A 54,342-nucleotide genomic window follows, 5' to 3' on the forward strand; every position below is an offset into this window, starting at 1 on the left:
GCCCGCCAGCTCCACCAGGATCGGCTCCGCCAGTGCGGCGTTCTCATCGGTCAGCCCGGCGATGGCGGCGCAGATGGCCTCCACCACCCCCGCCGCCAACTCACCCATGGCGAACTTCTCCCGCACCACCGGCAGGCGCGGCAGCTCCGCGCCCAGCATCAGCAGGCGGCCCGCACCGCCCACCGTCATCCCGGCGGCGGTGCGCAGCCAGGAGCGGGTGGAGGCATGCCCGTGCTGTTTGGCCTGACCGGTCGCATGCACCCGGCCGACGCGGTCGGCCAGCGCACACGTGATCCGATCGCGGGCGAACAGCAACTCCTCCGCCTCGGCCAGACAGGTGTCCACATCGTCGGGAAGCGGCGCCAACGCCAGCTCCTGCGCCACCTCACGAACAGACCCCACCACCACCCACGACGGCCGTGCACGGCGGCGGCCATCCGCGTCAGCGGCATCACCACGGGCGGCACCCGCGTCAGAAGCACCAGCGCCCTCGGCAGTCCCACGCGCGGCATCCGCGCCAGCGCCGTCCGTGCCTGGGCTGGCTGCGCTCTCGGTGCCGGGCGCGCCGGCGGGCTGCCGGGCATCAAGGCCGATGATCGGGAAGGGCTCGCGGGCGGATGAGCCGTCGGACGACCACAGCGGGGAACTGACGATCAGACGGTCCCACCACTCACCGTCGCCATCGTTCGAATGATGTAGGCGCTCAGGATCGATGTCGAACAGATCCATTGCACCCCCATCAAGAGATTCGAAAACTTGTATTAATTTTCTCGTCTCTCTGGGGCCAGCGCAAGATCAACTAGGAATCTCTTGGGATCACAGATTGGGGGGACCGTCCAGGTCACGGGGGTAGTTCGCCGCGGGTGGGGAGGCCCTGCCAGGAGCTGTGGCTGGCGACCGCGAAGGCGGCCACAGATATGCCGCGCTTGAGGCGGTCCGCCGGGTGCAGGCCGTCCAGGATCGCGCTGAGATAGCCCGCGACGAACGCGCCGCCGACCTCGGAGGGGTCGACGGAGGTCACGGGGGCGGCCTGGGTGTCGTAGCGCAGGCCCTCGACGGTGGCGCTGGCTCCCTTGGCGCCCCGGGTCACGACCAGTTCGGGCCTGGACGCGAGCGCGGGCTCCACGAGCATGAGCTCGTCCTGGGTCGCGAAGAGCACGTCGGCCGAGGCGGCGAGCTCGGTGAGCCCCTGCCGGGCCTCCTCCGCGCTCTCCCACAGGTTCGCGCGGTGGTTGACGTCCACGGAGACGAGCACGCCGGCGTCCCTGGCGATTTTGACGGCGTGGTGGACGGCGCTCCACGCGAGGCCGCTCAGCCCGAGGGTGACGCCGGTGACGTGCAGGATCCGCGCGGACTGGACGGCCTCGCCGGGCACGTCGCCGGTCGACAGGTGCGACCCGGCCGAGCCCTCCCGGTAGTGGACGGCGTGCGACGAACGGCCGATGCGCCGCTGGCGGAGGATCAGCCCGGTCGCCGCCGTCTCGTCCACCCGTACGTGGGAGACGTCGACGCCCTCGCCGCGCAGCACGGTCAGCGTCCGCATGCCGAGTTCGTCGGAGCTGACCCGGCCCAGCCAGCTCACCGTGTGGCCGAGCCGGGCCAGGCCGACCGCCGTGGTCAGCTCAGGCCCCTCCACGTCGAGACGGATGGTCATGTCATGCCGGAGCCGGTCGCCGGAGACGACGCCCAATGCCTCTCCGAGCGTGAAAACCTCGCTCATGCCGTAAGTCCGCGGGATCGCACCGGGAAAGCATGACAGAGCCTGATCCGCCCGGGAAAGCCCCGCCTCAGGCGCCGAACGCGTCCAGGGCGGCCTGGCAGAAGGCCTTCAGGTCGTCCGGCTTACGGCTGGTCACCAGTGTGTTGGGGCCGTTCGTGCAGACCACGACCTCCTGGTCCACCCAGGTCGCCCCCGCGTTGCGCAGGTCGGTCCGGAGGCTGGGCCACGAGGTCACCGTGCGCCCGCGCACCACGTCGGCCTCCACGAGGAGCCACGGCGCGTGGCAGATCGCCGCGACCGGCTTGCCCGCCTCGAAGAACTCCTTGACGAACCGAACGGCCTCCGGCCGCATGCGCAGGAAGTCGGGGTTGGCGACTCCGCCCGGGAGGACCAGGCCGTCGAAGTCGGCAGCGGAGACCTCCCCGACCACGGCGTCCACGGGAAACCTGTCGGCCTTGTCGAGGTGGTGGAACGCCTGGATCTCCCCGCGTTGCACCGAGACCAGCTTCGGCGTGCCGCCCGCCTGCTGGACGGCCTTCCACGGCTCGGTGAGCTCGACCTGCTCGACCCCCTCGGGGGCGACGAGGAACGCGATCGTCTTGTCCTGGATCATTCGATTCTCCCCTCTTTTGCTCCTTCTTGCCGTCGCGTGCCCCGATCGCCGCGATCTATGCGATCCGGTGGGTAGGGGACGGACATGCCCGTGCTGGTGGGAACCTCTGGGTGGCAGTACGCCGACTGGCGCGACCTCGTCTACGGCGGCGTGCCCCAGCGACTGTGGCTGGAGAGGTACTGCGAGATCTTCGCCACGGTCGAGAACAACAACGCCTTCTATCGGCTGCCGAAGCGGGAGACGTTCGAGTCGTGGCGGGAGCGTACGCCGCCCGACTTCGTCATGGCGGTCAAGGCCAGCCGCTTCCTGACCCACATCAAACGCCTGAAGGATCCGGAGGAGCCGGTCGCTCGGCTGATGGGCGTGGCCGAGGGCCTCGGCCCGAAGCTGGGCCCGATCCTGCTGCAACTGCCGCCGACCCTGCAGGTGGACGCCGGACGGCTGCGGGCCTGCCTGGCCCGGTTTCCGCGTGCCGTACGGGTCGCCGTCGAGCCGCGGCACGCCTCGTGGTGGACCGACGAGATCCGCTCGCTGCTGACCGAGTTCGGCGCCGCGTTGTGCTGGGCGGACCGGCTCGGCCGGCCCACCGGGCCCCTGTGGCGTACGGCCGAGTGGGTCTACCTGCGCTTCCACGAGGGAGCGGCGGAGCCGTGGCCGAACTATGGGCGGCGCGCGCTGCTGCACTGGGTGGACCGCCTGGGGGACGTGCCGGACGCCTACGTCTACTTCAACAATGATCCCGGCGCCGCCGCCGTACGCAACGCGATCACCTTCGCGGAGCTGGCCCGCGCGCGGGGACGGGACGTGAGTCGAGCCCGGCTTCCGGAGCCGACTCCTGGGCGGACCCCCGAGCCCGCCCGGTCGTGACCGGACGGGCGAGTGCCGGCCCCTGCATGACAGACGGGGCATGACAGACGGGGCATGACAGACCGGGCATGACAGACCCGGCATGACAGATCAGGCGCGGCGGTCGTCGGCCGCGTGACGCCCGCCCGCCACGAGCTGGTCGGGTGACTCCTTCTGGGCGGGTACGGAGACCCGGTTGTGCGGCGCGGTGGGACGCCCGGCCTGGTCGTCGACGCCGTCGCCGTCCCGGTCGGCTTTGGGGCTCGTCTCCAGGCGGCGCTCCAGGTCGCGCTTCTCGGCCTCCAGGCGGGACACGCGGTCCCGCTCCGCCAGGCGCGCCTCACGCTGCCGTCGGCGATTCACGGCGGCGCGGCGCATGCCGCCGGTGATGAGCAGCAGGCCGGCGACGAACACGGCGGCGGTCACGACGCCGGCGATGAACAGCTCGAACGGGCTGAGGTTGAATGTACGGTCCAGGACCGTGATCGGCATGGTGGTCGCGGTGTCGTTCACCGACACCTCGATCACAGCCGCCGCCGCGATCAGGACCAGAAGCAGGCCCAATAAGACCATCTGCGCTCACTCCCGGTGCGGTTGCGATTGGTGGACGCCCATCCGACTGCCCAGGAGAGCGGTCTTCATGTGCCGGGGGCACAACAGCGCCCCGCACCAGCGCCTCACAACACGGTCAAGGCAAAGAATGCGCGTTAACACTCTGGTTACAAACGGGCAAAAGCTACGAAATGCCAAAACGGCACTGTCGAGCGTGGCGGACGAACGCCAGGCCGCCTCGTTCGAAAGGGATCGACGTGACCTACAAGGCCGAGTACATCTGGATCGACGGCACGGAGCCGACCGCGAAGCTCCGCTCCAAGACCAAGGTCCTTGCCGACGGCGCCGAGCCGCCGCTGTGGGGCTTCGACGGGTCCAGCACCAACCAGGCCACCGGTCACTCCTCCGACCTGGTGCTCAAGCCGGTGTTCACCTGCCCCGACCCGATCCGCGGCGGTGACAACGTGCTGGTCATGTGCGAGGTCCTGCACACCGACCTGACCCCGCACGCGACGAACACCCGCGCCCCGCTGGCCGAGGTGGCCGAGCGGTTCGCCGAGCAGGACCCGTGGTTCGGCATCGAGCAGGAGTACACCTTCTTCAAGGAGGGCCGCCCGCTCGGCTTCCCGCTGGGCGGCTTCCCCGCCCCGCAGGGCGGCTACTACTGCGGTGTCGGCGCCGACGAGGTGTTCGGCCGCGAGATCGTCGAGCTGCACCTCGACCGCTGCCTGGCCGCCGGCCTGAAGCTCTCCGGCATCAACGCCGAGGTCATGCCCGGCCAGTGGGAGTTCCAGGTCGGCCCGGGGGGCCCGCTGGAGGTCGGCGACCACATGTGGGTCGCCCGCTGGCTGCTCTACCGCACCGCCGAGGAGTTCGAGGTCGCCGCCACGCTCGACCCGAAGCCGGTGAAGGGCGACTGGAACGGCGCGGGCGCGCACACCAACTTCTCCACGAAGGCCATGCGTGAGGGCTACGACCCGATCATCACGGCCTGCGAGGCCCTGGCCGACAACGCCATGGAGCACGTCAAGAACTACGGCCACGGCATCGAGGACCGCCTGACCGGCCACCACGAGACCGCTCCGTGGGACAAGTTCAGCTACGGCGTCTCCGACCGCGGCGCCTCGGTCCGCATCCCCTGGCAGGTCGAGGTGGAGAAGAAGGGCTACATCGAGGACCGCCGCCCCAACGCCAACGTCGACCCCTACGTCGTCACCCGCCTGATGGTCGACACCTGCTGCACCGCCCTGGAGAAGGCCGGCCAGGTCTGACGGTTCCCCTTCTCCCATCTCCCGTACGGCTCCCGCGTTCCGGCGCGGGAGCCGTACGCGTCTATGGCGGCGAGTCGAAGTGCCCCAAGTTGACAATGATTTTCATTTGCGGGACATTTGGAAGGGATGTTTCCCGTGTTGCACTGACTTTGATATGCCGACTTGAGGATTGGTCGTGCTCTCGCCGCTCGCCCGTAGGTTGTCGTCCGCCGCGCTGCTCGCGCTGTTCGCCCTGTCCGCCGGCGGTTGCGGCAGCGGGGACACATCCTCTTCCCCCGCCGATCCGGCCCGGCCGCTGAGGGTGGTCGCGACCACCACCCAGGTGGCCGACTTCGCCCGAAACGTCGGCGGCGACCGGGTGAGCGTCCACCAGTTGCTCAGGCCGAACGTCGACCCCCACGACTACGAGCCGTCCCCGGCGGACATGCGGGCCATCGCCGAGGCCGACGTGCTCGTCAAGAACGGGGTCGGCCTGGAGAAGTGGCTGGACGAGACGATCTCGGCCGCCGGTTTCGACGGGCCCGTGGTCGACGCCTCCCAGGGCGTGCCGATCCGCGACGGCGACCCGCACATCTGGCACAACCCCCTCAACGCCAAGACGATGGTCGCCACCATCGAGAAGGGGTTCGCCGCCGCCGACCCGGGCGACGCCGCGGCCTACCAGGCCAACCAGGCGGCGTACGACGCGAAGCTGGACGCGCTCGACGGCGCGATCGCCAAGAAGATCGACTCCATCCCGCCCGACCGGCGCAAGCTCGTGACCAACCACGACGCCTTCGGCTACTACCTCGACCGTTACAAGCTGACGTTCGTGGGCTCGATCATTCCGAGCTTCGACACCTCGGCGGAGCTGTCCGCCAAGCAGGTGTCCGACCTCGTCGCCAAGATCAGGGCGACCGGGGTGGCCGCCATCTTCTCGGAGGCGTCGCTGCCGCCGAAGACGGCCGAGGCGATCGGGCGCGAGGCCGGGGTGACGGTCGTGGCCGGAGAAGACGCCCTGTACGGCGACTCTCTGGGCCCCGAAGGGTCGGCCGGTGCGACCTACCTGCAGATGGAGGAGCACAATACCGACACCATCGTCAACGCGTTGAGGGGGACCGCCGCATGAGTGAGCGCGCGCCGACCCTGGTGCTCGACCGGGCGAGCGTGGCCTACGGCGACGTCCCGGTGCTGGAGGAACTGAACGGCGTCGTCCACGAGGGCGAGGCCGTGGCGCTGATCGGCCCGAACGGCGCCGGCAAGTCCACGTTCATCAAGGCGCTGCTCGGCCTGGTGCCGGTCGTACGCGGCAGGATCGAGGTGCTGGGCAGACCCCCGGCGCAGGCCCGCCGCGACGTCGCCTACGTGCCGCAGGCCGACACGCTCGACCCGGACTTCCCGGTGTCGGTCGAGCAGGTGGTGATGATGGGCCGATATCGGCGGATCGGCTGGCTGCGCCGCCCCTCCGCGGGCGACCGGGCCGAGGTGGCCGACGCCCTGGAGCGGGTCGGGCTGGCAGGGCGGGCCCGCGACCGGTTCGGCACGCTGTCGGGCGGGCAGCGCCAGCGGGTGCTGCTGGCCAGGGCCATCGCCGCCAAGCCGCGGATGCTGCTGCTCGACGAGCCGTTCAACGGCGTCGACGCGGTCAGCCAGCACGCGTTGCTGGAGGCGATCGGCTCGCTCAAGGCGCAGGGCGCCTCGGTCGTCGTCAGCACCCACGACCTCGCCATCGCCCACCTCGCCTGTGACGAGGTGTGCCTGCTCAACCGGCACCAGTTCGGCTTCGGCCCGACCGGTGACGTGCTGACGCCCGAGCGGCTGCGCGCGACGTACGGCGGGCACGCGCTCGAACTGCGCGGCGACCGCGTGATCGTGACCCAGACATGATGTTCTTCGAGCCGTTCCAGCTGCCCTTCATGGCGCGGGCGCTGATCGAACTGGTCATCCTCGGCGCGCTCGCGGGCACGGTCGGCGTGCTGGTGCTGCTGCGCCGGCTCGCCTTCGTGAGCGACACCCTGACGCACACCGTCTTCCCCGGCGTGGTCATCGGCCACATCATGGCCGGTGACGGCGGCATCTTCTGGGGCGCGCTGGCCGCCGGGGTCGTCACGGCCGTCCTGCTCACGCTGCTCACCCAGCGCCGCAGGGTGAGCGAGGACGCCGCGCTCGCCATGCTGCTGACCACGCTGTTCGCGGTCGGCGTCGTCATCGTGTCGCGGCAGACCGGCTTCACCTCCGACCTCACGGCGTTCCTGTTCGGGCGGGTGCTGACGGTCACCGAGGCGCAGCTCGCGCAGACCGCCGTCGTGACGGTCGTGGTGGTGGCGTTGCTGGCGGTGCTGCGTCGGCCGCTGCTGCTGCGGGCCTTCGACCCCGAGGGCGCCCAGGCGGCCGGGGTGCGCGTCGGCCTGCTCGACCTGGTGCTGAACGTCGCGGTCGCGCTGGTGGTCGTGGCCGCCGTGAAGGCGGTCGGCACGATCCTCGTGATCGCGCTGCTCATCGTGCCGGCCGCGGCGGCCCGCAGCCTGTCGGACCGGCTCGCGGTGATCGTGCCGCTGGCCTGTCTCGTCGGCGCGGGCGCCGGGTGGCTGGGGCTGGTCGTGAGCTACGAGGCGTCGGTCGGGCACGGCGTCAGGCTCGCCTCCGGCGCGACCGTGGTGCTCGTGCTGGTGGCGATGTACGGCCTGGCCCACGCAGCGGCGTACGTCCGCAGGAAGGCGGGCCTGAGCCGGGCCCGCCGCCGGTCGGTCCTGGAGGCGGCGTGAGCTGGCTCGACTCCACCGTCCACCGGGCCCTCGTGGAGGCCGTCCTGGTCGGCGCGCTGGGAGGGGTGGTCGGGGTCTTCGTGATCGCGCGGCGGCTGCCGTTCTTCACGATGGCCCTCACGCACGCGACGTTCCCCGGCATCGTCGTCGCCGCCCTGCTCGGGGTGAACCTCTACCTCGGCGGCGGGCTGTTCGGGCTGCTGGTGGTCGCCGCCGTCCTCGCGTTCGGCCGGGGCCGCGGGCAGGACTTCACCACGGCCACCGGCATCGCACTGTCGGGCGGCTTCGCGCTCGGTGTGGTGCTGGTGTCGTCTCAGGACGGCTTCACCAAGGACCTGGCGGCCTACACGGTGGGCGACGTCCTCGCCGTCGGCACGGGCGACCTGGTGGCGACCACCGCCGTCGCGGCGGGCGTGCTGCTCGTGCTCGCCCTGGTGGGGAAGGAACTGCTGCTCGCGGCGTTCGACCCGGTGGGGGCGGCGGCGCTCGGGCTGCCCCTCGTGCTGCTCGACTTCGCGCTGCTCGCGGTCGTCGAGGTGACCGTCGTCGCCACCGTGCCCGCGCTGGGGACGATCCTCGCCGTGGCGCTGATCGTGGGCCCGGCCGCGACCGCCCGCCTGCTCACCGACAGGCTCGCGCCGCTGTTCCCGCTCGCCGCCGGGATCGGGATCGCGTGCGCCCTCGCGGGCGTGTGGGTCTCCACGCAGTGGAACGTCGCGACCGGGGCGTCCATCGCCCTGTTCGTGGGCCTGGTGTTCGGGGCGGTCTTCCTCGGCACCGCCGTACGCGACCGGGCCAGACGCGCCGTCGCCGTCAGGGCTTGATCGTCAGTGCTCGATCGTCAGTGCTCGATCGTCAGGGCGTGAGCAGCACTTTGATCGCGCCGTCCTCCTTCTTCTGGAAGATCTCGTAGCCGTGCGGGGCCTGGTCGAGCGGCAGGCGGTGCGTCGCCAGGTCCTCGATCCCCAGGGGATCGCCGTCGCCGGTCACCAGCGGCATGAGGTCGTCTATCCACCGCTTGACGTGCGCCTGGCCCATCCTGAGCGTGACGCCCTTGTCGAACAGCTGCAGCATGGGCATGGGGTCGGTCATCCCGCCGTACACCCCGCTGATCGAGATCGTGCCGCCGCGGCGCACGGTCTCGAAGGCGTCCTGAAGGGCGGCGAGCCGGTCGAGGCCGGCGCGGGTCATCATGGCCGCGGCGACCTTGTCGGGCAGCATGCCGGTGACCGTCTGGGCGAGCTTGCCCAGGGTGTAGCCGTGCGCCTCCATGCCGACGGCGTCGATGACCGAGTCGGTGCCCCGGCCCCCGGTCATCGACCGGATCGCCTCGGGCACCTCGTCGGTCTCGTTCCCGTCGATCACCTCGATGCCGTGCCTGCGGGCCATCTCCAGGCGTTCGGGCACGATGTCCACGCCGATCACGCGGTAGCCGCGGTGGCGGGCGATACGGGAGGACATCTGCCCGATCGGGCCGAGGCCGAAGATCGTGACGCTGCCGCCGTCCGGCACCTCGGCCCACTCGACGGCCTGCCATGAGGTGGGCAGCACGTCGGAGAGGTAGACGAACCGCTCGTCCGGCGGCCCCTCCGGCACCTTGATCGGCCCGAAGTGCGCCTGCGGGACGCGCAGAAATTCCGCCTGGCCGCCGGGCACCTCGCCGTACAGCTTGGAGTAGCCGAAGAGTGCGGCTCCGGTGTCGTACTCGCGGACCTGAGTGGTCTCACACTGCGCGTACAACGCGCGGTCGCACATGAAGCAGTGGCCGCACGAGATGTTGAACGGGATCACCACGCGGTCGCCGGGCGCGATGTGGGTGACCTCCGCGCCGACCTCCTCCACGATGCCCATCGGCTCGTGGCCGAGGACGTCGCCCTCGCCCATGAACGGGCCGAGCACCTCGTAGAGGTGCAGATCGGACCCGCAGATCCCGGTCGTGGTGACCCGGATGATCGCGTCCGTGGGCTCCTTGATGGCCGGGTCGGGGACCTGCTCCACCCGGACGTCGCGCTTGCCGTGCCAGGTAAGTGCCTTCATAGGTTCCCCGGTGCCCTGCTTCCGACCGGAGAAACGGCGCACTCCGGGATATTCCGGACCGGGACCAGGGCGGGATCAGAGATGCAGCATGCTGCCCTGCTCGTCCACCTGATCGGCGCTGTCGTCGTCGAACCACAGGCCGCCCGTGGCGAGGTAGCGGAACCGGTACGCGCCGGGCGGGAGGATCACCGACACCGTGCGGGTGCCGTTCCTACGTCGCAGCAGTTCGTGGCGGCCGGGCAGCCAGTCGTTGAAGTCGCCCACCACGCTGACCGTCCCCGAGGGCTCGTCAACGGGCAGGGTGAAGGTGACGCGGGTCTTCTGCCCGAACAACCTGGTGCGTTTGAGCATGCCGCACATCCTGACGTATTGCCCCTAAAGGAAGAAACAAGTACACGCAGGACGTAACACAATATTCACGGCCTTTTCAGGGCGTGCGGCCGACCCCGCAGAGGAACCACGTGGGCAGGTGACGGCCGGCCTGCCGGGCGAGCAGGTTCTCGTCATCGGGCCGCCACTCGTCCAGCGGCACGAGGCCCGGCTCGACGAGCCGGAAGCCGCCGAACAGCTCGTGGACCTGCTCGCGGCTCCGCAGCGTGACACCGCTGCCGGCCTGCCGGTAGACGGCCGCCCCCTCGCGGGCGTCGCCGGCCCGTTCCTCGTCGGTGACGTGGGACAGCACGAGGTGGCTTCCGGGGGCGACGCACTCCCTGAGGCGGGCGACGAGCTCGGCCGGCTTGTCGTCGTCGGGCAGGAAGTGGACCACGGCCACGAGCAGGACGGCGACCGGCTCCGAGAGGTCGATCAGCGACCGCAGCTCCGGATCGGCCAGGATCTCCTCGGGGCGCCGCAGGTCTCCCTGCACGGTGACGGTGGTGTCGGCGGTGCCCGACAGCAGCGCCCGGGAGTGCGCGAGCACGACGGGGTCGTTGTCCACGTACGCCACCCGGACGCCCGGGTCCATCTCGTGCGCCACCTCGTGGACGCTGCCCTCGGTCGGCAGCCCGGTGCCGATGTCCACGAACTGCCGGATCCCGGCCTCGGCCACCAGATGGCGTACGGCCCGGCGCAGGAATGCGCGGTTGCGGCGGGCCAGCGCGGGGGCCTCGGGCGCGGCCTTCATGACCCGCTCCGCGGCCTCCCTGTCGGCCGCGAAGTTGTCCTTTCCGCCGAGAAAATAGTTGTACATGCGGGCGGGATTGGGGACGCCCGCATCGATACCGGCCGGCGGCGCGTCATCAGCCACGCAATGTCTCCTCACTCGCGTAGTAAAGAGGACTTGGTGCGAGCATAAGGGTCGCCGAGGGAAAACCGAACGAAAAACGCCATAACCCTGTGACTCCACTTTTTCGCCGGATTTCCGTGCGCCAATGCGAGACACGCCACGGGCAGCGGCAGAAGGACAAGCCACAGCCGGTGGGCCACCGGCCACTGCGGGTCGTCCTGCAGCGGCCACAGCCACAGCTCGGCGGTCAGGAAGAGCGTGACGGCGAGCAGCGCGAACTGGGCCGCCGTGCCCGCGAGGGCCGCAGAACGCCCGTGCCGGGGCCGCAGCCGTACGGCGACGGCGGCGCCGGACAGCCCGGTGAGCACGCAGGCGGCGGCCTCGAGCGCCAGGTCGCCGGCGAGCAACGGAGAGTCCTGGGGCAGGAAGACGACGATCAGCGCGAGGGTCGTGCCCCAGGCCGCGAGGGCGGCCCCGGCGGCGAGAGCGGTGCGCAGCCACATGCGCAGCCACCTCGGCACAGGCGTGGCGAGCGTGCCGTATGCCATCGGATCGACGAGAGCGAACCCCGCCGTCGCGCCCATCGCCCCGGCCGACAGCCGTGACAGGACCACGGCATCGCAGCTCACCACCGCGCCACGGGTGAGGGCGGCGATGACGACCACGGCCGTGGACGCGAGCCAGGTCCAGGCGAGCGGCGCCCAGTCGACCGCCCGCAGGAGCGGGCGGACGAGGATCGGTGCCGTACAGATCATGAGCAGTCCTTCCCGTCGCCGGGGTCGGGGGTGAGGCCGAGCAGCGGAAGCGCCTGCTCGACCGTGGTCTTCGGATCCATGAGCGTCGCCCAGTGGGCCCACACCCGCGACCTGGCGTCCGGGCGCGCGAGCAGGCGCTCGGCGTACCGGTAGAGGCGCTCGGCGGCGGGCCGCTCGGAGTCCTTCGTCTGTGCCCAGGACGAGGCGGCGACACGTACCGGCCCGGCCTGGCCGCCCAGCCACAGGGCGACGAGCGTGCGCGCCCGTCCCCATTCGGCGCATCCGGGCGTGCCCGCACGAACGAAGATGCCGGAGGCTCATCGTCTCCCGTCCCTGGCCATTGGAGACGCCGCCGATCCGCTGCCTGATCTCGGGCACCCCGGCACGCCGGGCGGGTGGGACCGCGGCGACCACGGGCCGCACCGCGCGCGCCCAGAGCGGGATCCACGCCTCGTAGCCCGGATAGGCGCAGTAACGCACCCCCTCGACGTCCCGGCAGCGCTGGGTCTCGGCGGTGGACCACCGCGCCAGCCTCTCCTGTGGCACCGCTTCGTGCGTGCCGGCGGTCGCGGCGGCCCCCGTGGGCACCGCGACCGCCAGCCCGGCCAGCGCCGCGAGCACGCGCCGGGGACGCGGGCCGAACCGGGCCATCCCCAGGGCGGCGACCAGCGGGATCAGCACGAGGAGGTAGACCAGATGGGCCCCCGAGGGCCGCGGGTTGATCTCCACGGGCAGGTCGTGGTGCAGGATCACCGGAAGCAGCGCCGCCCAGGAACCACCCGACCTGGACAGCTCCACGGGCGTCGCGACCGCGAAGAGCACGATGGGCCCGGCGGCCGGTCCGGGGAGCCACCGGCCCACGGCGACGCCGAGGACGCCGCAGAGCGCCGCTGCGACCGGCCCGGTCAGCGACTCCCACGGATCGAAGCGGCCCGCCGGGTGCGCGGGCAGCAGGCTCACCAGGTGGACCGCCGTGGCCGCGCAGGCCGTCGCGGCGGCGATCACGGGAGCGGCGACCAGCAGCGCCCGGGTCCTGGCCGGGGCCCGGACCGGCAGCGCCCCGATGGTCTCCGGCATGCCGTGCCGCCGCTCCCGGTTCGCGGCGAGGTTCGCCGCCAGCAGCGCGCCCGCACCCACGAGCAGGCAGCCGTACGCCGTGTCGATCGTCACCTCCGGCCAGGCGGGCGCGCGGGACCACGTCTGCCACACGCGCAGCGCGACCATGAGCACCGCGGCTCCCCAGACCAGCGGGTTGCGCAGCAGGCGGACGGCCTCTAACCCGGCCAGGCTCATGCCGCCTCCTCGGTCCGGCCGACGAGGAGCAGGTAGCCGCCCTCCACCGTCGGCTCGGCCGGGACGGCGTCCGCCGGAGCCTCGCCGATCGTGCGGTAGCGCCCGTCGGCCGTGCGCCAGAAGAGCCCGCCGGGCCCCGGACGGTGGTCGCCGAGGCTCACCCGGCCGGCGGCGACGGCGGCGAGCCCTGCGGGGGTGCCGTCGAACAGGATCCGCCCGCCGTCCATCACGACCACCCGCTCGCACAGCGCCGCGACGTCCTCCGTCTGGTGCGTGGACAGCAGGACCGTACGGCTCTCGCCCAGACGGGAGACCAGGGCGCGCAGCCGCAGCCGCTGCTCCGGGTCGAGGCCGACCGTCGGCTCGTCGAGGACGAGCAGGTCGGGCCCGCCCAGCAGGGCCTGGGCGAGCGCGAGCCGCTGCCGCATGCCGCCCGACAGCTTGCGCACCTTCGTTCGCGCCCGGTCGGTGAGGCCGACCTCGGTGAGCGCCCGCGTCACCTCGCGGTGCCGTTCGCGCCGGTCGGTCATCTCCTTGAGGATCGCGACGTAGTCGAGCGTCTCGAAGGCGGTGAAGTGGGGATAGAACCCCGGATCCTGCGGCAGGTAGCCGAGGCGCCGGCGCACGCCGAGCCGCCCGGACGCCGTGGCCGGATCGAGGCCGAGCACGCGCAGCTCCCCGGCGTCGGGCGCGAGCGTCGTGGCCAGGCAGCGCAGCAACGTCGTCTTTCCGGCGCCGTTCGGGCCGAGCAGGCCCGTCACGCCGGTGCCGAACGCGATGTCGAGGCCGTCGAGCACGGACCTGCGGCCGTATCGCTTGCGCAGGCCGCGCACCGTAACGATGGGGGTCATCGGGGCTCCGCGGGGTCGAGGCGATGGCGCCGGACGTACAGGACGAGGGTGAGCAGCGCCACGGCGCAGCCGTAGAGCACCTGCGCGGCGGGCCGGAACGGCAGCGCGCGGTCGTCCGTCACCGCTCCGACCGCCGTCACGACCGCGACCCAGCCGCCGCCCAGGGTCACGGCGGCGACAGGCAGCGGCACCCGCGTGGCCAGTGCCAGGCAGCCCGAGGTCATCGCCAGCGCGGGGAGCAGCCAGGCCCAGGCGACGGACGGCAGGGCCACGGACTGCACTGCGACGGACTGCACTGCGACGGACGGCAGCAGCGGGACGGCCAGCGCGGTCAGCGCGAGTGCCGTCAGGAGCACGGCCGTCGAGCGCACCAGCAGCAGCGGCGCTCCCGCCATGGGCGTGGCCGCGTACGTCTCGTGGGCGGGGTCGATCCTGCGGCCGTACGCGAGCGCGATGCCCGCCGTCGGCAGCACGGGGGCCAGGGTGAGGAACGCCAGGAAACCATGGTCGGCCAGGTGCGCGGCCGCCACCGCGAAGCCGAGGGCGACCGCGACGGCCGCCGCCCAGGCGCGGCTCAGCGCGGGCGTCGCGGCGAGCAGCCGGGCCAGGTGCCCGGGAACCCGGGCGGCGCGCAGCAGCCGCTCCGTCAGCGGCGGCGCGGGGGCGGCGACCTCCGCCGTGATCCGCTCCCACGACATGGCCAGCCACGCGGCGTCGGCGGGCACCGCCGTACGGCACCGGGCGCGGCGGCGGCGATCCAGCGACCACCGGGACGTCTGAGCGCGGACGCCAGGCGGCGCACGGCGATCGTCCAGATCCACGCGGCGGCGTCGTCGCCCTGGGGCGCGTAGCGGCGCGCTCCGCGCCAGACCGCGACGAACGTGTCCTGGATCGCGTCGTCCACGAGGTCGGGGTCGGCGCACCTGCGCAGCAGGCGGGCGCGCAGCCAGGGCGCGTGCCGGTCGTGCAGCAGCCGCAGCGCCTCCACGCGTGCCGCCGCCACCGCCGCCACCGCCGCCATCAGCTCGTGGTCGCCGCTGGACGGGCTCACGGGCGGCGGATGCGGGCGTCTCCCGGGGAGCCGCAGAGGGAAGGGGCGCATGTCTCGTCTATCGCGCCGTGCGCGCCGATCGGTTCACACCGGGAGACCTAGGACCAGCGCCCGATGTGGAGGCGGGGTCGGGAAACCTATAACGGACGCATGTACGCGATCAGATTGCACGCTTTCGGTCCCGCCGAGAATCTCGTCTACGAGGAGGCCGAGGATCCCGAGCCCGGCCCCGGCCAGGTGCGCGTCGCCGTACGGGCGGCGGGGGTGCACCTCGTCGACACCACGTTGCGGGCCGGGAAGTACGCCGGCGGCCCGATCCCCGTCCCCGACCTGCCCACGATCCCCGGCCGGGAGGTCGCCGGGGTCGTCGACGCCGTCGGCCCCGGGGCCGATCCGGGCCTGATCGGCAGGCGGGTCGTGACCCACCTCGGGATGGTGCCCGGCGGATACGCCGAGCTGGCCGTACGGGATGCCTCGGCGATCCACGAGATCCCGGACGGCCTGGGCTACGGCGAGGCGGTGGCGATGATCGGCACCGGCCGGACCACCATGGGCATCCTCGACGTCGCGGAGATCCGGGCGGACGACGTCGTCCTGGTCACGGCGGCGGCCGGGGGCATCGGCAACCTGCTCGTGCAGGCGGCGGTGCGGGCCGGCGCGACGGTCGTGGGGCTCGCCGGCGGCCCGGCCAAGGTGAGCCGGGTGCGGGAGCTGGGCGCGCACCACGCCGTGGACTACACCGCTCCCGGCTGGCCCGACGAGGTGCGGGCGCTCCTCGGCGACCGGGAGGTCACGCTGGCGCTCGACGGCGTCGGCGGGACCATCGGGCGGGCGACGCTGGAACTGCTGGGCGTCGGCGGCAGGATCGTGCTGTTCGGCTGGTCGGACGCCGCGGGCGGCCCGACGGCGCTGACCACGGAGGACCTGTACCAGCGCGGCATCACCGCGGCGGTGGGGATCGGCCCGCGGGTGCTGAAACGGCCGGGCGGCCTGCGGGGCCTGGAGGAGCGTGCGCTGGCCGCGGCGGGGTCGGGCGCGCTGGTCCCGCTGGTGCAGAGCTTCCCGCTCAAGGACGCCGCCGCCGCGCACACGGCGCTGGAGACCCGCGCGACCACGGGCAAGGTCGTCCTCGTTCCCTAGGCGACCAGCACGGGGTGGGGGAGCACGGAGTTTTGGCAGTAGCCGAGGTCGTTCCAGGGGGTGGCCTCGGGCTGGGTGCGGCCGTGCTCGTCGGTGGCCCGCACCCGTACGACGTGGGCGCCGGGGGTGGGGTCCCAGGTGAACCGCCAGCGGGTCCAGAGGCCGGCGAGATCCGGGCCGTCGAGGACGGCGGGCCGCCAGGGGCCGTCGTCGATCCGGTAGTCGACGGCGGCCACGCGGTCCTCCCCGGCGTACGCCCGGCCGCGGATCGCCTGCGGGCCGGGGTGCAGCCGCGCGGGCCAGGGCAGCTCGACCAGGCTCGCGACCGGCGTGGAGGTGATCGGCACGGCCGGACGTCCGGGTCCGACGATCACGTAGTCCTCGGTGTTCCACGGCACGCGCAGTGGCCGGTCGGACACCTCGATCCGGCCCACCCACTTGATGCTCGCCGCGCCGAGCCAGCCGGAGACCACCACGCGGGCGGGGAAGCCGTGGTCGGGCGGCAGGATCTCGCCGTTCATGGCGAGCACGAGCAGGGTGTCGGGGGCCAGGGCCTTGGCAAGGGGCATCGGGCGGCGCCCGCGCGCCTCGTCGAGCCCTTCCGGCATCACCTCGACCGCGGCGTCCGTGAGGCCGGCCGGTTCGAGCAGGTCGCGCAGCGGAATCCCGGTCCACTCGGCCGTGCCGATGGCTCCGCGCCGCCACTGCACGCCCTCGAAGCGGTGGCCGTGCTCGGCGCCGAAGAGGGCGCGCCGGTTGCCCGCGCACTCCATGGTGCGGACGACGGACACGAGCGGGAACCGGCGCCACAGGTCGTCGTAGGTGTAGCCGATGGTCCGGCGCACGCCGCCGCCTTCCACGCGCAGCGTCCACGTTTTCGGTTCGACCCGTGGGGTCGGGGCGTGGTTGCGGACGAAGAAGCGGTCGATGGGGGTGATCAGGCCCGGCAGGCGGTCGGGCCGGGTGCCGTAGTCGAGGCCGGTGCCCGCGTCCTCCATGAGGTCGGCGCTGATCGGCTTCACCACCGCCGTGCGGATGTCGCGTGTCGTGCGCATCGGCCCTTTCCTTCCGGGCCGACGCGGTGACGGCCGTCAGCCCAGGTCGCGGCTCGCCCTGCGGGCCTGACGCTGTGCCCAGGACGCGAGGCGCGACCAGCGCCGGGCCGCGACCAGGCGGTTGGCGACGCGGGCGTCGTCGGCCTCGCGGTGCAACTCCGTGAGGCGCTCGGTGGCCAGGGAGTAGTCGTAGAACATCATTACCGTCCAGCTCGCCGTTGTAACTGTCTTAATTTTCTTAGGCAGTCACAAAGGTACGGCAAAGGGCCGTAACTGGTCAAGTTCGTTTGGACGGTTACGCGACCGGCGTGGGTAGGGGTCGCCGTATGGCAGAGATCGGATTCACACTCATGTCCGAGCAGTCGCCCGCCAAGGAGCTGGTGGAGGACGCCGTCGCCGCCGAGCGGGCGGGCTTCGACTACGCAGTCGTCTCCGACCACTACTTCCCATGGCTGGAGGAGATGGGCCACTCTCCGTACGCCTGGTCGGTGCTGGGCGCGGTGGCGCAGGCCACCGAACGGCTGCCGCTGATGACCTACGTGACGTGCCCGATCATGCGCTATCACCCGGCGGTGGTGGCGCAGAAGGCGGCCACGATGGGAGTGCTCAGCGACGGCCGGTTCACCCTCGGCGTGGGCGCGGGCGAGAACCTGAACGAGCACGTCGTGGGGCACGGCTGGCCGCCGGTCAACACGCGGCACGAGATGTTCCGCGAGGCCATCGAAATCATCAAGGAGCTCTTCCAGGGCGGCTATCGCAACTATCGCGGCGAGTATTTCGACATCGACTCGGCCCGCCTGTTCGACCTGCCGGAACGGCCGGTGCCCGTCGCGGTCGCCGCCTCCGGCGAGCAGTCGGTGGACATCGCGGCCGAGCTCGGCGACGGCCTCGTGGCGGTCGACCCGGACGGGCCGCTGGTGGGGAAGTTCGCCGCGTCCGGCGGCGAGGGCAAGCCCGTCTACGGCCAGCTCGCCGTCTGCTACGACCCTGACAGGGACGCCGCGGTCGAGCGCGCGCACCGCCTGTGGCGCTGGTCGGTGGCCGGCTGGAAGGTCATGGCGGAGCTGCCCGCGCCGGTCAACTTCGCCGCCGCCACCGAGACCGTACGGCCGGAGGACGTGGCCGGGAAGGTGCCCTGCGGCGCGGACGCCGGCGCCGTGGTCGAGGCCGTGCGGAAGTACACCGAGGCCGGCTTCACCCACATCGCGCTCGTGCAGATCGGACGGGAACGCCAGCGGGAGTTCTTCGAGTGGTCGGAGAAGGAGCTGCTCCCCGTCCTACGTGATCTTCAGACGTGAGATGACGTCGGGGCCTCCCGCCTCCAGGGGAGCGCGGGCAGGCCGCACCGCACCCGCAGGACCATCCAGAAGGCCGGGGCGAGCAGCAGCACGGCGACCAGCGCCCAGACGGTCTGGGTGTTGCCGACGCCGAACATCTTCAGCGCCGAGGCGAGCAGCACGAACGCCAGGACGCGGCGGATCAGCCCACCGGGGGCGCGCGAGGAGATCCGCGAGCCGAGGTAGACGCCGGGGATGGAGCCCACCAGCAGCGCGACCGTGACCGACAGCGTGAACTCGCCGAACAGCAGGTGCCCGAGCGCGGCCGACATGACGAGCGGCACGGCCTGGACCAGGTCGGTCCCGACGAGCTGGTTGGCCTTCAGCGCGGGGTAGAGCGCCAGCAGGGCCACGATGATCAGAGAGCCGGAGCCGACGGAGGTGATGCCGACCACCAGCCCGCCGACGGCTCCCACCAGCGCGGTCGGCAGCGGCCGTACGGCGACGGAGGGCATCTCGGTCGCGGCCGGTTCGCCGGGGGCGGCGGTGCGGCGGCCGGTCTCCGGGGTGCGGCCCTCGGCGCGGTCGCGCATCGCGAGGTAGCCGCGTACGGCCAGGCCCGCCGCCGCGATGAGCAGGGCGATGCCGAGACCCTTCTGGATCACCTCCTGCACGGCCTCGCCCCGGCCCAGCGCGCGGGCGATGAGCACTCCGCAGAACGCCGCGGGGACCGAGCCCGCGCACAGCCAGGCGACCAGTCGCAGGTTGACGGTTCCCCGGCGCAGGTGCACGAGGCTGCCCACCGGTTTCATGACGGCGGCGGCGACGAGGTCGCTGGAGACGGCGGCGAGGGGCGGCACGCCGAAGAACGTCACGAGCATGGGGGTCATGAGGGCCCCGCCGCCCATCCCGGTCAGGCCGACGACGACGGCGACCAGGAACGAGCCGATCGCCATGGTGTAGTCGAAATGCACCCGCTAACCCTACCTAACCCATCGGAATTACGGATACCCCCATCTGATGGTGAACCTTTCGTGCTTAACCGGTTCGGCCGATCACTCGCGGCGTACCCCGCGAGGGGCCGGTCACCCGCGTCCGGCCGGGCCTTCTCGCCGCACCGGAGACTTGTGGGGGTAGCGTAGGGATCACACAGGTGATCAGCCGTTGACGTGGTGGTCGCCCACCCAATACCTTGGCCGCACCTTATCCGGTTAAGTATGGTGATAGAGGGGCTGGGGATGCGGCGATGACCGTCCTCGCGGTGGACATCGGCGGCACGAAGTTCGCCGCCGCGGCCGTCGCGCCCGACGGAGAGATGCTGGCCCGCGCCGAGGTGCCGCTGGGCGGCCCGGGGTCGGCCGACCGCACGCTGTCGGAGGTCGTGGGCCGGATAACCGAGCGCGTGCCGCCCGCCCGGCTCGACGGCATCGGAGTGGGCTCGGCCGGGCCGCTCGACCCTCACAAGGGCACGGTCAGCCCGGTGAACATCCCGGCCTGGCGCGAGTTTCCGCTGGTCGACACGCTCGGCGAGGTGCTGCCCGGCCGGCCCGTACGGCTCGCCGGAGACGCCCAGTGCATGGCGCTCGGGGAGTGGTGGCGCGGCCTGGGCGGGGACGGCGCGGCCCGGAGCCGGGCCATGCTCGGCATGGTGGTCTCCACCGGCGTCGGCGGCGGCTTCGTCCTCGACGGCGTGCCGTACGTCGGCCCGACCGGCAACGCCGGGCACATCGGTCACATCACCGTCGATCCCGGCGGCGAGCCCTGCCCCTGCGGCGGCGTCGGCTGCGTCGAGACCATCGCGAGCGGGCCCGGCATGGTCCGCTGGGCCACCGCGAACGGCTGGACCGGTGCGGACGCCAGGGCGCTGGCCGCCGACGCCCGGGCCGGGCACCCCACCGCCATGACCGCCTTCCGGCGCGCGGCCGGCGCGCTGGCCACCGCCGTGCTCACGGCGTCCGCCCTGTTCGACCTCGACCACGTCGTCATCGGAGGGGGCGTGGCCGCTGCGGGGCCGATCCTGTTCGACCCGCTCAGGCAGGCGATCGAGAGGAACGCCGGGCTCGGCTTCCTGCGGCGCCTGCGGGTGGACCCGACCTCCCTGGGGCGCGACGCCGGGCTGTTCGGCGCCGCCGCCCTCGTCCTGCTGTAGGACGACGACCCGGCACCTTCTATATCGACGACATCAGGGCAGAGAAGGGGCAAAGGTACTCTGGAGTAACCGACAGGAATCGGGGGCCGGCCATGACGGGAACGCACAGGTGAAAGGCGCCACCGGTTCGACCGGCCCTCCACGCGGGGCGGTGCGGCCGGCCCCCGGCCTCTTGGCGGCGCTGCTCGACGGCAGCGGCGAAGGCATCGTGCTCTGCGACGCGGACGGCGTCGTGACGCTGGCCAACGCGGCGGCGGTCCGCCTGATGCCCGGAGTCGAGCCGGGCCTGCCCGCGCCCGCGCCGCTCGGCGCCGTCCCGTCCGCCCCCGACGGCCGGACCGTGATCCACGGCGGCCGGGCGATCCGGATACGCGCCGAGGCGGTCGGCGACGGCCGCCTCGCCTGGTATCTCGCCGACCTGGACGCGGCGCCGCGGACCGAGTTCCTGCTGGAGGCCGGCCGCCGCCTGTCCGCCTCGCTCAACCCGCGCCGGTGCGCCAGGGCCGCGACGGAGCTGGCCGCCGACTTCCTGTGCGACGTGGCGGTCGTGCTGCTGCCGGCCACCGTCCGCCGCCGGATGGAGTGGGTGCGCGCCGTCTCCGGACGGCCCGGCCCGGAGGAGGGCACCCTGCCGGTCGCCGAGGCGGCGCAGGTGCCCGGCCTGACCGACGCGCTCGCGGGCCTGCGGCACGGCACCTCAGGGCAGCATGCTCCGGGAGACACAGGGCAGCATGCCCCGGGAGGCACAGGGCAGCATGCCCCGGGAGGCACAGGGCAGCATGTCCCGGGAGACACAGGGCAGGACCCGGGCGGCGTCCCGGAGTGGCTGCTGCCGGAGGGGTTCGGGCCCGTGGGTCACCTGCTGGTGCTCCCGCTGCCCGGCAACGGTGTGCCCGCCGGGGCGATCGTGCTCGCCCGCCGCCCCGGGCGGTCGCCGTTCGACGACGACGACGAGAGGATGGCGCGCGACCTCGCGACCCGGGCCGGCGCCGCGATCTCCGCGGCCTCCCTGTTCCGGGAGCAGAGCGCGATCAACGCCATCCTGACCGGCGACCTGCTGCCGCCTGAGCTGCCGGAGATCGCGGGCATGCGGCTCGCCGGCCGGCTGCGGGCCTCGCAGCAGGCGGGCGCCATCGGCGGCGACTTCTACGACGTCTACCTGCCCGACACGGCTACAGACACGGCCCCCGACGACGGGATCGTGGAGCGGCCGCCGCTGGTCATCCTGGGCGACGTCTGCGGCAAGGGCGCCCGCGCGGCGGTCCTGGCCGGTCAGGTCCGGCACAGCCTGCGCACGCTGCTGCTGCTGGAAAGCCGCACCGACCGGCTGCTCGAACTGCTCAACCGGTCGCTGCTCGCCTCCCCGTCGCCGCACTCCTACGTGACGATGATCCTGGCCGCGCTGCGGACCGCACCCGGCGATCACGTGCTGGTGGACCTGGCGGTGGCCGGGCACCCGCCGCCGCTGGTCCTGCGCCGGGACGGCACGGTGGAGGAGGTCGCCGCACGGGGGTCCATCCTCGGCGTGTTGAAGCAGATCAGCCTGTGGCCCGCCACGCTCGACCTCGCGCCCGGCGAGGTGTGCCTGCTGTACAGCGACGGCATCACCGAGGCGTTCGGCGGCCCGGGCGGCCGGGAGATGTTCGGCGAGGAACGGCTGAAGGCGGCGCTCGCCACCTGCGCGGGAATGCCGGTCGAGGCCCTGGTGGAGCGCCTGGAACAGCTCAGCACCGAGTGGTTGGGCGGCGGTCTGGGCGGCGGTGTGGGCGGCGCTCCCGGCACCGGGTTGGGCACAGGGCCGCAGGACGACCGCGCCCTGCTTGCCGTACGGGCCGGGAGGCCGGGGTGATGACATGGTGACGATGGACCTGGCGGCGGTCACCGAGCGCTACCTGGACCTGATCGGCCGGGCCGACGAGTACGGCGCGGTCGACCTGGCCCTGGGTCTGATCGACGAGGGCGTGCCCGCCGAGGACGTGCTGCTGCGGGTCGTCGCCGCCGGCCAGCGCCGGGTGGGCGAGCTGTGGGCGTCGAACGAGTGGTCGGTCGCGCGCGAGCACGGCGCGACCGCGGTCAGCGAGCGCGTCGTGGCCGCCGTCAGTGGGCGCGTACGACCTGCGGCGACCCGCGGCCGGGTGGTCGTGGCCTGCGCCGACGGCGAATATCACGCGTTGCCTGCCCGCATCATGGCGGAGGTGCTGCGCCTGCGGGGATGGCGGGTCGACTTCCTGGGGGCCAGCGTGCCCGGCCCGCACCTGATCACGCACCTGCACCAGACCGGGCCCGACGTGGTCGCGCTCGGCTGCACGCTGGCCACCCGGCTGCCCCGCGCGCACGCCACCATCTCGGCCTGCCAGGCCGTGGGCGTTCCCGTGCTGGCCGGTGGGGCCGGGTTCGGCGCCGACGGCCGCTACGCCCGCCTGCTCGGCGCGGACGCCTGGGCGCCCACCGCCGATGCCGCGGCCGACCGGCTCGCCGCCGGGCTTCCGTCCTTCCCCGCCGCCCACGACGGCGGGGCCGCCGCGGCTCGTCTCGGCGGCGAGGAGTACGCCTACCTGGCCCGGCATCGCGCCGAACTGCTGTCGCGCGTCATGGACAGGCTCGGGGAGCACACCGGCGAGGATCTCGGTCACATCGCCGACTATCTGATCGCCGCGATGTACGTCCACGACTCCGTGCTGTTCACCGATTTCGTCACCTGGACCTGCCAGGTGACGGCGGCCAGGAACGTGCCCGCGGAGTCCGTCGTGCTCGGGCTGCGTGTTCTCCATGATTTACTGACCGACTGCCCCGACACCCGCGTGGTGCTGGACCAGGGCGTCGCCGCGGCACAGACGTGCTGTGCCCATCACTGTGCCCATCACTGTGCCGATCACTGTGCCGATCACTGTGCGGATCAACGAGCAGAGACGAGGGTCTGATGAAGGACACGCCCCCGTTCCAGGTCGAGTCGCTCACCCCCGAGCCCGGCACGGCGCGCCTGGTGATGACCGGCGAGCTCGACTACACCACGGCGGACGACGCGTCCGCGGAGGTGGCCAAGGCGCTCGCGGCGGGCGTCGGCGTGCTCGAATTCGACCTGGCGGGGCTGCAGTTCATCGACTCGTCGGGCATGGCGGTGGTGATGAACGCCTACATCGGCGCGCAGGAGCGCGGGACGGCCTTCCGGATCGTCGCCCTCACCCCCTATCTGCGCCATCTGATCGAGGTCGTCGCCCTCGACGACGTGCTCGACCTGCCCGGCTGAAATCCGGGCTGAAATCCCTGCTGATATCTGGGCTGAGACAATGGGCGGGTGAGCAGGCGTGCCGTCGCCGTCCGGATCGAGGGGATCGTGCAGGGGGTCGGCTTCCGGCCCTTCGTGTACGGCCTCGCCACGCGGCTCGGCCTCGCCGGGCTGGTCGGCAACGACGAGCGCGGGGTCTTCATCGAGGTCGAGGGCGGCAGCGCGCCGGTCGAGGAGTTCCTGGCCGCGCTGACCGGCGACCCGCCGCCGCTGGCGGTCATCGAGCGGATCAGCACGGCCCCGGCGCCCGTCACCGGCCGCAGCACCTTCGTGATCGCGCCGAGCACGGCCGGTGGGGACCGGCACGCGCTCGTCTCGCCGGACGTGGCGACCTGTGACGCCTGCCTGCGCGACCTGACCGACCCGGCCGATCGCAGGTGCGGCTACGCCTTCACCAACTGCACCGGCTGCGGCCCGCGTTTCACCATCGTCCGCGACGTGCCCTACGACCGGGCCAAGACCACGATGGCGGGCTTCCGGATGTGCGCGGACTGCGCCCGGGAATACCACGACCCCGGCGACCGGCGCTTCCACGCCCAGCCCGTGTGCTGTCCCGCCTGCGGGCCCGGCCTGCGCTTCGTGGGGCCCGAGGGCTCCGGTGACCCCGGCGCGGACCCGCTGGAGCGGGCCGTGCGGCTGCTGCGGGAGGGCGGCGTCCTGGCGGTCAAGGGACTCGGCGGCTACCACCTGGCGGCGCTCGCGGCGGACGAACCCGCGGTGGCCGCGCTGCGGTCGCGCAAGCACCGCGAGGACAAGCCGTTCGCGGTGATGGCCGGCGACGCGGCCGCGGCGCGGCGGCTGTGCGTGGTGGACCCGGCCGAGGAGCGCCTGCTGACCGGTGCCGCCCGCCCCGTCGTGTTGCTCCGGCGCCGGCCGGACGCACCCGTCGCGCCGTCCGCGGCGCCCGGCAACCGGTGGCTGGGGGTGCTCCTGCCCTACACCCCGCTGCACCACCTGCTGCTCCGGGCGTTGGGTGAGCCGATCGTGCTGACCAGCGGAAACGTGTCCGATGAGCCGATCGCCTACCGGGACGAGGACGCCCTGGAACGGCTCGGCGGCATCGCCGACGCCTTCCTGACCCACGACCGCCCCATCCACATCCGTACGGACGACTCGGTCGTACGGGTCTTCCGGGGCCGTGACCTGCCGATCAGGCGGTCGCGGGGATACGTGCCGCACCCGCTGCCGCTCGCCCGGGCCGCGCCGCGGCCCGTGCTCGCCTGCGGCGCCGAGCTGAAGCACACGTTCTGCCTGGTCAAGGACGACCGGGCGTTCGTCTCCCACCACATCGGCGACCTGGAGAACTACGAGACCCTGCGGTCGTTCACCGAGGGCGTCGAGCATTTCCGGCGGCTGTTCGACATCACGCCCGAGATCGTCGCCCACGACCTGCACCCCGACTATCTGTCCACCAAGTGGGCCCTCGACCAGGACGCGGACCTCGTCGGCGTGCAGCACCACCACGCCCACATCGCCTCCTGCCTGGCCGACAACGGCATCGGAGGCACGGTCGAAGGCATGGTCGCGGGCCCGGTCGTGGGAGTGGCGTTCGACGGGCTCGGCTACGGCTCGGACGGCACGTTGTGGGGCGGCGAGTTCCTCGTCGCCGACCTGGCCGGCTTCGAACGGGCGGGTCACCTCGCGCCGGTGCCGATGCCCGGGGGCGTGACCGCGATCCGGCAGCCCTGGCGCATGGCGGCCGCCTATCTCGATCTCGCCTACGACGGCGACGTCCCGGAGGACCTGGACGTCGTACAGCGCAACGCCGGGCAGTGGGCGGCCGTCGTCGCGCTGGCCCGCCGGGGTGTCGACTCGCACCTCACCTCCAGCATGGGCCGCCTGTTCGACGCCGTGGCGGCCGTCGCGGGCGTCCGCGACGCGATCACCTACGAGGGCCAGGCCGCGGTCGAGTTCGAGCAGCTCGCCGATCCCGCGGTGGACGACGCGTACACCTGCGGCCTCGTCGAGACGGGCTCGGGGTTCGCCGTGCCGGGTGCGGCGCTGGTCCGCGCGGTCGCCGACGACCTGCGGGCCGGTGTGCCGCGCGACGTCGTCGCCGCGCGGTTCCACAACGCCGTGGCCCGCGTCGTCGCCGACGGCTGCGCCCTGATCCAGGCGGCCTGCGGCCTGTCCACGGTCGCGTTGTCCGGCGGGGTGTTCCAGAACCTGCTGCTGCTCGGCCGGGCCGTGACCCTGCTGGAGGAGCGCGGCTTCACGGTGCTCACCCACCACCGCGTCCCCCCGAACGACGGCGGCGTCAGCCTCGGTCAGGCCGCCGTCGCCGCCGCGATGGCGGCGAACTCGCCGATCAGCGGGGTGCGGCGGGAGCTGTCCCAGGCCAGGCACACCTGGTTGGGCGGGATGTCGGCGACCGGCACGTAGGTGACGTCGGGCCGGGTGTAGAAGGTCACCACCGACAGCGGCAGGACGACGATGCCGTGACCCGCGGCGATGTGTTCGAGCTTCTCCTCCACGGCGTGGAAGACCGGCGCGGGGCGACGCGGAGCAGAGCCCCGCAGCTCGGTCGCGACGTCGCGCCATTCGGGAACGGCGTCGGGGTTCTGGAGGAGGTGCTCGTCGGCGAGGTCGGCGATGCCGATCGCGTCCTTGCCCGCCAGACGGTGACCGGCGGGCAGCACGGCGACGCGCGGCTCGTCCATGAGCGGCCGCACGCGCAGCCCGCGCTGGTCGATCGGCAGGCGCACATAGCCGATGTCCACCCGCCCGTCGCGGATGGCGTCGGCCTGGTCGTCCCAGGTCGTGCGGACCACCTCCACCGTCAGCCCGGGGTGGCGTTCGCGCAGCGCCCGGACGGCCGGAGTGACGATCAGCCCGGGCATGAATCCCACGGTGAAGGTGTCGGCGCCGCGTGCGGCGCGGCTGACGCGCCGGCGCAGCGCCTCGGCCGAGGCCAGCAGCGGGCGGGCGTCGGCGAGCAGTTGCTCGCCCGCGCGGGTGAGCTCGGTGGCCCGCCTGTCGCGCGCGAAGAGCTGCACCTTCAGCTCGCTTTCCAGCGCCCGGATCTGGCGCGACAGCACGGGCTGCGCGATGTGCAGCGCCTCGGCCGCCCGCCCGAAGTGCAGCCGCTCGGCGACCGCGACGAAATATCGGAGCTTCCGGAGATCGACGTCCACCAGCGCATCCTCCCGCCTCTGATGCCCTCAGGGTATTACAGGCGAGGCAGAGGGTCTTGGACGGCGGCGGCGGAGCGGGCCCATCCTGAGGGGGTTGAGATCCCCTAACCACAAGGACGAGTCATGGATCTGCAGGGGCAGCGCGTCGTCGTGCTCGGCGGCACGTCGGGCATCGGACTGGCCACCGCGGAGTCGGCCGCGCGACAGGGCGCCGCGGTCACGGTCGTCTCCAGCAGGCCCGCCAGCATCGAGCGGGCGCTGAGCCGGCTGACCGGCCACAATGGGGGCGGCTGCGTCGGGCGTGTCGCCGACCTCACCGACGCCAGGGCCGTGAGCCGGCTCTTCGAGGACCTCGGCGAGTTCTCCCACCTCGTCTACACGGCCGGTGAGCCGCTGACGATGATGCCGGTGGACACGCTCGACCTCGACGCGGCGCGCGACTTCTTCGGGCTGCGTTACTTCGGCGCGCTGGGAGCCGTCCGCGCCGCCCTGCCGTACCTGCGCAAGGACGGCTCGATCACCCTCACGACCGGCATCGCCAAGGACCGGCCGGGTGCCGGCTGGGCGGTCGCGGCGAGCATCTGCGGCGCCATGGAGGCGCTGACGAAGGCACTGGCCGTCGAGCTCGCGCCCATCAGGGTGAACGTCGTGTCGCCCGGCTTCGTACGGTCGCCGCTGTGGTCGGCGATGGGGGAGGAGGAGCGCGAGCGGATGTACGCCGGCATCGGCGCCGCGATCCCGGCGGGGCGGGTCGGCGAGGTCGAGGACATCGCCCGCGCCTACGTGTTCCTGATGACGGAGCCGTTCGCCACCGGAACCGTCCTCACCGTGGACGGCGGGAACGTGCTGGTCTGATCTGCCGCGCTCAGCAGATCCGGGGCAGCGGGTCGCCGACCAGCACGTCGACGATCCGGGTGCCGCCGAAGGCGGTTTTGAGCAGCACCAGGCCGGGGGGGTCGTCCTGGACGCGGCCGACGATCGCGGCGCCCTCGCCGAGCGGATGGCTCCGCAGCGCGGCGAGCGCGGGCGCGGCCGCGTCCCCGGCCACGACCGTGACCATCCGGCCCTCGCAGGCCACGTAGAGCGGGTCGATGCCCAGCAGCTCACAGGCCCCGCGTACGGCGGGCCGCACGGGCACCGCGTCCTCCTCGACCACGACGGCGACGCCGGAGGCGCGGGCGATCTCGTTCAATATCGTCGCGACGCCGCCCCGGGTGGCGTCCCGCAGGCACCGCACTCCTCCGCCGACGGCGGCCCGGAGGGCGGCGACCAGGCCGTTGAGCGGGGCGGTGTCCGACGTCACGTCGGCCTCGATGTCCAGCTCGCCCCTGGCCAGCATGATGGTGACGCCGTGCTCGCCGATCGGGCCGGACACGAGGACGGCGTCGCCGGGCCGGGCGTGTGCGACGCCGAGGCGGACGTCCCCTTCCACCAGGCCCACCCCGGCCGTGGTGACGTAGCACCCGTCGGCCTTGCCGCGCTGCACCACCTTGGTGTCCCCGGTCACGATCGACACCTCGGCCGCCGCGGCGGCCCGCGCCATCGACGCGCTGATCCGCCGCAGGTCCTCGACCGGGAAACCCTCCTCCAGGACGAAGCCGGCCGACAGGTAGAGCGGCCGGGCCCCGCACACCGCCAGGTCGTTCACGGTGCCGTTGACGGCGAGGTCGCCGATGTCGCCGCCGGGGAAGAACAGCGGGGAGACCACGTAGGAGTCGGTCGTGAACGCGAGCCGCGCGCCGCCCGCGCCGAAGACCGCGCCGTCCTCCAGCGGTTCGAGCAGCGGGTTGCGGAACGCGTCGAGGAACACCGCCTCGATCAGGGTCTGGGTCGCCTTGCCGCCGGCGCCGTGGGCCATCGTGATGTGCTCCTCGCGCACGCGGGCCTTCCGCTGCCGGGCGCGGTCGATGCGTTCGAGGACCTGTTCCTCGCGGGTCGCCCGGGTCTCGGTCACCGGGTCGCCTCCCTCACCCGCTGCCGGGAGAACCGGCCGAAGTTGTAGTAGGCCGCGCAGGCGCCCTCGGACGACACCATGCAGGTGCCGATCGGCGTCTCCGGCGTGCAGGCCGTGCCGAACACCTTGCACTCCCACGGCTTGAGCACGCCCTTGAGCACCTCGCCGCACTGGCACGCCTTCGGGTCGGCCACCCGGTTGCCGGGGATGTCGAACAGCCGCTCCGCGTCGTACGCCGCGTATTTCTCCCGCATGCGCAGCGCCGAGTGCGAGATGAAGCCGAGGCCGCGCCACTCGAAGTAGGGCCGCAGCTCCATCACCTCGGTGACGGCCCGCAGCGCCCTGACGTTGCCCGCCCACGGCACGACCCGGGCGTACTGGTTCTCGACCTCCGACCGGCCCTCGGCGAGCTGGAGCAGCAGCATGTAGACCGACTGGAGGATGTCCAGCGGCTCGAAACCCGCCACGACCAGCGGCTTGCCGTAGTCGTGGGCGATGAACTCGTACGGCCGGCAGCCGATGATCGTGGAGACGTGACCGGGACCGATGAAGCCGTCGAGACGCAGGTCGGGCGAGTCCAGGATCGCCTTGATCGCGGGAATGATCGTCACGTGGTTGCAGAAGACCGAGAAGTTCCGCACGCCCTCGGCCGCGGCCCGCAGCACGGTCATGGCGGTCGACGGCGTGGTGGTCTCGAACCCGATGGCCATGAAGACCACCTGGCGGTCCGGCTCACGGCGGGCGATCTTCAGGGCGTCCAGCGGCGAGTAGACCATGCGGATGTCGGCGCCCCGGGCCGTGGAGTCGAAGAACGACCCCTGCCCGCCTGGCACCCGCATCATGTCCCCGAACGACGTCATGATCACGCCGGGCCGTTCGGCGATGTGGATCGCGTCGTCCACCCGGCCCATCGGGATCACGCAGACCGGGCATCCGGGGCCGTGCACCAGCGTGATCGTCTCGGGCAGGTAGTCCTCCAGCCCGTGCTTGTAAATGGTGTGGGTGTGGCCGCCGCACACTTCCATGAACGTGTAGGCGCGGCCCGGCTCGCACAGGCTCGCGATCCTGGCGGACAGCGCCCGCGCCTTGTCCGCGTCGCGATACTCGTCGACGAAACGCACCGCCGCTCACCTCTCAATCGACGAGTCGCGCAGCGCCGCCAGCTCGTCCTCGTACGCCTGGCCGATGCCCTCCAGGAACTCCAGCGCGGCCCTGGCCTCGGCCTCGTCGATCTTCGACAGGGCGAAGCCGACGTGGATCAGGACCCAGTCGCCGGGCCGCAGCGGCCGGCCGTCGAGCAGGCCGATGTTGACGACCCGCCGCACCCCGCTCACGTCGACCCTGGCGAGGTCAGTCTGACCGGGCGGGATCTCTACGATCTCGCCCGGAATGCCCAGGCACATAGGACACCTCCGCAGTGGTGCCGGGGTCGAGCTGGATGGATTCGAGGACGAGGCTGTCCCCGCCCTCGCTGTCGATGTCGATCCCGCCGCACAGGCCGCAGATCGTGAGCGGGTCGGTGCTCAGGGCGGAGTGCCCGCAGCCCCGGCAGATGAGCCGTACGGGCTCGATGACCAGGTCGAGCGTCGCGCCCTCGGCCACCGTGCCGGCGGAGGCCAGGCAGAACGCCTGGTCGAGGGCCTGCGGGGCGATGCGTAGCAGCGCGCCCGCCCGCACCCGGGCCCGGCACACCCGCCTGCCGTCGGCCCGGCGCTCCACGGCGTCGAGCACGGCCTCGGCGATCCCGAACTCGTGCATCCGGGTCACATCCTTCTGATCCGCAGATAGCGCCGGATGTCGGGCAGCGACTGGACCACCAGCGCGGCCACCACGGCCGCCAGCAGCACGAGGACCAGGCGTTTCAGCATTCCCCCGCTCAGCATCCCCTCGCCTCCTTCGCGAACTCTTTCGTGATGAGTGCGAGCACGAGGTCGGCGGCCTTGGGGACGGCCGCGGCCACCGGCGGGCTCAGGTCCATCCCCGGCGTCACGTCGGCCGGCTCACAGCCGACCAGCAGGACTTTGCCGCCCCACGGGAGATCGAGGCCGGAGACCAGGGTGAGGACGGCCTCGGGCGTCATCGCGTGCGCGTCCACGAAGGTCGGCCCCGCGTCCGACGAGGCGGGCTCCACGACGCTGAGCGTGCCGGGGGCACGTCCCGACGGGGCCGCGTCGACGAGGATCGTGAGGTCGTATCCCGAGGTCAGCTCGTAGGCGAGATGGATCCCGCGGATGCCGAAGTCGCCGACCTCCACCCCGTCGGGCACACCGGTGGCGGAGAGGCGGCGGGCCACCGCCACGCCGAAGCCGTCGTCGCCGAGGAAGACGTTGCCCACGCCGGCCACCAGTGTTCTCATACCGGTTCTCATAGGGGTTCCACCTCGTCCGGAGCGAAATAGAAGAACCGCCGCTGCTCGCGCTGCAGGTCGGAGCCGGGGTCGTCCTCCAGCGTGACGGCCAGGTGGCGCACGCCGTCCACGTCGAGGAACACCGCCTCGACCAGGGCGGTCCGCCCGGCCAGGAACATGTCCTGCGCGTCGGCGCGGCGGTGGCCCGGCCGCAGCCGCACCCGGCTGCTCCTGGCGATCCGCACCCCGGCCACGGTCACGGACTCGTCCTCCGACGTCGTCCGCGCGGGGACCTCCAGGTGACGGATGGCGCCGTGGAGCCGTTCGAGCAGCTCCGGCGGCAGGTCGGCGGCCCGTTCGAGGATCTCGGCGGCGCGCGGGTCGGTGATCCGGGCCTCCCGCTTCTCCTCCTCCGTCAGGGTCAGCGTGCGCAGCGTGAGGAGCTCGTCGATCTCGGTCGAGTCGAACAGGTCGCCCGGGCTCTCCGGCGCGATGGCCGGGTGGTCGTACAGGATGATCGGCGAGGACAGCACGACGTCGCGGTGGCCGGCCTCGCCCACCAGCACCGGCCAGGTGTTCTCGTTGCGGCACTGCCGCGCCGCCGCCTCGGCCCACATCGGCGGGTCGAGCAGCGAGACGAAGGCCCCTCCGCTCACCCCGATCAGCAGGTGGGCGGCGACCAGCGAGCGGCGCAGGGCCTCCTCGCGCGGCGCGTCCGCCCGCTCCCAGTGGGAGGTGTTCTCCACCTCGACCCGCAGCCGCACCAGCCCGTACGGCCCGGGCAGCCGTTCGGCGGAGATCCGCAGCTCCGCGTCGAGAGGCTGGTGCTCGCAGACGATCCGGCCGGTCCGCTCGCCGTCGGGGCCGGCGATGTTCTCGATGACGCGGTCGCCCAGCACCCGGACCTCGATCGTGCACGGCCTGGCCGTCACGCGGGCCAGGGACACCGTGGTGCGGGCCTCCCGCTCGGTGGCCTCGTCGAAGCTCAGGTAGTCGCGCCCGCCGACGGTCAGCTTCGGCACGGGCCAGTAGCCGTCGTCCTCCTCCCGTTCGACCGTCCTGCTCCTGACGTGCAGGAACCGCAGCCGGACGTCGATCCGGGCGTCTCCCGGGGCCTCAAGCAGGCACTCGGTCACGCTGCCCGACGGCTCGCCGGGGTAGTTCGGCGGCACGAGCACGCCGAACTGCCAGCGCATGCGGTTCTTGGCGGCCGAGGCGCGATAGGGGTAGAGCAGGTAGCCCTCGTACAGCACGGCGTCCGCGACGCGGCGGGCCGCCTCCATCGGCACGGTCACCGTGCTCCCTCCCTCATGCCCGCCTCTTTCATGCCCGCCTCTTTCAGCAGGGCCTCCACCGCCTCGTCGACGGTGGCGAGGACCCGTTCCGACTTGAAGCGGAGAAGTTCGCGTACGGTGTCGCGGCGCAGCCGCAGCCACCCGGAGCCGGGAAAGGCGGTGTCGATCGTCTCGCGCCACACCGCGACCGGCAGGCGGTGGCGGGTCTCGCAGTGCCAGGGGACCTGCCGCATGCTCACCCCGCCGCCGGAGCGGGCCAGCACAGTGCCGCTGAACAGCAGCAACAGCGGGATCTCGCCGTCGTCCAGCGAGGCGAAATATCGGCCCGCGGCCACCTCCAGGTCATATCCGCACGGCACGGGCAGGTCGATCTCCGTGCTCGCGGTGAAGGCGGGCACCATCGCCTGCGCCATGGCGAACTGCACCGGCCGCAGCGTGTCACCCCACCGGGCCGGCACCCCGAACAGGTCCGCCAGCAGCGCCGCCTCCTCCGGCCCGTACGGCCTGCGGTGCGGCTCGATCCTGATCTGGCAGCGCAGCGCGATGGCGTGGACGCCCTCGGGGGAGGGGTCCTCGACGCGCAGGCGGAAGACGAGCGTCGGCGAGGCCGCGTACGGCTCGGGCCGGGCGTCCAGGCAGTCGAAGCGGAGACCGTCGTGCAAGGTCAAACCTCCTTCAGAACGCGGGCCCGCCGGCGCAGGGCGGCGAAGAAACCGTCGATGGCCTCCCATGCCTCCCGCCCGCCGTCGAAGCCCTTCCAGTGCAGCCTCACGAGGCCGACGAGCCGATAGCAGGCGTCGATCGGCACGAGATGGCAGGAGAACCAGCCGTCGGGAGCCCGGTCCACCAGCAGGGCCTCGACGTCGGGCTCGGCGTCCGCCAGCTCCGGGTTGGCCGCCAGCACCCGCTCCCATGTGGCGAGCGGGAGCAGCGATTCGGTCGCCCCGGCCGGGCTGGGATAGAAGGCCACGGTCCGGCCGAGCGAGGAGTTGTGGAAGAAGAACGCCGTACGCACGGGGATGCCCAGCTCGTCCCACTCCGCGGGGGAGACCCGGAAGGACGGCGCATAGCGGAAGCGGCCGGGCACGGCGCGATAGCGCCCCTGCCCCGGCCGGGCGAACAGCAGGCGGCAGCCCCGGCAGGCGCACAGCAAGGCCCGGGTCTCCAGGTCGACGACATGCCCGTGCTCGGCCTCCAGGGGTTCGGCGCACATCTCGCACCGCTCCACCTGGACCGTCTCGGTCCCGGAGGAGCGGAAGCGGCGCAGGCCGGTGCTCATGACGGGCGCCTGCCGATCTGCAGCAGCGGCCTGGCATCGGCGCTCTCGACGTCCACCCGCGTCACCTCGGGGGCCACCCGGGCGATGGCGTGCTCGATCGACTCGGTGACCGCCGCCCGTGACGCGGGGCAGCCGCAGGCCCCCTCCAGGCGCAGCCGTACGACGCCGTCCTCGACGCCCAGCAGCTCGGCCCCGTGCCCATGCGGGTGGCCGTCGAGCGCGGCACGCACCCGCTCGGCGGTGGTGAGCGGATGGAGGTCGTGCAGCACGAGCAGGCCCGAGACCAGCGGGTCGTCCACCAGGGCGCGCAGCGTGCCGGCCGCCCCGGTCTCGGTGACGATCGCCATGACCCGTTCGAGGCCCGCGCCGTACAGGCCGACGATCTCCCGCACGAGCTCCTCCGCAGTGGTGCGGGCCCCGGCGTCCATCAGTGCGCCGAGCAACCGCTCGACGCGCTCGCCCGTCCCCGCGACGTCGTGGGTCATGGTGTCGTGGGTCATGGTGCCGTGGGTCATGGTGTCGTGGGTCATGGCGTCCCCGTGAACGCGTGCGGGCTGTGCACCACGCGCAGTTGCCTGCCTCGGCCGAGATACATGTGGACGCCGCAGGGCAGGCACGGGTCGAAGCTGCGGACCGTGCGCATGATGTCGATGCCCTTGAAGCTCTCCGGCGGGTTCTCCTCGAAGATCGGCGTGTTCTGCACCGCGTCCTCGTACGGCCCGGGCGTGCCGTACGAGTCGCGCACGCTGGCGTTCCACGGCGTCGGCGGATACGGGTGATAGTTGGCGATCTTCCCGTCCCTGATCACCATGTGGTGCGACAGCACGCCCCGCACGGCCTCGGTGAAGCCGCAGGAGATCGCCTCGTCGGGCACGGTGAACGGTGACCAGGTCTGGGTGTGTCCCTGGCGGACCTCGCCCAGCGCCTGCTCCGCGAAGTGCAGTGCGCACGCGGCGGCGTACGCCTGGAAGTACGTCCTGGCCCGGTTGCGCTCGATCGCGTTGGACAGCGGCTCGCCGTTCCACTGCGGAATCCGCCACTCGAACGTCTGCTCCGGCCGGGTCGCCGTCCTCGGCAGGTTGATCTCCACGCTGTGGCCGGTGGACCTGACGTAGCCGATGTCCACCAGGCCCGACAGGGCGGTGATCCACAGGCGGGCGAGCGGGCCGCCGCCGGTGTCGAGCGCGAGCAGGTCGCGCCCGTCGAACCAGCGCGGCGACATCACCCAGCTGTACTTGTCGCCGAAGTCCCGCTTCTGCGGGTGCGGGATCGTGTGCTGGTTCCACGGATGGCGGATGTCCACCGGGTTGCCCAGCGGGTCCTCGGTGACGAACGGCTCCTGGCCGGCCCAGTCGTCGTAGTAGGAGCTGCCCAGCAGGATGCGGATGCCGAGGTTGATGTCCACCAGGTCGTTGGTGACGAGTCGCCCGTCCACCACCACGCCCGGGGTGACGAACATCTTCCGGCCCCAGGCGTTCATGGTGCGGTAGTCGAAGGTGCAGTGCGCGGGGTCCTGGAAGCTGCCCCAGCAGCCGAGCAGCACCCGCCGCCGGCCCACCTGCTCGTAGCCGGGCATCGCCTCGTAGACGAAGTCGAACAGGTCGTCGTGCATCGGGACGACCCGCTTCATGAACTCGACGTAGCGCATCAGCCGGGTGAGGTAGTCGGTGAAGACCTGCACGGTCGCCGCCGTCCCCACCCCGCCGGGGTAGAGCGTGGAGGGGTGCACGTGCCTGCCCTCCATCAGGCAGAACATCTCGCGGGTGGTGCGGCTCATCGCCAGCGCCTCGCGGTAGAACTCGCCCTCAAGCGGGTTCAGCGAGCGCATGATGTCGGCGATCGTGTGATATCCGTGGTCGGCCGCGTGCGGGGCCTCGGTGCGCTCGGCCCGCGCCAGCACGCCCGGGTTGGTCTCGCGGACCATCTTCTCGCAGTAGTCGACCCCGACCAGGTTCTCCTGGAAGATGTTGTGGTCGAACATGTACTCGGCCGCCTCGCCGAGATTGATGATCCACTCGCCGATGGGCGGCGAGCACACGCCGTACGCCATGTTCTGGGCGTACACGGAGCAGGTCGCGTGGTTGTCGCCGCAGATCCCGCAGATGCGGCTGGTGATGAAGTGGGCGTCGCGCGGGTCCTTGCCCTTCATGAAGATGCTGTAGCCGCGGAACACCGACGAGGTGCTGTAGCACTCGGCGACCTCGCGGTTGGCGAAGTCGACCTTGGCGTAGATGCCGAGGCTGCCCACGATCCTGGTGATCGGGTCCCAGGCCATCTCGACGAGTTCGCGTTCCTGGGTCATGATCATCTCTCCGTCGTCCAGCCCTGGGGGGCCTGGTAACCGGTGAGCAGCTCGCGGCCCTTCCTGCGCCACTTCGGCTCCTTGTCGACCGTCTTGAGCGTGATGCCGCGCAGCCTCCGGATCACCGCGCCGTATCCCACGCTCACGGTGGAGGAGACGCGGGCGCCGGGCGGCTCGTCCATGAACGGCATGAACTTGTCGGGGAAGCCCGGCATCGTGCAGGCGATGCAGATGCCGCCCACGTTGGGGCAGCCGCCGACGCCGTTGATCCAGCCGCGCTTGGGCACGTTGCACTTCACGACCGGGCCCCAGCAGCCGATCTTCACCAGGCACTTCGGCGAGCCGTACTCGGTGGCGAACTGGCCCTGCTCGTAGTAACCCGCCCGGTCGCAGCCCTCGTGCACGGTCTGGCCGAACAGCCAGGTGGGGCGCAGCTTGTCGTCCAGCGGGATCGTCGGCGCCTGCCCGGCGAGCTGATAGAGCAGATAGAGGATCGTCTCCGACAGGTTGTCGGGGTGGATCGGGCAGCCGGGCACGTTGACGATGGGCAGCCCGGCCTTCGACCGCCAGTCCCAGCCCAGGTAGTCGGCCACGCCCATCGCCCCGGTCGGGTTGCCCGCCATCGCGTGGATGCCGCCGTACGTCGCGCAGGTGCCGGCGGCGAGCACGGCGGTCGCCTTGGGCGCGAGGCGGTCGAGCCACTCGCTGGTCGTCATCGGCTGACCGGTGTCGGGGTTGTTGCCGAACCCGCACCAGTAGCCCTCGCTCTTGATCGACTCGTTGGGGATCGAGCCCTCGATGACCAGCACGAACGGGTCGAGCTCCCCGCGGTCGGCCTTGAAGTACCACTCGATGAAGGTGTCCGCGCCCTGCATCGGGCCGCACTCGAAGTCGATCAGCGGCCAGTGCACCGCTACCTTGGGCAGGCCGGGCAGCGCGCCGAGCACGATCTCCTCGATGCTCGGCTGGGTCGCGGCCGTGAGCGCGACCGAGTCGCCGTCGCAGCTCAGCCCGGCGTTTATCCACAGGATGTGGACGACGGGTTCCTTCTCACCCTCATGCGCTGTTTCTCCGTCATGCGCTGTCTCTCCGTCATGCGCTGTCATCGTTGTCACCGGCCTTCGCCAGGGCGTGCTGGGTGAGCTCCCAGAGCGCGTGATAGACGGTCGTCTGGGCCTCCTGGATCCGGTGGACCGAGGCCGAGGGCACCACGAACAGGTGGTCGATGGTGCCGAGCTCGGCCATCTGGCCGCCGTCGTAGCCGGCCAGGCCGACCGTGAGCATGCCGCGCCGGCCGGCCTCCTCGAACGCGGCGACGAGGTTGCGCGAGTTCCCGCTGGTCGACAGGCCCAGCGCGATGTCCCCCGCGAAGGCGGACGCCGCGAGCTGCCGGGCGAAGACCACCTCGAAGCCGATGTCGTTGGCCAGCGCCGTCACGACCGCGATGTCGGCCGTGAGGGCGAACGCCGGCAACGGACGCGCCGTGTCCCCGTTCATGCCGCCGTTCATGCCGCTGTTCATGCCGACGTTAAGGTGGCCGGGGTTCATGAAGAGCGTGGCCACGTCCTGGGCGTCGGTCGAGCTGCCTCCGTTGCCGAACGCGAACAGCCGGGCGCCCGCAGCGAACGACTCCGCCATCGCCGCGGCGCAGGCGGCGATCCGGTCGCCGTCGTGCTCCAGCACCGTACGGCGCAGGGTGACGATCTCGTCGACCTTCTCCACCGTCGACTGGCGTACGGAGGACATCACCGCGTCGAGGTCGGTGGACTGGGAGTAGAGGAACGGGTAGAGCGCCTCCATGTCCTCGGTCACGGCTCCGTCCCCCTCACGACCGCGATGGCCTCCTTGGCGTGCACCAGGATCGTGTCGCCGGGCTCGGCCTCCACCAGGGCGACGCTGACCACCTCCCGGCTGTGTTCCCTGCTGGGGCCGGTGTCGACGAGGGCGAGGTCGCGTTCCAGGAGCCGTACGACGGTCACCGCGACCGCCTCGTCCGAGCAGGTGACGCACGTCTCGTCGTGGCAGCTCATGAGACGACCCGTGGATCCAGCACGCCGGGCTGCTCGAAGAAGACGTGCACCAGCTCCCAGAGGACGTGATAGGTGGTGACGTGCACCTCCTTGACCACACGGGGATCGGCGGAGCGCGCGATCAGGACGTGGTCGACGGCCGGGCTGCGCCCGATCGGGCCGCCGTCGTCGCCGCCGGTCAGCGCCAGCGTGAGCAGGCCGAGCCGGTGCGCCGCCTCCAGGCCCCTGAGCACGTTCACGCAGCGGCCGTCGGAGGAGATGCCGAGCGCGATGTCCTGCGGCGCGGCGAGCCGGTGGAGCTGGTGCGCGAAGACCTCGTCCAGGCCCGCCGTCGCGGCCACCCCCGTGATCGTCGCCACGTCGCTCGTGAGGGAGAACGACGGCAGCGCCCGCTTGCCCACGATCACCGGGTGGACGAACTCCACCGAGATGTGCTGGGCGTCGGTGGCGGCCTCGCCGTTGCCGAAGACGATGAGCCTGCCGCCGCCGTGGAAGCGCGTCGCCATCGCGTGGCACGCCCTGGCCACCACGTCGGCCTCGTCGGCGAGGCCGAGCGCCGGCCCCACGCGGCGGGCGAACACCTCCGGAACACGTGCAAGGACCGCCTGGTCCATCGCGGACCACTTCCCCCGGATCGGTCGAACCCCTGGTTAACGACCGTACGCCGCGCTGTGACGGGGGGAATCAACAGATGTCGGTGATTTCGCAAAGACCATTACAGTCCGGGCATGACAGTCCGGGCATGCCGATGGCCCCGGTCGTGCCGGGGCCATCGATCACCTGCGCTGAGCTATCCGACGCTTCTGCGGCGGTACAACGCCACGGCCGCCACGACGCCGACGGCGGCGAGGGCCACCTGGATGATCAGCTCGATCCAGTCGATCCCTGGGGTGGTGGCGACTCCCAGACCTCTGGCGATCGCCGAGCCGATGAGAGCGGCGATGACACCGATGATCATGGTCATCCAGATGGGAATGGCCTGACGCCCGGGAACGACCAGCCGGCCGAGAGCGCCGATGATGAGTCCGATGATTATGGCGGAAATGATGCCGCTGACGGCCATGCTGCCACCCTCCTTGTGTTCGGCTGCCTCCCTTCTGCCCAGGCGAAACCGGACAAAACACGACAAAACCGGAGGATTAGGAGCCCGCGATGCGGTTCTCCCAGGCCCAGGCCGCGATCTCGACCCGGTTGCGCAGGCCGAGCTTGGCCTGGATGCCGGCCACGTGGCTCTTGACCGTGCTCAGCGAGATGAACAGCTCGGCCGCGATCTCCTGGTTCGTACGGCCCCGGGCGACGGCCCTGACGACCTCCAGCTCCCGGTTGGAGAGCGGATGGTCCGTCCCGCCGGGGGCCGGCATCCGGGCCGTCAGGTGGCGCAGCAGCCGCAGGGTGACCGAAGGGGAGACCAGAGCGTCCCCCTGGTGGGCGGCCCGCACGGCCTCCACGAGCAGGGCGGGGCCGCAGTCCTTCAGGACGAAGCCGGTCGCGCCCGCCCGCAACGCGCCGTAGACGTACTCGTCCAGGTCGAACGTGGTGACCACGACCACCCGCAGCGGGTCGGGCACGCCCGGCCCGGCCAGCGCCCGGGTCACCTCGATGCCGTCGAGCTTGGGCATCCGCACGTCCACCAGACAGACGTCCGGACGCAGCCGCCGGGCCGCCTCCACGGCCTCGGCGCCGTCCGACGCCTCGGCCACCACGTCGATGTCGGGCTGGTCCTCCAGGATCAGCCGCAGGCCGCCGCGGACCATCGCCTGGTCGTCGGCGACCAGCACCTTGATCGTCATCGGCGGGCCCGCTCCCACGAAGGCCGGGGAACGGGCACGGGCAGTGTGGCGAGCACCGACCAGCCGGACCCGGGACGCGGCCCGGCGCGCAGCGTGCCGCCGAGCGCCTCGACCCGCTCGCGCATGCCGATGAGGCCATACCCGCCGCGCTGGTGGTGCCGCGAGGGGCCCCGCGGCGAGTCGTCGGCGACCTCGACGGTGAGCGTCTCGCGGTCCCGTTCCACCTCGACCCTGACCGAGCGGGCCTGCGGGGCGTGGCGGGAGATGTTGGTCAGCGACTCCTGCACGACCCGATAGACCGTGGCGGCCACCTCAGGAGGCCACGTCGCCGTCTCCTCCTCGCCCGGCAGCCGCATCCGCACCGTGCGGCCGCCCGCCTCGAAGCGTTCGACCAGCCCGCCCAGCTCGCCCGGGATGGTGGTTTCCACGGGCTCGTCCGGGTCGCGCAGCAGGCCGACGACGCGGCGCATCGCGGCCAGCGCGTCGGACCCGGCCGCCTCGATGTCGGCCAGCGCGTCGTCCGCCTTCTCCGGGCTCTTCCGCGCGACCAGCCGGGTGGCCTGGGCCTGCAGCACGATGCCGGTGACGTGGTGGGCGACGACGTCGTGCAGCTCGCGGGCGAGCCTCAGCCGTTCCGCCCGGCGCACCCCCTCGGCGACGGCCCGTCTGCGGGCGTCGAGCAGCCGCGGGCACAGCCCGGCCACGACGGCGGCGGCCCAGAGCAGGACGTTCATGAAAGTGACCGAGGGCACCGCGGCGGCGAACGTGTGCGCCGTCAGCACGCTTCCGGCGGCCACGGCCAGCCCGCCGGCCGCCACGGTGCAGGCCGTACGGACCGGCAGCGCCCTGACCGCCGCGCCCACCAGCACCGCCAGGCCGAGGGCCATCGCGGGACCGGGCTCGCTGGGCAGATCGGCGAACCTGGCGGCCAGGACGGCGGTCGCGGCGACGGCCAGACCGGCCACGGCCGTCCGGGCCGGGTCGAACCGGCGGGCCAGGGCGATCGCGCACACCACGGCGCCGGCGGCGCAGTCGAACCGCCAGTAGCCGCCACCCCAGCTGTCGGCGATCCGGAAAGCCCAGAAGGCCAGCACCACGGCGAAGATCACGCCGAGTGCGGCGTCGGACGCCCATCTCCCTACACGCATCGGCCTACGCACATCGGCCTACACGCATCGGCGCGGCGGTGCGGTGCTCTCCCGCACGACGAGGGTGGTGGCGAGCTCGACCCGGTGCTGTTCGAGCCGCTCGCCGTCCGAGAGGGCCAGGACCATCCGCGCGGCGGCGGCCCCCATCTGCACGAGCGGCTGCCGTACGGTCGTCATGGGCGGCCCGGCCCACTGGGTGAACGAAAGGTCGTCGAACCCGACCACGCTCAGGTCGTCCGGGATGCGTACCCCGGCCCGCCTGGCGGCCTCGTACATGCCGAGCGCCTGCAGGTCGTTGGAGCAGAAGACGGCGGTCGGGGGATCGGGCAGGCGCAGCAGCTCGGTCCCGTCGCGCAGGCCGCCCTCCACATACAGGGTGCTGTCCCGCACCAGGTCGGGGTCCACGTGCACGCCTGCCCCGTCCATCGCGGCGCGGTAGCCGTCGAGCCGCGCCCGGCAGCACGGCCACTGCGTCGGCCCGCTCAGCATCGCGATGCGGCGGTGGCCGAGGTCGAGCAGGTGGCGGGTCGCGGCCATCCCGCCGGTCCAGTTGGTCGCGCCGACCGACGGGGTCTCGTGCAGCGGCTCGCCGGTCGGGTCGAGCACGACGAGGGGGATCGAGCGGGTGGCGAGCTGCGACTGCTGCTGCACCGTGAGCTCGGAGAAGACCGCCACGACCCCGGTGGGGCGGCGGGCGAGCACCTGCTCGGTCCACGCCCTGCCCGGGGTGAGCCGGCCCTGCATCTCGGTCAGCACCACGGCCAGCTCGTGCTCCCTGGCGACCTGTTCGACGCCCTGGATGATCTCCAGCGCCCACAGGCTCTCCAGGGCGTGGAAGACGAGCTCGATGATCGCCGCGGGCTCGCTGTCACGGCGCCGGTATCCGTGCTCCCGTAAGACCGCCTCCACCCGCTGCCGGGTGGCCAGGGCGACTCCCGCATGCCCGTTGAGCACCCGTGACACGGTCGGCGCGGACACTCCCGCCAGATGGGCGATCTCGGCCACGGTCAGCCTCTGAGGCGGAATCTTTCCGTCGAGGGCCCGTTCGGTCGAGGTCACGGCGACAGTCTATGGGCCTTCGCTCTCCTCGGGCCGGATCAGTCCTGCCGCGAGCAGGAGTTCGTGGGCGAGCCGGGCGGCGTGCTCGGGCCGGGCCTGCACGGGATCCTCCAGCGGCCCGCCCTCCAGGCCGCCCGCGAGCACCCGTACGGCCTCGGCGAGCGTGCTCACCTGCCGTTCCGCCGCGTCGAGCCTGGCTTTGAGCTCGTCGATTTCTCCGGGATGGGACATGCCTCAAGTCTTCCCCGGGTCCTTCGGCCCTACCGCCGGGGGTGGCGGGGGGCCGACGGTGAAAGACGGGGAGCCAGGTGGGAGCCAGGTGGGAAGCCAGGTGGGAAGTCAGGGGGAATGTCGTGTTCGTCGATCGTCGTGACGCCGGACGGCGCCTGGGGGAGCGGTTACGCGAACTTCCCGGGATGGAGGACGCGGTCGTTGTCGGCCTGCCCAGGGGAGGCGTAGTGGTGGCATCCGAGGTCGCCAAGGCCCTCGGCGCCCCTCTGGACGTGATCGTCGTACGCAAGCTGGGCGTGCCCTACCAGCCGGAGCTGGGCTTCGGCGCGATCGGCGAGGGCGGGGTGCGGGTGCTGAACCCCGAGGTCATACGGCTCGCCAACATCACCCCGGAGGAGATGGCCGAGGTGGAGCGGCGCGAGCGGGCCGAGCTGGAGCGGCGTGCCCGCCGCTTCCGGGGCGGCCGCGAGCCGGTGGACCTGGCCGGCCGTACGGTGATCGTGGTGGACGACGGGATCGCGACGGGCGGAACGGCCCGCGCCGCCTGTCAGGTGGCCCGCGCGCAGGGGGCCTCCCGGGTGGTGCTCGCGGTGCCGGTCGGCGCCCCCGAGACGATCGCGAGCCTGCGCAGGGACGCCGACGAGGTCGTCTGCCTGGAGATGCCCGACCACTTGTACGCGATCGGCGCGTGGTACGAGGACTTCACCCAGGCGAGCGACGAGGACGTCGTCGAGTGCCTGCGGCAGGCCGCGGAGGATCAGAGGCGCGACTAGGGGCTCTCCGGCGTCCGCTCCGCGTGGTGCTCGATCCGGGCGTCCGGTCCCGGGTAGAAGCACGGCGTCTCCCGCTCCTCGTCGAGCCATCTCACCAGGTAGGGGGGCGAGCCGTCGGTGTGGTAGAGCGCCACCACGATCCCGATGCGGCCCGCCTTCCCCCGCTGGATGCTCTCGACGATGAGACGGTCGCCGACTGAAGCTTTCATGGTGTGGCTTTCATGGCGCGGCTTTCATGGCGTGGCTTTCATGGCCGGGATCCGACCGGGGTCGCGACCTCGGTCGTGATCGGCGTCCAGCGGTGTGCCAGGCGCCTCGTGAGAGAGGTCATCGTCGTGTACTCCAGGTCCTCCAGCGGCAGCCGGTGCGGCTCGAACGGCCCGTGGCGGCGCAGGTAGTCCATGATCTCGTTCGCCTGCCGCCGGGCAGCGTCGAACGCCGGGTCGTCGAACATGTCACGCGGGCCGATCAGCCTGCCGTCCTTGATCTGGAAGCCGAGCGCGACCACCCGCGGCGGGCCGTCGAACCGCGACGGGTGCGCCTGCCCGGTGGACACCGGCATCAACGGCGCGTGGTGCGAGCCGCGCATGCACCCCGCCACCGAGTAGGCGAAGGCGAACGGCTCCAGTGCCTCGCCCACGGCCGGCAGGCCCGACTGGCAGCGCACGATCATGACGGGATCGTCCTTGCCGACGTACTTGCCGGCGATCAGCGACAGACGCTGGGTGCTGGTCGCCGCCGCGGTCATGCCGAGCGTCTTCGAGCGGACGCTGTGGATCACGTAGCGCGCCGGGGCGCCGATGTACATGAGCATGTCGTAGAGGTCCGCCGGGCAGTCGAAGACGATGCGCCGGTCCTCGCGCAGGTCGTACACCTCGAACGCGAACCCGGCGTGCATCTTCTCGTCGATCACCAGGCCGGGGGTGTTGGACGGGTCGGCGAACATCTTGTACAGCGGCAGGTTCCACGCGCCCGGCTCGGTCTTGTCCGCCAGGAAGCACAGCACCGGCTCCGACGGCCGCTCCTCGAACTCCAGCTCCGCGTAGCCCGGGCCCATCCCGCGCAGGTTGCCGGAGAAGGCGTCCGACAGCAGGTCCTGGCCGGCGCCGTACAGGCCGAGCTCCTTGGCCAGGTGGGTCGTCGCCTGGAAGGTGTCCCAGGCGAAGGAGTGGATCAGCCCCGCCTCCTGGCCGTACGTGTGGGTCAGGATGAGCGAGATGTCGTCGCCGCAGCTTTCCGCGTGGCCGTCGATGAGGAGTCCGGAGGACTTCGCCCGCTCGATCTCCCGCCGTGCTTCGGCCATCAGCCGGGGATGGACGGCGGAATGGCCGACGAATCCCCCTGTGTCGGCCTTGATGATGCTCAGCGTGATCATATGGTTCACCTCCACCTACACGTTTATTCGGACTTAGAGGGATAAATAGGGCATTAGGTCACAAAGCGGGGCTGACTTCCATATGAAGGGGAGACCCGGCATGAAGATCAAAGATGTCATGTCCACGCCGGTGGTCGTCGTCCCGCCGATCACGCCGGTGCGGGACGTTGCGCGGCACATGGACTACTCGGGCGTCGGCTGCGTGGTGGTGTCGGAAGGGCCGGGCATCGCCGGCGTGGTGACCGACCGCGACCTCGCCGTACGCGTGCTCGCCCAGGACAGGGGCGGCGACACGCCGGTGGGCGAGGTGATGTCGGACCAGGTGGTGATGGTGCAGGCGGACGACGAGGTCGAGGTGGCCTTCGACGTGTTCCGCCGCCACTCCTTCCGCCGGCTGCCGGTGGCCGCCGAGGGGAGCGTGGTCGGCATGGTGACGGTCGACGACCTGCTCCTCCAGATGCACCAGCTCGGCGCCGACCTGCTCACGCCGGTGGTCAAGGAGATCAGCGAGCCGCAGCATCAGAGCGACTAGATGTCCGCGCCCCTGCGACGTGCGGCGGAGCGCACGCCGCCCGGCCGCGACCGGCACATCGACCTGCTGCGCGCCGTCGCCATCGCGCTGGTGGTGCTCGGGCACTGGCTGGCCGTGGTGGTGACCTACCGCGACCGCATCGGCGGCGACACCGTCCTCGCGTTCGTCCCCTGGGCCAGGCCGCTCACCTGGCTGTTCCAGGTCATGCCGGTGTTCTTCCTGGTGGGCGGCTTCGCGGGAGCCGCCTCGCTCGATTCATTCCGGAGGCGGGGCGGCGACGCGATCGGCTGGTTCCTGTCCCGCACCGACCGGCTGATCCGCCCGACGACGGCGTTTCTGCTCACGCTGGGCGGTGCGGCCCTGCTCGCGCTCCTCCTGGGCGCCGACCCCGCCACCGTGGGCATGGCGGTCTGGCTCGCCTGCCTGCCGTTGTGGTTCCTCATCGCGTACGTCACGGTCGTCCTGCTCACCCCGGTCCTGCTCGCGCTGCACCGCAGGGCGGGCCTCGCGGTGTCCGCGGTGTTCGCGGTGGCGGTGGCGTTCGGCGACACGGCCCGGCTGCTCGGCGGCCCCGGCGTGTTCGGCGCGGCCAACTATCTGCTGGCCTGGGCGGCGGTCTACCAGCTCGGCATCGCCTGGCGGGAGGGAGCCCTGCCCGCCCGGCCCCGCGTGGCCGTACCCATGATCGTGGGCGGCCTGGCGGCGCTCGTGCTGCTGACCGTCCCGGGGCCGTACGCGGTCAGCATGGTGACCGATCCCGGTGCCCGCCTGCAGAATACCTCGCCGCCGACGCTTGCGCTGCTCGCCCTCGCGGTCGCGCAGACGGGGGTCGCCCTGCTCCTGCACGAGCGCGGCGGGCGCCTGCTGCGCCGTACGCGCCCGTGGGCGGCCGTCGTCGCGGCCAACTCCGCGATCATGACGATCTTCCTCTGGCACATGACCGCGGTCGTGATCGCCGTGCTCGCGCTCTACGTCACCGGTCTGCTGCCGCAGCCGCCTCCCGGATCGGCCGCCTGGCTGGTGCTGCGGGTGCCCTGGCTCGCGTTCCTGACGGCGACCCTCGCGGTGCTCGTCGCCGTGTTCGCCCGATTCGAGAGGCGCGGGGTCGAGAGGCGCGGGGTCGAGAGGCGCGGGGTCGAGAGGCACGCGGTCGAGAAGCGCGGGAGTTCCTCTCCGGCGGCGGGTGCCGGGAGGGCGGGAGCCTCGACGTCGGTCGCAACCCTGGCGGGAGCCGGCCTGGTCGTCGCGGGCCTGCTCGGCGTGGCGCTCACCGGCTCGCAGGGACTGCCCGCGTCGATGCTCCCTGCCCGCTTCGCCGTCTGCTTCGCCGTCTATTTCGCGGGCGCCGCGCTGCTGTGGGCCGCCCGGGCGTCGCATCGGCGCGTCGCGTCATGACAGTGCCGCTGGAGCACTGGAAGGCGATCGCCGGGCGGGTGCGGGAGGAGGCGAAGCGGGAACGGCTGTCCCTGCTGGCCGCCGGCATCGCCTTCTGGGGGACGCTGTCGATCTCCCCGATGCTGCTGGTCCTGGTGTCGGTCTACGGGCTGGTGGCCGACCCCCGCGAGGCGGCCGGGCAGCTGGCGTCGCTGACCCGGCCGCTGCCCGAACCCGTCGCCCACCTGCTGGTCGCGCAGCTCTCCAGCGCGGTGCGCACCGGGGAGCGAGGGCTCACCGCCAATCTCTCGCTGAGCCTCGTCGGCCTGCTGTGGGCCTCGTCGAGGGCCGTCCAGGCGCTCATGCGAGGCCTGAACGCGGTGCTCGGAGGCCGGGAGAGCCACGGCCCCGTCGGCACTCGCCTGCTGGCGCTGCTCTACACGGTCGCGGCGATCGTCGGAGTGTCGGTGCTGCTGGCGCTCGTCGCCGCGTTCCCGGTCGTGCTCGGACACCTCGGTCTCGGCCGGGTGGCCAGGGTCGCCGTCTCGGTGGCGCGCTGGGTGGCGCTCGTCGTGCTCATCGGGGCGGGGCTGGCGCTGCTCTACCGGTACGTCCCCGGCAGCCGCCGGGAGTCGCAGTGGCGGTCGGTCGCCTGGGGCGTGGCGTTCGCCATGCCCGCTCTGGTGGTGGTCTCGGCGGGCCTGTCGATCTTCGTGACCGGCTTCGGGCGCTTCGGCCAGACGTACGGCGTGGTCGCGGCCGTGGCCGTGCTCATGCTCTGGCTGTATCTCTCCACACTGATCGTGCTGCTGGGTGCCGAGGTCAACGGAGCGATCGAGCGCCATCTGCGGGACGTGTCCGGATAAATCCGTGTCAAGTGACCTCCATGGGGCAGCAGGGGAGGCGTGTCCGACAGCGGCCTGTCCCCAGCAAGCGGCATCTCCAGCGTGTTCCCCTCGCTCCCCGGCCAGGGGGAGACGACGCCTGAGACGACGGCCGAGACGACGCCGGAGCCGACCGGCGTGAGCCGGCCTGGCGTCGACGGTGCCGACCGTGCTGACCCTGCCGACGGTGCTGATCGTGCCGACGGTGCTGATCGTGCCGGGGGTGCTGATCGTGCCGGGGGTGCTGATCGTGCCGGGGGTGCTGATCGTGCCGAGCCTGCCGATCGTGCCGGCGGTGCTGATTTTGTCGACCGTGCCGCCGGTGCCGTAGCGTCCGACCGGCCGTTCGGCCTGCCGGGTCGCCCGCTGCGCAGCAACCCGTTCATGTTCGGGCTGACCGGCGCCCTCGGCGTGCTCACCGCATGGCTTCTGGTGCAGGCGATCGCCGGCGCCGGCTCGGCGATCGTGCTGATCGTGGTCTCGCTGTTCCTGGCCATCGGACTCAACCCCGCAGTCGAGGCGCTCCAGCGGCGCAACCTGTCCCGACGCCTCGCGATCACGATCGTCTTCGGGTCGGTCATCGCGTTCTTCGTCGTCTTCGGGCTCGCCGTCGTGCCGCCCCTCACCGAACAGACCACCGGGTTCGCCCGGCAACTGCCCGACTACGTGCAGCAGCTCCAGAACCACCCGCTGATTCGCTCGGTGGACGAGCGCTACCAGATCCTCGACAAGATCCAGCAGTACGTCGCGGGCGGCGGCCTGGCCACTCAGATGTTCGGCGGCCTCCTCGGCGTGGCGAGCGTCGTGATCAGCGCGCTGTTCAGCGCCTTCACCGTGCTCGTGCTCACGCTCTACTTCCTCGGGTCGCTCAACTCCATGAAGGAGACGGCCTACCGGTTCGTGCCCCGCTCACGCCGCACTCGGGTCCGCCTGCTCGGCGACGAGATCATCAACCAGATCGGCGGCTACGTCGCGGGCAACCTGATCATCTCGCTGATCGCCGGCGTGGTGACCTTCCTGTTCCTGGCCATGCTGAACCTGCCGTACGCCCTCGCCCTGGCCATCTTCGTCGCGGTCACCGACCTGATCCCGCTGGTCGGCGCGGTCATCGGCGCGGTCGTGGCCTCGGGGGTCGGCTTCCTCGCCTCGGTGCAGGTCGGCATCGCCTGCGTGGTCTTCTTCGTCGTCTACCAGCAGGTCGAGAACTACTGGATCTCCCCGAAAGTGTTCAAATCGTCCGTCGACGTGCCGCCCGTGGCGACCATCGTCGGAGCCCTGCTCGGCGGGGCGCTCCTCGGCATCGTCGGCGCCCTGCTCGGCATCCCGCTCGCGGCGGCCCTGCTCCTCCTGGCCCGCGAGGTGGTGCTGCCTCGCCAGGACCGGCTATAGCCAATCCGCTGCAGCCGTTTCCCGGCAACGCGTCGCCGTTCACAAGGCTCCGGGCACGCGCGGCTGGCGCTCATCGTGCCGCAGTGGGGCGCTCCGGAGAGTGCCGAGCGCCGCGGTGCGTGCGGGGCGTTCCGGGAAGTGGGGCGCTGCGGTGAGTGTGGGGCGTCGCGGTGAGTGCGGAGCGCTCGGACGAGCAAGCTCAGTGCGACCCCGCCCGATTCCGGCTGCTCACCGCGAGTGAGGTGGGCGCGATGCTGATGCTGCTCCTCCTCCTTCTCCTCGAACTCCGACCGCGTGTCCCTCTCCGTGTCCCCTCCTCGAATCCCGATCACCGTTTCCCTCTCCGTTTCCCCCTCCTTGAGCCCCGATCACCGTCGTACGAGCCGGAGCCGGAGCCGGAGCCGGAGCCGGCGTGGGCCGGAGCCGTAGAGGTCGGTTCCTGGCCGCAGCTCGCGGCTGTGCCAGGGCGGGACACGTGTTGGTTCTCTGCCTCGGCTGATGGTCCGCGGCTGGTGGTCCGTCCTCATCCCGTGCTCTTCCCTCTGCTCTTCCCCGTGCTTCTCCTCCCTGCTCTGCTCCCCGTCCTCATCGCGTCCGGGCTCTCCCATGTCCGCTGTGCCGCAAGCCTGTAACCCCAACTGAACCGCGTCATCCGGTTGCTAAGAGTGATGTGAGCAGGAGATAATTCAAACAGTATTTCGAATCAAGCGAGGAGGGTGTGATGGATCTGTTCGACATCGATCCTGAGCGCCTTCGTCGTTCGAACGATGGCGACGGTGAGTGGTGGGACCGTCTGATCGCCAATTCCCCGCTGTGGTCGTCCGACGGCTCGTCCGCCCGCGAGCCCTTCCCGATCATCGGCCTTGAGTCGCAGCGTGCGAGCCTCGCCGAGGCCGAGGGCGACACCGACACCGACACCGACAGCGACACCGATAGCAGCAGCGGTGGCGCGCCCGGTGCCGGTCAGGGCAAGGGTCGGTCGTCGTGGGTGGTGGTGGGGTCTGTTCGTGAGGTGGCGCAGGAGCTGGCGCTGGCGCCGCTTCCCGACGACGTGGACACCTGCCTTGCCGAGGCGGAGGAGTTGCTGTTCGCCCGTGACCGGATCACCTGCGCCCTGGCCGACCGCGTCGGCCGGGTCCATCGAGCGGGGCAGGCCAAGCAGCATGGGCATGCCTCCACCCGGTCCTGGCTGCGTACCGCCGGGGGGATGACGGTGGGCGGTGCGGGCCGCCTGCTCATGCTGGGCGCGGAGCTGCCGCGGTTGCCGGTGGTGCGGGAGAAGTTCGCCGTGGGTGAGTTGGCGGCGGGGGTGGTGGAGGCCATCTGCGCCGCCGTCGCCGGGCTGTCGGACGAGAACGCCGCACTGGCGGAGCCGATCCTGGTGGAGCTGGCCGGCAAAGCAGGCGCGGCCGAAGTGGCCAAAGCCGGCCGCCATTTGCGGGCGGTGCTCGACCCCGACGGCGAAGAACGCGATGAGCAGGCCGACTACGAGCGGCGCTTCCTACGGGTTCGCCCCGGCAAGGGCGGCGGCGTGGAAGGGGAGTTCTACATTCCCCGTGAACCCGGCGCCCGCCTGATGACCCTGTTGCAGGAGTACGCCAAGAAGAAGGCCGACGGCGATGACCGCACGCTGACGGAGCGCCAGGCCGACGCGCTCATCGCCGCACTCGAGCAGCAGATCGTCACCGAACTCCTCGTCGTGGTCAGCGCCGAATCCCTCCCCACCGACCCCGAAAACACCGACCCCGAAAACACCAACCCCGCCGCCGACAACACCGGCAACCCTGCGCCCGCCGAAGCTGACGACCTCGACACTGCCGAGGCCGAGGCAGATGCCGGTGCGGAGAGCGCCGGCGACACCGGCGCCCCTGTGCCCGCCGAAGCCGACGACACCAGCGGCTACGCCCCCGACGCCACCGGAAGCGCCGACGACCCCAGCAAGGCCGACGACGCCGTCCCCGGCGCGATGAGCGACTCCGGTGCTGAGTGCGCGCCCGACGCCCCGAGCGAGTTCGATACTGCGGAGGCGGAGGCGGAGGCGGAGTCAGGTGCCGGTGCGGGGAGCGATGCCGATGCCGACGGAGCTGCGGACGCCGGTGCCACGAGCGGCGATGGCACCTGCGATATCGCAGAGGCCGATGTCAGTGGCGTGGGCACGGCCGAGGCCGACCTTGCCACCGGCCCTGTCACCGACTCCGCCCCTGCCCCTGGCCCTGCCGATGTCATGGCCGGCCTCCGCGACGAGGAGTCTCGCGGCTGTGGAGTCGGTGAGTGCGGGGCCGGTGAGCGGCGGCCCGGGGAGTGCGTGCCGCGCGACACCGCAAGCACCGCCTCCCCCGAGGGCGACCACGGCGAGGGCGACGAGACCGTGAACACCAGCTCTGCCGAGGGCGACGACACCGCGCCCGTAGAGGGCGATGGCTGCATTCGCGGCGTGGCCCGGTCCGGAGCTACCTACGCCCGTCAGGGCGCGCCAGCATGGCCTGCTGGCGGTGGCGGGCATTCGGACACAGCGTCTTCGGACACAGCGTCTTCGGGCGGGACGGCTTCGGACGCACCGCCATCACAGGCTTCGGGGGCGGCGCGGCCGGATCCTCCTCCCGAGGACCCCTCCGCGCATCACACCCACGCCGGGCCTCGGCCTGCGGGGGACTGCCGGCATGGCCAGGGCACGCCGGGGACGTCGGAGGGGGCGTCATCGGGAGCAGCTCCGGGAGGGGCGCCGGGAGGGGCGGCAGGTACGCTTCCCGGGGCGTTCCTGGGGACGACGCTGGGAGCCTCGTTGGGAATGGTGCCGGGGTTGCTGCTGGCGACCGGGCAGGTGCTGCCCGTCTCCAGCGTGCACCGCCTCGCCCGCACCAGCACGTTGGTGCGGATCGTCATGAACGCCGACGGGCAGGTGCTGGACATGGGCCGCAAGGTCCGCCTGGCCACTCCGGCGCAGCGGCGGGCGGTGTTCGCCCGGTATGCCACCTGCTGGATCGACGGCTGCCCGCTTCCGGCGACGATGTGCCAGATCGACCACGCCGACAACTGGAGCAGCGGCGGCCTCACCGACCTGAAGCTGCTGGGTCCGGCCTGCCAGTTCCACAACCGCGACCGCTACCAGCACCCCGAGCGCTACACCCGCCGCAAAGAAGGCATCGACCGCTGGGCCTTCACCTACCACCGACTGGGGAGAGCCCGGCGACTACGCGAGTGAGGGGAGGAACGGGTCGATCGCCGTGAACGACGGCGGTCGGCTGATGCGGTGATGCGGTGATGCGGTGCGGCGATGCGGCGATGCGGCGATGCGGGTGGTGGGGCGATGCGGTGGTGAGGTAGTGGGGTGGCGCGGTGGCGCGGCCGGTCACGCCGTCTGCTGGCGCCGGAGGTGGGCGCTGTGCTCGGCGAACTTGGGGAGCATGGCCGGTCGCGTGCCGGTGACCTCTGTCGGCGCGGCCCGGCGGACAGCGGTCCTTCATGCAGCGTCACCCGATGACGCAGCGTCACCCGATGACGCAGCGTCACCCCGATGGCGCAGCGTCGCCCTGAGAGCCCAGCGTGCCTCGAGGATGCAGCGCAAAAAAGGCATCAGCAACCGCACAGCACATCGCACCAGCGGGAGAAGAGAGGCGAAGTGTGGGGTATGGGACGGATGCGTCGCTTGTGTACCAATACAAAGGCAGGTGTGGACGGATGGGCGACAAGAGGGCAGGGAGAACCCGCATCGTGGCGGCGTCCGCCCGGCGGATGGCCGTCGCCGCGTTCCTCATCGTGATACCGAGCGTCGTGGCAGCGCATGAGGCGATGGCGGCGCCGGCCGCCGGCCACGCCCCGCACGCGTTCGGCCAGAGTGGCCAGGGGAAGATGAGCGCGACCAAGATGAGTGCGGCCAAGAAGAGCGCGGCCAAGAAGAGCGCGGGCAAGAAGGGTAAGAAGGGCAAGGGCAAGAAGGGCAAGGGTCGCGGTAACGGTGGAGCCCGCCTGGACGCCCGTCTCGCCGGCTTCGAAGCTGGCGCTAACGAAGCTGGCGCTAACGGGGGTGGCGGTCATGGGGGTGGCGGTCGCGGCGGCGGCTTCGGTCACGGCGGAGGTGGCGGGGGCATGCAGCGCACGTCCGGCATGAACACCGCCAACGCCCCGACGATCAGCAGTCCGCCGTATCAGCTCAACACGGGCAAGCGCAACGTGCAGGCTCCCGCGGGCAACAGCGCCGTGGACTTCGCCGGCGTCCAGCAGGTGTCGAGCGTCAGCGTTTTCACCGACTCCCTCAGCGGCAACTGCAGGGGCGGGATGGAGAACTGCTCGATCAACCAGAACCTGCGGGCCGCGGAGGACAGAGGCGGCAGCATCGGCCACTAATCGGCCACTAATCGGCCACTAAGCGGCCACTGACCGGCCACTGAAGCCACTAAACCGGTCACTGACAGGAGACGGGCGCCTTCCGCGCGAAAATGGAAGACGCCCGTCTTTTCAACGATGCCCAGGGATCAGAGTTCGCCGCTCTCGATCGCCTGCTTGAGGGCCTGCTGCAACTGCTGGTGCGAGGCGGTGCCGTTCGCGGCGACGAAGTCGATCAGCGAGGAGTCCGACTCGAAGGTGAGGTTCTCCGTGACGCGGGTCTTCCCGCCGGGCAGCGACTTGAAGTCGATCTTCTGGTGCGTGACCACGTTGGGCTCCGACCAGCTGTCGGTCTCGTAGTAGAACCCGGTCGGGTGGAGCCGCTGCTGCGCGTGGGTCTTGCTGACCACAATCGTGCCCTCGTACGGGATCTCTTCGATCGCGGTGAGGTTGCGGTAGGTCGTGGAGCCCTGCTTGCACTCCTTGTGCGTGATGACCCGCTTCAGGAACGGGTTCTTGCCGATGTGGTTGTTGAAGTTCGAGTACTTGTAGAAGGTCAGCGGCATCGGCGAGTCGATGTCGACCGAGATGCTGTTCGTGACCTGGCTCCGGCCCGAGTCGGGCGCGGGCGGTGTGGTGTCGGTGAAGTGGTAGGTGTCCCAGGCGGTCTGCCACTCGGCGGCGATTTGGGCGTCGCTCTCGGGCGTGTCGGCGTTCGCGGGAGCGGACAGAGCGGTGAGGACGACGGCGGCGGCGAACGTCTGGGCCGCGGCCACTCGGAGGATCTTTCTCACGTGTACCTCGGAAAGAGGAGAAATGGTACGAGTGATCTTCTACCGCAACCGCAACCTGTTACAGAAGAGGCGATGCCGAATCGGCCGCGGCCCGCACGAACTCCCGTACACGCGCGCTCGTGTTGGTCGCCTGCCACACCGGTCCGCGCTCGATCGGCGGCGCGTTCCGGATGGGCACGTACGCGACGTCGGGTCGCGGATAGTACGTGCGGCTGTGCTCGCCCACCGGCAGCACGCCCTTGCCCATCGCGACGAGGGACAGCATCTCCGAGAACGTGCCGCCCGCCGGTCCCTGGGGCACGGGGCGGCCTGACGGGGTGTGGGTGGGCGTGCGGTCGCGCTTGAACTCGGCGGAGGTGACCGAGGGGTACTGCACCACGGGGTGGTCGCCGAGGACCTCCAGGGACACCGATTCCTCGCGGGCCAGCGGATGCCCGGCCGCCACGGCCAGCACGCGGGGCTCC

The 54,342-nt window shown here is 71.8% G+C and carries 61 protein-coding genes (1 of these 61 only partly in view); 22 read left to right on the forward strand and 39 right to left on the reverse strand.

Translation table 11 applies throughout. The features are described 5' to 3' along the window. From FLX08_RS21570 to FLX08_RS21580, 3 genes are all read right to left on the reverse strand, one after another. On the reverse strand, nt 1-729 hold a 729-nt coding region (locus FLX08_RS21570), incomplete at its 3' end, for a hypothetical protein (RefSeq protein WP_208761572.1). Nucleotides 730-841: 112 nt separating this feature from the next. Further along, nucleotides 842-1,720 carry a sugar kinase gene (locus tag FLX08_RS21575; protein ID WP_142620698.1) on the reverse strand — a complete coding sequence of 293 codons (879 nt, stop codon included), beginning with the start codon at nt 1,718-1,720 and terminating at the stop codon, nt 842-844. A gap of 67 nt (nt 1,721-1,787) precedes the next feature. Next, the gene (locus tag FLX08_RS21580; RefSeq protein WP_142620699.1) at nt 1,788-2,333 is read right to left on the reverse strand and encodes a type 1 glutamine amidotransferase domain-containing protein; all 546 of its coding nucleotides are present in this window, start codon (nt 2,331-2,333) and stop codon (nt 1,788-1,790) included. A gap of 84 nt (nt 2,334-2,417) precedes the next feature. Here FLX08_RS21580 and FLX08_RS21585 point away from each other — a divergent pair, with 84 nt between their 5' ends. Next, nucleotides 2,418-3,200 (forward strand): DUF72 domain-containing protein, encoded by a 783-nt coding sequence (locus FLX08_RS21585; RefSeq protein WP_142620700.1) that lies wholly within the window; start codon nt 2,418-2,420, stop codon nt 3,198-3,200. A 90-nt stretch (nt 3,201-3,290) separates the two neighbouring features. On the opposite strand, the gene FLX08_RS21590 is transcribed toward FLX08_RS21585, so the two are convergent. Next, entirely contained in the window at nt 3,291-3,752 is a 462-nt protein-coding gene (locus FLX08_RS21590; RefSeq protein ID WP_142620701.1) for a hypothetical protein, read from the reverse strand. A 236-nt stretch (nt 3,753-3,988) separates the two neighbouring features. On the opposite strand from FLX08_RS21590, the gene glnII reads away from it, so the two are divergent. From glnII to FLX08_RS21615, 5 genes are all read left to right on the forward strand, one after another. Continuing rightward, nucleotides 3,989-5,002, forward strand: a complete 1,014-nt coding sequence (glnII, locus tag FLX08_RS21595; RefSeq protein WP_142620702.1) for a glutamine synthetase — start codon at nt 3,989-3,991, stop codon at nt 5,000-5,002. A 175-nt stretch (nt 5,003-5,177) separates the two neighbouring features. Further along, complete coding sequence (locus tag FLX08_RS21600; protein WP_208761573.1) at nt 5,178-6,110, forward strand: metal ABC transporter substrate-binding protein; 933 nt, start codon at nt 5,178-5,180, stop codon at nt 6,108-6,110. Then, nucleotides 6,107-6,868, forward strand: coding sequence for a metal ABC transporter ATP-binding protein (locus FLX08_RS21605; protein WP_142620703.1), 762 nt, complete (start codon nt 6,107-6,109; stop codon nt 6,866-6,868). Before FLX08_RS21600 ends, FLX08_RS21605 begins: the two co-directional genes overlap by 4 nt. Further along, the gene (locus FLX08_RS21610; RefSeq protein WP_142620704.1) at nt 6,865-7,746 is read left to right on the forward strand and encodes a metal ABC transporter permease; all 882 of its coding nucleotides are present in this window, start codon (nt 6,865-6,867) and stop codon (nt 7,744-7,746) included. Before FLX08_RS21605 ends, FLX08_RS21610 begins: the two co-directional genes overlap by 4 nt. Further along, on the forward strand, nt 7,743-8,570 hold the full coding sequence (locus FLX08_RS21615) for a metal ABC transporter permease (protein ID WP_142620705.1): 828 nt from the start codon (nt 7,743-7,745) through the stop codon (nt 8,568-8,570). Before FLX08_RS21610 ends, FLX08_RS21615 begins: the two co-directional genes overlap by 4 nt. Before the next feature lie 31 nt (nt 8,571-8,601). Here the strand turns inward: FLX08_RS21615 and FLX08_RS21620 are convergent, their stop codons facing one another. The 7 genes from FLX08_RS21620 to FLX08_RS21650 all read right to left on the reverse strand — a co-directional run bounded on the left by FLX08_RS21620 (nt 8,602) and on the right by FLX08_RS21650 (nt 14,958). Further along, nucleotides 8,602-9,783, reverse strand: a complete 1,182-nt coding sequence (locus tag FLX08_RS21620) for a zinc-dependent alcohol dehydrogenase (RefSeq protein WP_142620706.1) — start codon at nt 9,781-9,783, stop codon at nt 8,602-8,604. Nucleotides 9,784-9,858: 75 nt separating this feature from the next. Then, a complete protein-coding gene (locus FLX08_RS21625) occupies nt 9,859-10,134 on the reverse strand; it encodes an isoamylase early set domain-containing protein (protein ID WP_142620707.1) in 276 nt (91 codons plus the stop codon). Between the two features lie 76 nt (nt 10,135-10,210). Continuing rightward, nucleotides 10,211-11,029, reverse strand: a complete 819-nt coding sequence (locus tag FLX08_RS21630; protein WP_208761574.1) for an SAM-dependent methyltransferase — start codon at nt 11,027-11,029, stop codon at nt 10,211-10,213. An 11-nt stretch (nt 11,030-11,040) separates the two neighbouring features. Then, nucleotides 11,041-13,056 carry a hypothetical protein gene (locus FLX08_RS21635; protein ID WP_142620708.1) on the reverse strand — a complete coding sequence of 672 codons (2,016 nt, stop codon included), beginning with the start codon at nt 13,054-13,056 and terminating at the stop codon, nt 11,041-11,043. Continuing rightward, entirely contained in the window at nt 13,053-13,907 is an 855-nt protein-coding gene (locus FLX08_RS21640) for an ABC transporter ATP-binding protein (protein ID WP_142620709.1), read from the reverse strand. Before FLX08_RS21640 ends, FLX08_RS21635 begins: the two co-directional genes overlap by 4 nt. Beyond that, nucleotides 13,904-14,632, reverse strand: a complete 729-nt coding sequence (locus FLX08_RS21645; RefSeq protein WP_142620710.1) for a zf-HC2 domain-containing protein — start codon at nt 14,630-14,632, stop codon at nt 13,904-13,906. The genes FLX08_RS21640 and FLX08_RS21645 overlap by 4 nt, the downstream gene beginning before the upstream one ends. Beyond that, a complete protein-coding gene (locus FLX08_RS21650) occupies nt 14,554-14,958 on the reverse strand; it encodes an RNA polymerase sigma factor (RefSeq protein WP_244312799.1) in 405 nt (134 codons plus the stop codon). Before FLX08_RS21650 ends, FLX08_RS21645 begins: the two co-directional genes overlap by 79 nt. A gap of 150 nt (nt 14,959-15,108) precedes the next feature. Between FLX08_RS21650 and FLX08_RS21655 the strand changes: the two genes are divergently transcribed. Then, nucleotides 15,109-16,098: a zinc-binding dehydrogenase gene (locus tag FLX08_RS21655; protein ID WP_142620711.1), complete on the forward strand. Its 990-nt coding sequence runs from the start codon at nt 15,109-15,111 to the stop codon at nt 16,096-16,098. Here the strand turns inward: FLX08_RS21655 and FLX08_RS21660 are convergent. Beyond that, nucleotides 16,095-17,153, reverse strand: a complete 1,059-nt coding sequence (locus tag FLX08_RS21660) for a sulfite oxidase (RefSeq protein ID WP_142620712.1) — start codon at nt 17,151-17,153, stop codon at nt 16,095-16,097. The two genes, FLX08_RS21655 and FLX08_RS21660, sit on opposite strands and share 4 nt — an antisense overlap. A gap of 36 nt (nt 17,154-17,189) precedes the next feature. Next, complete coding sequence (locus FLX08_RS40740; RefSeq protein ID WP_167530513.1) at nt 17,190-17,354, reverse strand: hypothetical protein; 165 nt, start codon at nt 17,352-17,354, stop codon at nt 17,190-17,192. A gap of 125 nt (nt 17,355-17,479) precedes the next feature. Here FLX08_RS40740 and FLX08_RS21665 point away from each other — a divergent pair, with 125 nt between their 5' ends. Then, entirely contained in the window at nt 17,480-18,451 is a 972-nt protein-coding gene (locus FLX08_RS21665) for an LLM class F420-dependent oxidoreductase (protein ID WP_142620713.1), read from the forward strand. On the opposite strand, the gene FLX08_RS21670 is transcribed toward FLX08_RS21665, so the two are convergent. Beyond that, nucleotides 18,442-19,386: a sulfite exporter TauE/SafE family protein gene (locus tag FLX08_RS21670; RefSeq protein WP_142620865.1), complete on the reverse strand. Its 945-nt coding sequence runs from the start codon at nt 19,384-19,386 to the stop codon at nt 18,442-18,444. The genes FLX08_RS21665 and FLX08_RS21670 overlap by 10 nt on opposite strands. Nucleotides 19,387-19,676: 290 nt before the next feature. Here FLX08_RS21670 and FLX08_RS21675 point away from each other — a divergent pair, with 290 nt between their 5' ends. From FLX08_RS21675 to hypF, 5 genes are all read left to right on the forward strand, one after another. After that, nucleotides 19,677-20,579, forward strand: a complete 903-nt coding sequence (locus tag FLX08_RS21675) for an ROK family protein (RefSeq protein WP_142620714.1) — start codon at nt 19,677-19,679, stop codon at nt 20,577-20,579. A gap of 109 nt (nt 20,580-20,688) precedes the next feature. Further along, entirely contained in the window at nt 20,689-22,428 is a 1,740-nt protein-coding gene (locus tag FLX08_RS21680) for a SpoIIE family protein phosphatase (RefSeq protein ID WP_142620715.1), read from the forward strand. Between the two features lie 4 nt (nt 22,429-22,432). After that, a complete protein-coding gene (locus tag FLX08_RS21685; RefSeq protein WP_142620716.1) occupies nt 22,433-23,500 on the forward strand; it encodes a cobalamin B12-binding domain-containing protein in 1,068 nt (355 codons plus the stop codon). Then, a complete protein-coding gene (locus tag FLX08_RS21690) occupies nt 23,500-23,826 on the forward strand; it encodes an STAS domain-containing protein (protein ID WP_142620717.1) in 327 nt (108 codons plus the stop codon). The genes FLX08_RS21685 and FLX08_RS21690 overlap by 1 nt, the downstream gene beginning before the upstream one ends. A 48-nt stretch (nt 23,827-23,874) precedes the next feature. Beyond that, the gene (gene hypF, locus FLX08_RS21695) at nt 23,875-26,247 is read left to right on the forward strand and encodes a carbamoyltransferase HypF (RefSeq protein ID WP_142620718.1); all 2,373 of its coding nucleotides are present in this window, start codon (nt 23,875-23,877) and stop codon (nt 26,245-26,247) included. On the opposite strand, the gene FLX08_RS21700 is transcribed toward hypF, so the two are convergent. Further along, nucleotides 26,133-26,999, reverse strand: coding sequence for a LysR family transcriptional regulator (locus tag FLX08_RS21700; RefSeq protein WP_142620719.1), 867 nt, complete (start codon nt 26,997-26,999; stop codon nt 26,133-26,135). The genes hypF and FLX08_RS21700 overlap by 115 nt on opposite strands. 123 nt (nt 27,000-27,122) lie before the next feature. Here FLX08_RS21700 and FLX08_RS21705 point away from each other — a divergent pair, with 123 nt between their 5' ends. After that, on the forward strand, nt 27,123-27,854 hold the full coding sequence (locus FLX08_RS21705) for an SDR family oxidoreductase (RefSeq protein ID WP_142620720.1): 732 nt from the start codon (nt 27,123-27,125) through the stop codon (nt 27,852-27,854). A 10-nt stretch (nt 27,855-27,864) separates the two neighbouring features. Here FLX08_RS21705 and hypE read toward each other — a convergent pair whose 3' ends face one another. From hypE to FLX08_RS21800, 20 genes are all read right to left on the reverse strand, one after another. Beyond that, nucleotides 27,865-28,953 (reverse strand): hydrogenase expression/formation protein HypE, encoded by a 1,089-nt coding sequence (gene hypE / locus FLX08_RS21710; RefSeq protein ID WP_280117123.1) that lies wholly within the window; start codon nt 28,951-28,953, stop codon nt 27,865-27,867. Then, complete coding sequence (gene hypD, locus FLX08_RS21715) at nt 28,950-30,074, reverse strand: hydrogenase formation protein HypD (RefSeq protein WP_142620721.1); 1,125 nt, start codon at nt 30,072-30,074, stop codon at nt 28,950-28,952. The genes hypE and hypD overlap by 4 nt, the downstream gene beginning before the upstream one ends. Nucleotides 30,075-30,080: 6 nt before the next feature. Beyond that, nucleotides 30,081-30,356: a HypC/HybG/HupF family hydrogenase formation chaperone gene (locus FLX08_RS21720; protein WP_142620722.1), complete on the reverse strand. Its 276-nt coding sequence runs from the start codon at nt 30,354-30,356 to the stop codon at nt 30,081-30,083. Next, nucleotides 30,304-30,711, reverse strand: a complete 408-nt coding sequence (locus FLX08_RS21725; protein WP_142620723.1) for a hydrogenase maturation nickel metallochaperone HypA/HybF — start codon at nt 30,709-30,711, stop codon at nt 30,304-30,306. Before FLX08_RS21725 ends, FLX08_RS21720 begins: the two co-directional genes overlap by 53 nt. Before the next feature lie 5 nt (nt 30,712-30,716). After that, nucleotides 30,717-30,836, reverse strand: a complete 120-nt coding sequence (locus FLX08_RS43410) for a DUF6893 family small protein (RefSeq protein WP_425280633.1) — start codon at nt 30,834-30,836, stop codon at nt 30,717-30,719. After that, nucleotides 30,830-31,309 (reverse strand): hydrogenase maturation protease, encoded by a 480-nt coding sequence (locus FLX08_RS21730; RefSeq protein WP_142620724.1) that lies wholly within the window; start codon nt 31,307-31,309, stop codon nt 30,830-30,832. Before FLX08_RS21730 ends, FLX08_RS43410 begins: the two co-directional genes overlap by 7 nt. Nucleotides 31,310-31,317: 8 nt before the next feature. Further along, a complete protein-coding gene (locus FLX08_RS21735) occupies nt 31,318-32,595 on the reverse strand; it encodes a hypothetical protein (RefSeq protein ID WP_208761575.1) in 1,278 nt (425 codons plus the stop codon). Beyond that, complete coding sequence (locus FLX08_RS40745; RefSeq protein WP_167530514.1) at nt 32,592-33,257, reverse strand: DUF6084 family protein; 666 nt, start codon at nt 33,255-33,257, stop codon at nt 32,592-32,594. Before FLX08_RS40745 ends, FLX08_RS21735 begins: the two co-directional genes overlap by 4 nt. A gap of 2 nt (nt 33,258-33,259) precedes the next feature. Continuing rightward, on the reverse strand, nt 33,260-33,874 hold the full coding sequence (locus FLX08_RS21745; protein WP_142620725.1) for a DUF5947 family protein: 615 nt from the start codon (nt 33,872-33,874) through the stop codon (nt 33,260-33,262). Continuing rightward, complete coding sequence (locus tag FLX08_RS21750; protein ID WP_142620726.1) at nt 33,871-34,404, reverse strand: NifU family protein; 534 nt, start codon at nt 34,402-34,404, stop codon at nt 33,871-33,873. Before FLX08_RS21750 ends, FLX08_RS21745 begins: the two co-directional genes overlap by 4 nt. After that, nucleotides 34,401-36,176, reverse strand: a complete 1,776-nt coding sequence (locus tag FLX08_RS21755) for a nickel-dependent hydrogenase large subunit (RefSeq protein ID WP_244312801.1) — start codon at nt 36,174-36,176, stop codon at nt 34,401-34,403. Before FLX08_RS21755 ends, FLX08_RS21750 begins: the two co-directional genes overlap by 4 nt. 2 nt (nt 36,177-36,178) lie before the next feature. Then, nucleotides 36,179-37,282, reverse strand: coding sequence for an NADH-quinone oxidoreductase subunit B family protein (locus FLX08_RS21760; RefSeq protein WP_142620728.1), 1,104 nt, complete (start codon nt 37,280-37,282; stop codon nt 36,179-36,181). Next, entirely contained in the window at nt 37,269-37,988 is a 720-nt protein-coding gene (locus FLX08_RS21765; protein WP_167530515.1) for a D-sedoheptulose-7-phosphate isomerase, read from the reverse strand. Before FLX08_RS21765 ends, FLX08_RS21760 begins: the two co-directional genes overlap by 14 nt. Beyond that, on the reverse strand, nt 37,985-38,206 hold the full coding sequence (locus tag FLX08_RS21770; RefSeq protein ID WP_142620729.1) for a HypC/HybG/HupF family hydrogenase formation chaperone: 222 nt from the start codon (nt 38,204-38,206) through the stop codon (nt 37,985-37,987). Before FLX08_RS21770 ends, FLX08_RS21765 begins: the two co-directional genes overlap by 4 nt. Beyond that, nucleotides 38,203-38,820 carry a D-sedoheptulose-7-phosphate isomerase gene (locus FLX08_RS21775; RefSeq protein WP_142620730.1) on the reverse strand — a complete coding sequence of 206 codons (618 nt, stop codon included), beginning with the start codon at nt 38,818-38,820 and terminating at the stop codon, nt 38,203-38,205. The genes FLX08_RS21770 and FLX08_RS21775 overlap by 4 nt, the downstream gene beginning before the upstream one ends. Nucleotides 38,821-38,996: 176 nt before the next feature. Next, a complete protein-coding gene (locus tag FLX08_RS21780) occupies nt 38,997-39,269 on the reverse strand; it encodes a GlsB/YeaQ/YmgE family stress response membrane protein (protein ID WP_142620732.1) in 273 nt (90 codons plus the stop codon). A 76-nt stretch (nt 39,270-39,345) separates the two neighbouring features. Beyond that, nucleotides 39,346-39,996 (reverse strand): response regulator, encoded by a 651-nt coding sequence (locus tag FLX08_RS21785; RefSeq protein ID WP_142620734.1) that lies wholly within the window; start codon nt 39,994-39,996, stop codon nt 39,346-39,348. After that, the gene (locus tag FLX08_RS21790) at nt 39,993-41,144 is read right to left on the reverse strand and encodes a sensor histidine kinase (RefSeq protein ID WP_142620736.1); all 1,152 of its coding nucleotides are present in this window, start codon (nt 41,142-41,144) and stop codon (nt 39,993-39,995) included. The genes FLX08_RS21785 and FLX08_RS21790 overlap by 4 nt, the downstream gene beginning before the upstream one ends. 18 nt (nt 41,145-41,162) lie before the next feature. Continuing rightward, nucleotides 41,163-42,203, reverse strand: coding sequence for a LacI family DNA-binding transcriptional regulator (locus tag FLX08_RS21795; RefSeq protein ID WP_142620738.1), 1,041 nt, complete (start codon nt 42,201-42,203; stop codon nt 41,163-41,165). A gap of 9 nt (nt 42,204-42,212) precedes the next feature. Next, nucleotides 42,213-42,434 (reverse strand): hypothetical protein, encoded by a 222-nt coding sequence (locus FLX08_RS21800; protein WP_142620740.1) that lies wholly within the window; start codon nt 42,432-42,434, stop codon nt 42,213-42,215. A 122-nt stretch (nt 42,435-42,556) separates the two neighbouring features. Here FLX08_RS21800 and FLX08_RS21805 point away from each other — a divergent pair, with 122 nt between their 5' ends. Beyond that, complete coding sequence (locus FLX08_RS21805; RefSeq protein ID WP_142620742.1) at nt 42,557-43,207, forward strand: phosphoribosyltransferase; 651 nt, start codon at nt 42,557-42,559, stop codon at nt 43,205-43,207. Here FLX08_RS21805 and FLX08_RS21810 read toward each other — a convergent pair. Both FLX08_RS21810 and fbp read right to left on the reverse strand, forming a co-directional pair. Then, a complete protein-coding gene (locus tag FLX08_RS21810) occupies nt 43,204-43,416 on the reverse strand; it encodes a DUF1918 domain-containing protein (protein WP_142620744.1) in 213 nt (70 codons plus the stop codon). The genes FLX08_RS21805 and FLX08_RS21810 overlap by 4 nt on opposite strands. Nucleotides 43,417-43,454: 38 nt before the next feature. Further along, nucleotides 43,455-44,582 carry a fructose-1,6-bisphosphate aldolase/phosphatase gene (gene fbp, locus FLX08_RS21815; protein WP_142620746.1) on the reverse strand — a complete coding sequence of 376 codons (1,128 nt, stop codon included), beginning with the start codon at nt 44,580-44,582 and terminating at the stop codon, nt 43,455-43,457. A gap of 100 nt (nt 44,583-44,682) precedes the next feature. Between fbp and FLX08_RS21820 the strand changes: the two genes are divergently transcribed. The 7 genes from FLX08_RS21820 (at nt 44,683) to FLX08_RS21845 (ending at nt 53,105) form a co-directional block, all read left to right on the forward strand. Further along, entirely contained in the window at nt 44,683-45,114 is a 432-nt protein-coding gene (locus tag FLX08_RS21820) for a CBS domain-containing protein (protein WP_142620747.1), read from the forward strand. After that, nucleotides 45,115-46,509 carry an acyltransferase family protein gene (locus FLX08_RS21825; RefSeq protein WP_142620749.1) on the forward strand — a complete coding sequence of 465 codons (1,395 nt, stop codon included), beginning with the start codon at nt 45,115-45,117 and terminating at the stop codon, nt 46,507-46,509. Beyond that, the gene (locus FLX08_RS21830; protein ID WP_142620751.1) at nt 46,506-47,354 is read left to right on the forward strand and encodes a YihY/virulence factor BrkB family protein; all 849 of its coding nucleotides are present in this window, start codon (nt 46,506-46,508) and stop codon (nt 47,352-47,354) included. Before FLX08_RS21825 ends, FLX08_RS21830 begins: the two co-directional genes overlap by 4 nt. A 187-nt stretch (nt 47,355-47,541) precedes the next feature. Further along, nucleotides 47,542-47,703 carry a hypothetical protein gene (locus tag FLX08_RS40750; protein WP_167530516.1) on the forward strand — a complete coding sequence of 54 codons (162 nt, stop codon included), beginning with the start codon at nt 47,542-47,544 and terminating at the stop codon, nt 47,701-47,703. A 53-nt stretch (nt 47,704-47,756) separates the two neighbouring features. Next, nucleotides 47,757-48,761, forward strand: coding sequence for an AI-2E family transporter (locus FLX08_RS21835; protein ID WP_142620753.1), 1,005 nt, complete (start codon nt 47,757-47,759; stop codon nt 48,759-48,761). A 721-nt stretch (nt 48,762-49,482) separates the two neighbouring features. Next, nucleotides 49,483-51,963, forward strand: coding sequence for a DUF222 domain-containing protein (locus FLX08_RS21840; RefSeq protein WP_142620755.1), 2,481 nt, complete (start codon nt 49,483-49,485; stop codon nt 51,961-51,963). 509 nt (nt 51,964-52,472) lie between these two features. Then, nucleotides 52,473-53,105: a hypothetical protein gene (locus FLX08_RS21845; RefSeq protein ID WP_142620757.1), complete on the forward strand. Its 633-nt coding sequence runs from the start codon at nt 52,473-52,475 to the stop codon at nt 53,103-53,105. A gap of 128 nt (nt 53,106-53,233) precedes the next feature. On the opposite strand, the gene FLX08_RS21850 is transcribed toward FLX08_RS21845, so the two are convergent. Both FLX08_RS21850 and FLX08_RS21855 read right to left on the reverse strand, forming a co-directional pair. Continuing rightward, on the reverse strand, nt 53,234-53,878 hold the full coding sequence (locus FLX08_RS21850) for a hypothetical protein (protein ID WP_244312802.1): 645 nt from the start codon (nt 53,876-53,878) through the stop codon (nt 53,234-53,236). 58 nt (nt 53,879-53,936) lie between these two features. Next, nucleotides 53,937-54,342, reverse strand: the end of a protein-coding gene (locus FLX08_RS21855; RefSeq protein ID WP_142620759.1) for a LysR family transcriptional regulator. It continues 485 nt past the right edge of the window; 406 of the gene's 891 nt are visible here — the last part of the coding sequence; the start codon falls outside the window, past its right edge; the stop codon is at nt 53,937-53,939.

It is taken from the genome of Microbispora hainanensis (assembly GCF_006874475.1).
Taxonomy (GTDB): Bacteria; Actinomycetota; Actinomycetes; order Streptosporangiales; family Streptosporangiaceae; genus Microbispora; species Microbispora hainanensis.

Bases quoted from the DNA above. Each gene is read 5' to 3' on its own strand.
- FLX08_RS21760 (WP_142620728.1), bottom strand. From the start codon at position 37,282: ATGACAGCGCATGACGGAGAGACAGCGCATGACGGAGAAACAGCGCAT.
- FLX08_RS21800 (WP_142620740.1), bottom strand. From the start codon at position 42,434: ATGTCCCATCCCGGAGAAATCGACGAGCTCAAAGCCAGGCTCGACGCG.
- FLX08_RS21625 (WP_142620707.1), bottom strand. From the start codon at position 10,134: ATGCTCAAACGCACCAGGTTGTTCGGGCAGAAGACCCGCGTCACCTTC.
- FLX08_RS21785 (WP_142620734.1), bottom strand. From the start codon at position 39,996: ATGACGATCAAGGTGCTGGTCGCCGACGACCAGGCGATGGTCCGCGGC.
- FLX08_RS21675 (WP_142620714.1), top strand. From the start codon at position 19,677: ATGACCGTCCTCGCGGTGGACATCGGCGGCACGAAGTTCGCCGCCGCG.
- FLX08_RS21720 (WP_142620722.1), bottom strand. From the start codon at position 30,356: ATGTGCCTGGGCATTCCGGGCGAGATCGTAGAGATCCCGCCCGGTCAG.
- FLX08_RS21745 (WP_142620725.1), bottom strand. From the start codon at position 33,874: ATGAGCACCGGCCTGCGCCGCTTCCGCTCCTCCGGGACCGAGACGGTC.
- FLX08_RS21685 (WP_142620716.1), top strand. From the start codon at position 22,433: ATGGTGACGATGGACCTGGCGGCGGTCACCGAGCGCTACCTGGACCTG.
- FLX08_RS21655 (WP_142620711.1), top strand. From the start codon at position 15,109: ATGTACGCGATCAGATTGCACGCTTTCGGTCCCGCCGAGAATCTCGTC.
- FLX08_RS21820 (WP_142620747.1), top strand. From the start codon at position 44,683: ATGAAGATCAAAGATGTCATGTCCACGCCGGTGGTCGTCGTCCCGCCG.
- FLX08_RS21660 (WP_142620712.1), bottom strand. From the start codon at position 17,153: ATGCGCACGACACGCGACATCCGCACGGCGGTGGTGAAGCCGATCAGC.
- FLX08_RS21825 (WP_142620749.1), top strand. From the start codon at position 45,115: ATGTCCGCGCCCCTGCGACGTGCGGCGGAGCGCACGCCGCCCGGCCGC.
- FLX08_RS21810 (WP_142620744.1), bottom strand. From the start codon at position 43,416: ATGAAAGCTTCAGTCGGCGACCGTCTCATCGTCGAGAGCATCCAGCGG.
- FLX08_RS21770 (WP_142620729.1), bottom strand. From the start codon at position 38,206: ATGAGCTGCCACGACGAGACGTGCGTCACCTGCTCGGACGAGGCGGTC.
- FLX08_RS21780 (WP_142620732.1), bottom strand. From the start codon at position 39,269: ATGGCCGTCAGCGGCATCATTTCCGCCATAATCATCGGACTCATCATC.
- FLX08_RS40740 (WP_167530513.1), bottom strand. From the start codon at position 17,354: ATGATGTTCTACGACTACTCCCTGGCCACCGAGCGCCTCACGGAGTTG.
- FLX08_RS21670 (WP_142620865.1), bottom strand. From the start codon at position 19,386: ATGGCGATCGGCTCGTTCCTGGTCGCCGTCGTCGTCGGCCTGACCGGG.
- FLX08_RS21835 (WP_142620753.1), top strand. From the start codon at position 47,757: ATGTTCGGGCTGACCGGCGCCCTCGGCGTGCTCACCGCATGGCTTCTG.
- FLX08_RS21620 (WP_142620706.1), bottom strand. From the start codon at position 9,783: ATGAAGGCACTTACCTGGCACGGCAAGCGCGACGTCCGGGTGGAGCAG.
- FLX08_RS21640 (WP_142620709.1), bottom strand. From the start codon at position 13,907: ATGACCCCCATCGTTACGGTGCGCGGCCTGCGCAAGCGATACGGCCGC.
- FLX08_RS21635 (WP_142620708.1), bottom strand. From the start codon at position 13,056: ATGAGCCTGGCCGGGTTAGAGGCCGTCCGCCTGCTGCGCAACCCGCTG.
- FLX08_RS43410 (WP_425280633.1), bottom strand. From the start codon at position 30,836: ATGCTGAGCGGGGGAATGCTGAAACGCCTGGTCCTCGTGCTGCTGGCG.
- FLX08_RS21580 (WP_142620699.1), bottom strand. From the start codon at position 2,333: ATGATCCAGGACAAGACGATCGCGTTCCTCGTCGCCCCCGAGGGGGTC.
- fbp (WP_142620746.1), bottom strand. From the start codon at position 44,582: ATGATCACGCTGAGCATCATCAAGGCCGACACAGGGGGATTCGTCGGC.
- FLX08_RS21705 (WP_142620720.1), top strand. From the start codon at position 27,123: ATGGATCTGCAGGGGCAGCGCGTCGTCGTGCTCGGCGGCACGTCGGGC.
- FLX08_RS21725 (WP_142620723.1), bottom strand. From the start codon at position 30,711: ATGCACGAGTTCGGGATCGCCGAGGCCGTGCTCGACGCCGTGGAGCGC.
- FLX08_RS21755 (WP_244312801.1), bottom strand. From the start codon at position 36,176: ATGACCCAGGAACGCGAACTCGTCGAGATGGCCTGGGACCCGATCACC.
- FLX08_RS21730 (WP_142620724.1), bottom strand. From the start codon at position 31,309: ATGAGAACACTGGTGGCCGGCGTGGGCAACGTCTTCCTCGGCGACGAC.
- FLX08_RS21775 (WP_142620730.1), bottom strand. From the start codon at position 38,820: ATGGACCAGGCGGTCCTTGCACGTGTTCCGGAGGTGTTCGCCCGCCGC.
- FLX08_RS21790 (WP_142620736.1), bottom strand. From the start codon at position 41,144: ATGCGTGTAGGGAGATGGGCGTCCGACGCCGCACTCGGCGTGATCTTC.
- FLX08_RS21585 (WP_142620700.1), top strand. From the start codon at position 2,418: ATGCCCGTGCTGGTGGGAACCTCTGGGTGGCAGTACGCCGACTGGCGC.
- FLX08_RS21830 (WP_142620751.1), top strand. From the start codon at position 46,506: ATGACAGTGCCGCTGGAGCACTGGAAGGCGATCGCCGGGCGGGTGCGG.
- FLX08_RS21610 (WP_142620704.1), top strand. From the start codon at position 6,865: ATGATGTTCTTCGAGCCGTTCCAGCTGCCCTTCATGGCGCGGGCGCTG.
- FLX08_RS21750 (WP_142620726.1), bottom strand. From the start codon at position 34,404: ATGACCCACGACACCATGACCCACGGCACCATGACCCACGACACCATG.
- FLX08_RS21575 (WP_142620698.1), bottom strand. From the start codon at position 1,720: ATGAGCGAGGTTTTCACGCTCGGAGAGGCATTGGGCGTCGTCTCCGGC.
- FLX08_RS21665 (WP_142620713.1), top strand. From the start codon at position 17,480: ATGGCAGAGATCGGATTCACACTCATGTCCGAGCAGTCGCCCGCCAAG.
- FLX08_RS21605 (WP_142620703.1), top strand. From the start codon at position 6,107: ATGAGTGAGCGCGCGCCGACCCTGGTGCTCGACCGGGCGAGCGTGGCC.
- FLX08_RS21840 (WP_142620755.1), top strand. From the start codon at position 49,483: ATGGATCTGTTCGACATCGATCCTGAGCGCCTTCGTCGTTCGAACGAT.
- FLX08_RS21590 (WP_142620701.1), bottom strand. From the start codon at position 3,752: ATGGTCTTATTGGGCCTGCTTCTGGTCCTGATCGCGGCGGCGGCTGTG.
- FLX08_RS21690 (WP_142620717.1), top strand. From the start codon at position 23,500: ATGAAGGACACGCCCCCGTTCCAGGTCGAGTCGCTCACCCCCGAGCCC.